48 protein-coding genes and 1 pseudogene (2 of these 49 cut by a window edge) are annotated in these 56390 nt (G+C 73.2%); 26 read left to right on the top strand and 23 right to left on the bottom strand.

The genetic code is table 11. From position 1 onward, the window contains the following. Positions 1-1184, bottom strand: the 5' portion of a protein-coding gene (locus ACIQOW_RS15510; RefSeq protein WP_401084419.1) for a trans-sulfuration enzyme family protein. 55 nt of this gene lie to the left of the window's left edge; the window shows 1184 of its 1239 coding nt (coding positions 1-1184); its start codon is at positions 1182-1184; its stop codon lies off the left edge, out of view. 161 nt (positions 1185-1345) lie between these two features. Then, a complete protein-coding gene (locus tag ACIQOW_RS15505; protein ID WP_401084416.1) occupies positions 1346-1801 on the bottom strand; it encodes a hypothetical protein in 456 nt (151 codons plus the stop codon). Between the two features lie 223 nt (positions 1802-2024). Between ACIQOW_RS15505 and ACIQOW_RS15500 the strand changes: the two genes are divergently transcribed. Next, a complete protein-coding gene (locus tag ACIQOW_RS15500) occupies positions 2025-3692 on the top strand; it encodes an LCP family protein (protein ID WP_401084413.1) in 1668 nt (555 codons plus the stop codon). A 94-nt stretch (positions 3693-3786) separates the two neighbouring features. On the opposite strand, the gene ACIQOW_RS15495 is transcribed toward ACIQOW_RS15500, so the two are convergent. The 4 genes from ACIQOW_RS15495 to ACIQOW_RS15480 all read right to left on the bottom strand — a co-directional run bounded on the left by ACIQOW_RS15495 (position 3787) and on the right by ACIQOW_RS15480 (position 6704). Beyond that, positions 3787-4446 (bottom strand): zinc ribbon domain-containing protein, encoded by a 660-nt coding sequence (locus tag ACIQOW_RS15495; protein ID WP_401084410.1) that lies wholly within the window; start codon positions 4444-4446, stop codon positions 3787-3789. Between the two features lie 96 nt (positions 4447-4542). Next, positions 4543-4806, bottom strand: a complete 264-nt coding sequence (locus tag ACIQOW_RS15490) for a hypothetical protein (protein WP_401084408.1) — start codon at positions 4804-4806, stop codon at positions 4543-4545. Positions 4807-5019: 213 nt separating this feature from the next. Continuing rightward, on the bottom strand, positions 5020-6045 hold the full coding sequence (gene lepB / locus ACIQOW_RS15485; protein ID WP_401084405.1) for a signal peptidase I: 1026 nt from the start codon (positions 6043-6045) through the stop codon (positions 5020-5022). Between the two features lie 62 nt (positions 6046-6107). Continuing rightward, a complete protein-coding gene (locus ACIQOW_RS15480; protein ID WP_401084403.1) occupies positions 6108-6704 on the bottom strand; it encodes a helix-turn-helix domain-containing protein in 597 nt (198 codons plus the stop codon). A 96-nt stretch (positions 6705-6800) separates the two neighbouring features. Here ACIQOW_RS15480 and ACIQOW_RS15475 point away from each other — a divergent pair, with 96 nt between their 5' ends. Further along, positions 6801-7154: a hypothetical protein gene (locus tag ACIQOW_RS15475; protein ID WP_401084400.1), complete on the top strand. Its 354-nt coding sequence runs from the start codon at positions 6801-6803 to the stop codon at positions 7152-7154. 27 nt (positions 7155-7181) lie between these two features. Here ACIQOW_RS15475 and ACIQOW_RS15470 read toward each other — a convergent pair whose 3' ends face one another. Beyond that, positions 7182-8345 (bottom strand): magnesium and cobalt transport protein CorA, encoded by a 1164-nt coding sequence (locus ACIQOW_RS15470; protein ID WP_401084398.1) that lies wholly within the window; start codon positions 8343-8345, stop codon positions 7182-7184. Between the two features lie 562 nt (positions 8346-8907). Between ACIQOW_RS15470 and ACIQOW_RS15465 the strand changes: the two genes are divergently transcribed. Further along, on the top strand, positions 8908-10242 hold the full coding sequence (locus tag ACIQOW_RS15465) for an NAD(P)/FAD-dependent oxidoreductase (RefSeq protein WP_401084396.1): 1335 nt from the start codon (positions 8908-8910) through the stop codon (positions 10240-10242). 82 nt (positions 10243-10324) lie between these two features. On the opposite strand, the gene ACIQOW_RS15460 is transcribed toward ACIQOW_RS15465, so the two are convergent. Continuing rightward, positions 10325-11245 (bottom strand): RimK family alpha-L-glutamate ligase, encoded by a 921-nt coding sequence (locus tag ACIQOW_RS15460; protein ID WP_401084394.1) that lies wholly within the window; start codon positions 11243-11245, stop codon positions 10325-10327. Between the two features lie 304 nt (positions 11246-11549). On the opposite strand from ACIQOW_RS15460, the gene ACIQOW_RS15455 reads away from it, so the two are divergent. After that, positions 11550-13151: an ABC-F family ATP-binding cassette domain-containing protein gene (locus ACIQOW_RS15455; RefSeq protein ID WP_401084391.1), complete on the top strand. Its 1602-nt coding sequence runs from the start codon at positions 11550-11552 to the stop codon at positions 13149-13151. Between the two features lie 192 nt (positions 13152-13343). Here the strand turns inward: ACIQOW_RS15455 and ACIQOW_RS15450 are convergent, their stop codons facing one another. The 7 genes from ACIQOW_RS15450 to ACIQOW_RS15420 all read right to left on the bottom strand — a co-directional run bounded on the left by ACIQOW_RS15450 (position 13344) and on the right by ACIQOW_RS15420 (position 26857). Then, a complete protein-coding gene (locus ACIQOW_RS15450) occupies positions 13344-14102 on the bottom strand; it encodes a thioesterase II family protein (RefSeq protein WP_401084389.1) in 759 nt (252 codons plus the stop codon). An 83-nt stretch (positions 14103-14185) separates the two neighbouring features. Then, positions 14186-15421, bottom strand: coding sequence for a cytochrome P450 (locus ACIQOW_RS15445; RefSeq protein ID WP_401084387.1), 1236 nt, complete (start codon positions 15419-15421; stop codon positions 14186-14188). After that, the gene (locus ACIQOW_RS15440; protein WP_401084384.1) at positions 15418-17346 is read right to left on the bottom strand and encodes an amino acid adenylation domain-containing protein; all 1929 of its coding nucleotides are present in this window, start codon (positions 17344-17346) and stop codon (positions 15418-15420) included. The genes ACIQOW_RS15445 and ACIQOW_RS15440 overlap by 4 nt, the downstream gene beginning before the upstream one ends. Before the next feature lie 92 nt (positions 17347-17438). Then, entirely contained in the window at positions 17439-17864 is a 426-nt protein-coding gene (locus tag ACIQOW_RS15435) for a nuclear transport factor 2 family protein (RefSeq protein WP_401084381.1), read from the bottom strand. A gap of 34 nt (positions 17865-17898) precedes the next feature. Next, positions 17899-21048, bottom strand: a complete 3150-nt coding sequence (locus tag ACIQOW_RS15430) for an amino acid adenylation domain-containing protein (RefSeq protein ID WP_401084378.1) — start codon at positions 21046-21048, stop codon at positions 17899-17901. Next, positions 21045-24968, bottom strand: a complete 3924-nt coding sequence (locus ACIQOW_RS15425; protein WP_401084375.1) for an amino acid adenylation domain-containing protein — start codon at positions 24966-24968, stop codon at positions 21045-21047. The genes ACIQOW_RS15430 and ACIQOW_RS15425 overlap by 4 nt, the downstream gene beginning before the upstream one ends. A gap of 155 nt (positions 24969-25123) precedes the next feature. Beyond that, complete coding sequence (locus tag ACIQOW_RS15420) at positions 25124-26857, bottom strand: condensation domain-containing protein (protein ID WP_401084372.1); 1734 nt, start codon at positions 26855-26857, stop codon at positions 25124-25126. Positions 26858-27294: 437 nt separating this feature from the next. On the opposite strand from ACIQOW_RS15420, the gene ACIQOW_RS15415 reads away from it, so the two are divergent. The 10 genes from ACIQOW_RS15415 to ACIQOW_RS15370 are packed head-to-tail and all read left to right on the top strand — an operon-like array spanning position 27295 to position 35375. After that, a complete protein-coding gene (locus ACIQOW_RS15415; RefSeq protein ID WP_401084369.1) occupies positions 27295-28815 on the top strand; it encodes an AMP-binding protein in 1521 nt (506 codons plus the stop codon). Then, a complete protein-coding gene (locus ACIQOW_RS15410) occupies positions 28812-29075 on the top strand; it encodes a phosphopantetheine-binding protein (protein WP_188300831.1) in 264 nt (87 codons plus the stop codon). Before ACIQOW_RS15415 ends, ACIQOW_RS15410 begins: the two co-directional genes overlap by 4 nt. A 2-nt stretch (positions 29076-29077) precedes the next feature. Further along, positions 29078-30166, top strand: coding sequence for an anthranilate phosphoribosyltransferase (locus tag ACIQOW_RS15405; protein ID WP_401084365.1), 1089 nt, complete (start codon positions 29078-29080; stop codon positions 30164-30166). Further along, on the top strand, positions 30163-30966 hold the full coding sequence (gene trpA / locus ACIQOW_RS15400) for a tryptophan synthase subunit alpha (RefSeq protein WP_401084362.1): 804 nt from the start codon (positions 30163-30165) through the stop codon (positions 30964-30966). The genes ACIQOW_RS15405 and trpA overlap by 4 nt, the downstream gene beginning before the upstream one ends. Positions 30967-30978: 12 nt before the next feature. Further along, the gene (locus ACIQOW_RS15395; protein WP_401084360.1) at positions 30979-31353 is read left to right on the top strand and encodes an ectoine synthase; all 375 of its coding nucleotides are present in this window, start codon (positions 30979-30981) and stop codon (positions 31351-31353) included. Between the two features lie 12 nt (positions 31354-31365). Further along, positions 31366-32505 (top strand): acyl-CoA dehydrogenase family protein, encoded by a 1140-nt coding sequence (locus ACIQOW_RS15390; protein ID WP_401084357.1) that lies wholly within the window; start codon positions 31366-31368, stop codon positions 32503-32505. Between the two features lie 6 nt (positions 32506-32511). Beyond that, on the top strand, positions 32512-33204 hold the full coding sequence (locus ACIQOW_RS15385; protein ID WP_401084354.1) for an N-(5'-phosphoribosyl)anthranilate isomerase: 693 nt from the start codon (positions 32512-32514) through the stop codon (positions 33202-33204). Further along, positions 33201-33980, top strand: a complete 780-nt coding sequence (locus ACIQOW_RS15380) for an indole-3-glycerol-phosphate synthase (protein WP_401084352.1) — start codon at positions 33201-33203, stop codon at positions 33978-33980. The genes ACIQOW_RS15385 and ACIQOW_RS15380 overlap by 4 nt, the downstream gene beginning before the upstream one ends. A gap of 4 nt (positions 33981-33984) precedes the next feature. After that, a complete protein-coding gene (locus ACIQOW_RS15375; protein WP_401084349.1) occupies positions 33985-34200 on the top strand; it encodes an MbtH family protein in 216 nt (71 codons plus the stop codon). After that, the gene (locus ACIQOW_RS15370; RefSeq protein WP_401084346.1) at positions 34197-35375 is read left to right on the top strand and encodes a Glu/Leu/Phe/Val dehydrogenase dimerization domain-containing protein; all 1179 of its coding nucleotides are present in this window, start codon (positions 34197-34199) and stop codon (positions 35373-35375) included. The genes ACIQOW_RS15375 and ACIQOW_RS15370 overlap by 4 nt, the downstream gene beginning before the upstream one ends. 692 nt (positions 35376-36067) lie before the next feature. Here the strand turns inward: ACIQOW_RS15370 and ACIQOW_RS15365 are convergent. After that, positions 36068-36616, bottom strand: coding sequence for a hypothetical protein (locus tag ACIQOW_RS15365; RefSeq protein ID WP_401084343.1), 549 nt, complete (start codon positions 36614-36616; stop codon positions 36068-36070). Between the two features lie 91 nt (positions 36617-36707). Between ACIQOW_RS15365 and ACIQOW_RS15360 the strand changes: the two genes are divergently transcribed. The 3 genes from ACIQOW_RS15360 to ACIQOW_RS15350 are packed head-to-tail and all read left to right on the top strand — an operon-like array spanning position 36708 to position 38730. Then, positions 36708-37073: a hypothetical protein gene (locus ACIQOW_RS15360; RefSeq protein WP_401084340.1), complete on the top strand. Its 366-nt coding sequence runs from the start codon at positions 36708-36710 to the stop codon at positions 37071-37073. Then, complete coding sequence (locus ACIQOW_RS15355; RefSeq protein WP_401084337.1) at positions 37066-37851, top strand: hypothetical protein; 786 nt, start codon at positions 37066-37068, stop codon at positions 37849-37851. Before ACIQOW_RS15360 ends, ACIQOW_RS15355 begins: the two co-directional genes overlap by 8 nt. A 24-nt stretch (positions 37852-37875) precedes the next feature. Continuing rightward, the gene (locus ACIQOW_RS15350) at positions 37876-38730 is read left to right on the top strand and encodes a transporter substrate-binding domain-containing protein (RefSeq protein WP_401084334.1); all 855 of its coding nucleotides are present in this window, start codon (positions 37876-37878) and stop codon (positions 38728-38730) included. A gap of 150 nt (positions 38731-38880) precedes the next feature. Here ACIQOW_RS15350 and ACIQOW_RS15345 read toward each other — a convergent pair whose 3' ends face one another. The 5 genes from ACIQOW_RS15345 to ACIQOW_RS15325 form a co-directional block, all read right to left on the bottom strand. Continuing rightward, entirely contained in the window at positions 38881-39414 is a 534-nt protein-coding gene (locus tag ACIQOW_RS15345; protein ID WP_401084533.1) for an RICIN domain-containing protein, read from the bottom strand. A 732-nt stretch (positions 39415-40146) separates the two neighbouring features. Next, positions 40147-41364 (bottom strand): glycosyltransferase, encoded by a 1218-nt coding sequence (locus tag ACIQOW_RS15340; RefSeq protein ID WP_401084331.1) that lies wholly within the window; start codon positions 41362-41364, stop codon positions 40147-40149. Further along, positions 41361-42155 (bottom strand): MerR family transcriptional regulator, encoded by a 795-nt coding sequence (locus tag ACIQOW_RS15335; protein WP_401084328.1) that lies wholly within the window; start codon positions 42153-42155, stop codon positions 41361-41363. The genes ACIQOW_RS15340 and ACIQOW_RS15335 overlap by 4 nt, the downstream gene beginning before the upstream one ends. A gap of 116 nt (positions 42156-42271) precedes the next feature. After that, positions 42272-43390 carry a DUF6745 domain-containing protein gene (locus ACIQOW_RS15330; RefSeq protein WP_401084325.1) on the bottom strand — a complete coding sequence of 373 codons (1119 nt, stop codon included), beginning with the start codon at positions 43388-43390 and terminating at the stop codon, positions 42272-42274. Positions 43391-43512: 122 nt separating this feature from the next. Beyond that, on the bottom strand, positions 43513-43839 hold the full coding sequence (locus tag ACIQOW_RS15325; RefSeq protein WP_401084322.1) for a hypothetical protein: 327 nt from the start codon (positions 43837-43839) through the stop codon (positions 43513-43515). A 201-nt stretch (positions 43840-44040) separates the two neighbouring features. Here ACIQOW_RS15325 and ACIQOW_RS15320 point away from each other — a divergent pair, with 201 nt between their 5' ends. The 8 genes and pseudogenes from ACIQOW_RS15320 (at position 44041) to ACIQOW_RS15285 (ending at position 52240) form a co-directional block, all read left to right on the top strand. Continuing rightward, positions 44041-45018 carry an STM4015 family protein gene (locus ACIQOW_RS15320; protein ID WP_401084319.1) on the top strand — a complete coding sequence of 326 codons (978 nt, stop codon included), beginning with the start codon at positions 44041-44043 and terminating at the stop codon, positions 45016-45018. A 64-nt stretch (positions 45019-45082) separates the two neighbouring features. Then, positions 45083-46039, top strand: coding sequence for an STM4015 family protein (locus ACIQOW_RS15315; protein WP_401084318.1), 957 nt, complete (start codon positions 45083-45085; stop codon positions 46037-46039). Between the two features lie 16 nt (positions 46040-46055). After that, positions 46056-47180: an STM4014 family protein gene (locus ACIQOW_RS15310; protein WP_401084316.1), complete on the top strand. Its 1125-nt coding sequence runs from the start codon at positions 46056-46058 to the stop codon at positions 47178-47180. Positions 47181-47233: 53 nt separating this feature from the next. Continuing rightward, complete coding sequence (locus ACIQOW_RS15305) at positions 47234-48076, top strand: STM4013/SEN3800 family hydrolase (RefSeq protein WP_401084313.1); 843 nt, start codon at positions 47234-47236, stop codon at positions 48074-48076. Further along, a complete protein-coding gene (locus ACIQOW_RS15300) occupies positions 48073-49407 on the top strand; it encodes an STM4012 family radical SAM protein (protein WP_401084311.1) in 1335 nt (444 codons plus the stop codon). The genes ACIQOW_RS15305 and ACIQOW_RS15300 overlap by 4 nt, the downstream gene beginning before the upstream one ends. 11 nt (positions 49408-49418) lie before the next feature. After that, complete coding sequence (locus tag ACIQOW_RS15295; protein ID WP_401084309.1) at positions 49419-50318, top strand: STM4011 family radical SAM protein; 900 nt, start codon at positions 49419-49421, stop codon at positions 50316-50318. Positions 50319-50635: 317 nt separating this feature from the next. Continuing rightward, positions 50636-51758, top strand: a pseudogene (locus tag ACIQOW_RS15290) (methyltransferase). A gap of 101 nt (positions 51759-51859) precedes the next feature. Beyond that, entirely contained in the window at positions 51860-52240 is a 381-nt protein-coding gene (locus ACIQOW_RS15285) for a VOC family protein (RefSeq protein WP_188296012.1), read from the top strand. Positions 52241-52600: 360 nt separating this feature from the next. Here ACIQOW_RS15285 and ACIQOW_RS15280 read toward each other — a convergent pair whose 3' ends face one another. After that, on the bottom strand, positions 52601-53311 hold the full coding sequence (locus ACIQOW_RS15280) for a rhomboid-like protein (protein ID WP_401084306.1): 711 nt from the start codon (positions 53309-53311) through the stop codon (positions 52601-52603). 720 nt (positions 53312-54031) lie between these two features. Here ACIQOW_RS15280 and argG point away from each other — a divergent pair. Further along, positions 54032-55444: an argininosuccinate synthase gene (gene argG / locus ACIQOW_RS15275; RefSeq protein WP_401084303.1), complete on the top strand. Its 1413-nt coding sequence runs from the start codon at positions 54032-54034 to the stop codon at positions 55442-55444. Positions 55445-55666: 222 nt separating this feature from the next. Here argG and ACIQOW_RS15270 read toward each other — a convergent pair whose 3' ends face one another. Then, positions 55667-56390: the 3' portion of a hypothetical protein gene (locus ACIQOW_RS15270; RefSeq protein WP_401084300.1), read on the bottom strand. 80 nt of this gene lie beyond the right edge of the window; only the last 724 of its 804 coding nucleotides appear in the window; its start codon lies beyond the right edge, outside the window; it ends in the stop codon at positions 55667-55669.

Below are 56390 nucleotides of genomic sequence, written 5' to 3'. Positions count from 1 at the left end.
ATGCCCACCGACACCCGGACGGTGCCGGGGCCGATGCCGACCGCCGCCAACTCCTCGTCCGACAGCTGCCGGTGGGAGGTGCTGGCCGGGTGCAGCACCAGGGTGTGCACGTCGCCCAGGGACGGCGCCAGCGAGGCGAGCCGGACGGACTCGGTGAACGTCCCGGCCGCCTCGCGTCCGCCGGCCAGGTCGAAGGCGAGGACGCCGCCGTGGCCGTCGGGGAGCAGGCGGCGGGCGCGGTCGTGGTCGGGGTGGCCGGGCAGACCCGGGTAGTGGACGGCGGTGACCGCGGGGTGGGCGGCGAGCCGGCCGGCCAGGTCGAGCGCGGTCTCGCAGTGGCGTCGGACCCGCAGGGCGAGGGTCTGCATCCCGCGCAGGGCCAGCCAGGCGGCGAACGGGTCGGCGCAGGCGCCGAGTTCAAGGGAACGCCGCCAGACCCGCCGGTGCAGTTCCGGGTCGGCGAAGACGGCGATCCCGCCGAGGACGTCCGAGTGCCCGCCCAGGTACTTGGTCGCGGAGTGGATCACGATGTCCGCGCCGTGTTCGATCGGGCGGCACAGCAGCGGGGTCGCGAAGGTGTTGTCCACCACGCTCACCACTCCGGCCCGCTTGGCGACGGCGATCAGCCCGGGCAGGTCGGTGACCCGGGTGGTGGGGTTGGAGACGGTCTCCAGGAGCAGCACCCGGGTTCCGGGCCGCAGCGCCGCCGCCACCCCGGCGGGGTCGTCGCCGCTCACGTAGGTGACCTCGACGCCCCAGCGCTCGGTGAGGTCGGTCAGCGCGCCGACGGTGCCGCCGTACAGGCTGCGCTGGGCGATGACGTGGTCGCCGGCGCGCAGCAGGGCGAGCAGCGCGGTGCTGATCGCGCCCATGCCGGAGGCGGTGGCGAGCGCACCGGTGCCGCCCTCCAGTCCGGCGACGGCCTGCTCCCACGAGCGGACGGTGGGGTTGCCGAAGCGGTTGTAGAAGAAGGCGCCGTCCGGTCCGCCGTGGGCCTGGGTGAGCGCGTCGCCGGTGTCGAAGGCGAACAGGTGGCCCTGGTGCAGCGGCACGCCCAGCGGACGGCTGCCGGTGACCTCGGCGACCGGCGGGTGGACGACCCGGCTCTCGGGGCGCAGCCCGTCGTGCGTACGGTCCGCGCGGGGGGCCGGGTGCGGGGGCTCTGGGGAGTGGAAGTCGCTCATGGCGCTCATCCTCGGGCCGCCCCGGCGCCCCGGCCAGGGCCAATCGCCGCCGAGTGGCCCGTCCCGGGCGGTCGTTCCGGCTCCACCGCCCGGAGGGCGGCGGCGAACGCCCGGGTCGCGGCCGTGCACGGCAGTACTCGGAAGTACCCGGCCGTGGCGGGCTACTTGCGGCGGCCGAAGATCCGCTTGGTGGCGTAGACGATACCGACGATCAGCAGCACGAAGAGCAGGATGACCAGGATGACCACGACGATCAGGAACTTGCCCAGCTTGGCGAAGAAGCCTTTCTTCTTCTTCTCGTCCTTGGCCGCGAGGTGCGTGGCGTCGGTGGCCGCCGTGCCCGCGGCCTGAGCGTGCGTACCCGACGCCCGCGTACCCGACGCCCGCGTACCCGACGTGTCCGCACCCGCCGTGCCCGTAACCGACGTGCCCGTGCCCGTACCTGACACCCCCGTGCCCGACGTGCCCGCGCCCGACGCGCCCTGGTCCGCGGCGGCGGCCGCGACGGTCGGGGGTGCGGCCACCGCCGTCGCGGCCGGCGCCACGGCGGTGAGGCCGACGGCGGCCAGCAGCGCCACCAGGGTGCCGGCTATCGAACGTGCGATCCGATCAGTCATCGTGCTCCTCGTACTGGTCCGGAGCAGCGCGGACCCACCGGTCCGACCGAATTCTCATGGTCTGACCAGCTGGTTTTCTCATCCGCGCCTAGTATGCTCCACTGGCGTTCTACAGCGGTGTAAAAGTTTAGCGACGGGCCCTGCCCGGATCGGCCCCGGCCCCGGGCCCCGCGAGCCCACCGCTTCGACAGGGGCTCCCGTGGCAACTGTGGAGGATGACGACGTGTCTGGCCGCAAGGGTTCCCCCGAAGCCGGGATTTCGCCGCACCGCGCGGGCCGGCGCCGGGCCGAGGGCAGGAGAAGCGGCCGGAACCGGAACGCCGAGGACACCGCGAACTCCCAGGACACCGCGGGCATAGCGAACGGCCGTCCGGCGAGCCGGGCCAAGCGCAAGCCCAAGCGCAGCACCAAGGAGAAGGTGCTCTGGGCGACCGCCGGCTGCACGGCCCTCGCCGTCCTCGGCGGCGCCGCCCTCTACTACCGGCTGAACAGCAACATCAGCACCTTCGACGGCGACGCCCTCAGCAAGGACCGCCCGGAGGCCGCGGCCCCGGACGCCCAGGGCCGCACCCCGGTCAACGTGCTGCTGATCGGCTCGGACAACCGCGGCAACGGCAACAGCGACCTGGGCGGCGGCGGGGACGGCGGCGCCCGCTCGGACACCGCGATCCTGCTGCACGTCTACGCCGACCACAAGCACGCCGTCGGGATCTCCATCCCCCGCGACTCCCTGGTCACCATCCCGCCGTGCAAGCTCCCCGACGGCAAGTGGACCAAGGAGCAGACCAACGCGATGTTCAACAGCGCCTTCTCGGTCGGCGACACCGACCAGGGCAACCCGGCCTGCACCCAGAACGCCGTCGAGAAGCTGACCAACCTGCGCGTCGACCACACCATCGTGGTGGACTTCAACGGCTTCGCCTCGATGACCAAGGCGGTCGGCGGCGTCGAGGTCTGCCTGCCGAACGACATCCACGAGGGGGACCTCAACCCCAACCTCGGCCGCAAGGGAAAGCTGCTCTTCCCCAAGGGCAGGCAGAAGGTCGAGGGCCAGGCCGCGCTGGACTACGTGCGGGTCCGGCACGGCATCGGCGACGGCTCCGACATCGGCCGCACCAAGCGCCAGCAGGCCTTCCTCTCCTCCCTCATCAAGGAGGTCAAGTCCCGCGGCATGGACCCGACCACGCTGCTGCCGCTCGCCGACGCCGCCACCGGATCCCTGACCGTCGACCCCGGTCTCGGCTCGGCCGCCAAGCTGCTCTCCTTCGCCATGTCGCTCAAGGACGTGGACCTGCACGACGTCAAGTTCCTGACCGTGCCCTGGCGTTACGAGGGCCCGCGGGTCGCCCTGGTGCACCCCGACGTGGACCAGCTGTGGGCGGCCCTCAAGGCCGACCGCACCATCGACGGCCAGGACGCGAGCGTCCCGGCCGAGACCGGCTCCGCGGCTCCCGACACCGCGGCCACGCCCACGCCCACGCCGACCCCCACCCCGGACGCCGGGGCCGCCGCGGTCAAGGTCTCCGTGCTCAACAGCACCGGCGAGACCGGGCTCGGCAGCCGGGCCGCGGAGACCGTCAAGGGCGCCGGCTACACCGTCGCGAGCGTCGGCAACGCGGCCGGCAAGCCGCGCGGCACCACCGTCGTCGAGTACGGCACCGGCGAGCGCTCCGCCGCCGAGGCGGTCGCCAAGCTGTTCCCCGGCGCGACCGTGCAGCCCGGCGCCCGGGGTGTCAGTGTCGTCCTCGGCCACGACTTCGCCGCCGCCAACCCGGCCGCCACAACGGCTCCCAGCGGGTCCGCCGCCGCCCCCGCCCCGCTGCCCAGCAGCGTGAGCGGCGCCGCCCGCTCGGCCGACGACGACCCCTGCGCCAACCTCTCGTACGGCTGATCCGGCGGCGTCCCGCAGCACTGACGTGCGGCTCCGTACGCGCGACGGCGGGGTGGATCCGGAGCCGCCCCGCCGTCGCGCGCCCGAGGGGCTGTCAGCGCCTCGTCCCGCAGGACGGACAGAACGCGGCGCCGTCCGGAACGTCCTGGTGGCAGCCCGTGCACTGGGCCCGCTGGGCCAGCCGGAAGCCGCAGCCGGGGCAGAACGGCGTGCCGTGCGTCTCCGTCCGGCACTGCGGGCAGACCAGCTGCCGCGGCGTGCTGACGTCGTACCCGGCACCGGACTGCTGTCCGGACTTGAAGGCGCGTTCGGTGACCGCGTCGTTGAGGCCGCGGTGCTGCGCCGCCACCGCCTCGGTCGCGGTGTCCGGGGCACAGGCGTGGCACAGGCCCTGGGCCGGGTCGAAGCACCGGCCGCAGACGTAGTTGGTGCACCGGGCGCAGCGGTTGAAGTGCGTCTGGGCGTTGGTGATGGCCCGCTGGAACGCGGCGTCCCGCGAAGTGCCCCAGGTCTGGCCGGCCAGTCCGTCGGCGGCGTTGCCGATGGTGTTGGCGCTGCCCCCGATGAGGTTCCAGGCCGCGCCGACACCCTTGCCTATCCAGCCGGCCATCTGCCCGGTCCGGAACGGCTCGAACGGCGAGCGCCAGGTGTCCGAGCAGCGGTGGCAGGAGAACTCGAACTGGAAGCCCGCTCCGGTGCCGTGCTGCTCGCACAGGTCGCGGTGGTTGCTGCTGAAGTAGATCTCCGAAGTCACGTTCGTCCCCGGTCGGTGAATGGCCTTGTCAGCGGTTGCTCCCAGGGACGATAGGGCTCGTCGAACGGTTCCGCCAAGGGTGTTCGACCTGCCTGCTCAGAGCCCGGAGACCGGCAGCAGCAGCACCCTCGCCGGGTCGAAGCGCTGCCAGTCGCCGGCATGTCCGCCGCGGCCGATCCGCAGCCGGCACCAGGGCTGTCCCGCGGTGTCCTGCCACCAGCCGGTGATCCGGCCGAGCGCCCAGTCGCCGTCCCCGAGATCGACCTCCACCGGCTGGTAGACCCACCGGACGTCCCGGTCCACGGGCTCCGCCCCCGCCGGACCCGCGCCGTCCTCGGGCCCGCACTGACTCTTCATCACGGCTCCGCCTCCCGACCCGGACCCGGCCGCCCGGCCACCCACCCGGGGCGGCCGGGCGGCCGGGGTGCAGCTCACCTCGCGAACTCTACAGGCGTGTAGAGGAATGCGGGAGGAGTTCCGTCGAAGACGATCGACCCAGTCCGGTCCAGTACGGTCCAGTGCGGTGTAGTCCGGTCCGGTGCGGTCCGGTCGGGCCTCGGAGGTGAACCGGCCTCAGCGCCCCTTCCGCACCGAGTCCTCGCGGACCGACGCCGCGCGGGACGCCGCCCCGCGCACCGACCGCCGCCGCTGCCACAGCGCGAGCGGCACGATCCCGGCCAGCGCGGCCGCCTCCGGGGCCGGCGGCTCCTCGAAGGGCGCGCCCGCCGCGCCCGCCGCCGGGGCCGGCACCTTGTCGAAGGTGCCTGGGACCGGCAGGGTGGACCAGTCGGACAGCGGCCAGGCGACCACGAAGGCCCTGCCGACCACGTTGTCCACCGGCACGAAGCCGTCGCCGCCCTCGTTGTGGTGCCAGCGGGAGTCCCGCGAGTTGTTGCGGTGGTCGCCCATCACCCACAGCTTGCCCTTGGGCACGGTGACGGTGCCGACGGGGTCGTTGTCGCAGGGCGTCGAGCCGGGGAACAGGTACGGCTCGTCCAGCGCGACGCCGTTCACCTTCAGCGGCGCGCCCGCCTCGCAGTCGACGGTGTCCCCGCCGACCGCGATCACCCGCTTGATCAGGTCCTTCTCGTCCGCCGAGGGCATCAGGCCGACGGTGCTGAGCGCCTTCTGGACGGTGCCCATGACGGAGCCTCCGGAGTCGGTCGGCGTGCCCTCCAGCCAGCCGCCCGGATCGCGGAACACCACCACCTCGCCGCGTTCGGGCTTGGCGCCGAACCACGGGGTGAACTTGTCCACCAGCACCCGGTCGCCGATCGCGAGGGTCTGCTCCATCGAACCGGAGGGAATGGAGAAGGCCTGGACGAAGAAGGTCTTGATGCCGAGCGAGAGCACCAGCGCGACCACCAGCAGGATCGGCAGCTCCTGCCAGAACGGGCGCTTCTTCCGTGGGCGTTCGGCCTTCTCGGGCGTCTCGGGCGTCCCTACCGCCTCGGGCGTCCTGCCGGGAGCACCGGACTCCGCGTCCGCGCCTGCCACCACGACGGCGCCGGGGCCCGCCGTCACCCGGCCGTCCCCGGCCTCCTCGCGTTCCCCGGCTCCACCGCTCTCGCCGGACTCCGCACTCTGCTGCACGCTCATTCCTCGGCCCCTCCCGACGGCCTGGCGGGAGCCGGAACGAAGACCCCCTGTCAGGAACGAACCTACCGAACAGAGGTTCCCGGACGCGCCCTGACGTGGATGCGCTCGCCCTGCGGACCGAACAGGCTGAGGAACTCCACCGGCTGCGGGCCCGCGTTGCCGAAGGCGTGCGGGGTGCGGGTGTCGAACTCGGCGGCCTCACCGGCCGCCAGCTCCAGGTCGTGCGTGCCGAGCACCAGCCGCAGCCGCCCGGACAGCACGTACAGCCACTCGTACCCCTCGTGGACCTTCAGCTCCAGCTCGGGGCCGGTGTTCCGCCCCGGCGGCACGATGTGCTTGTAGGCGTGCAGCCCGCCCAGGTGACGGGTGAGCGGGACGATGGTCTGGCCGTTCCTGGTCACCGGGCGCGGGTGGATCCGCGGGTCACCGGTGGCCGGGGCGCCGACCAGTTCGTCAAGCGGCACCCGGTACTCCCGGGCCAGCGGCAGCAGCAGTTCCAGGGTCGGCTTGCGCTGCCCGGACTCCAGCCGGGACAGCGTGCTGAGCGAGATGCCGGTGGCGGCGGCCAGTTTGGCGAGCGTGGTGCCGCGCTCCCTGCGCAGCGCCCGCAGTCGCGGGCCCACCGTGGTGAGGACGTTCTCGAACTCTTCGTCGGCCATGCCTGCCATGTGCCGGTACGGCAAGGCCCGTTGTCAATCCGGCACGCGGGTGAGCCCCCGGCCGCCACGTCGGCGGGCGCGGCCTATTGTTCCGCCATGCGCATCCACCTCACCCGGGACAGCGTCGCGGCCGGCGACGACGCCGACGCCCCGCACGCCGAGACCGTCCCCCTCCCCGACGGCCTGGACGTCCCGGCGGCCCTCACCGCCCTCGGACTGCCCCGTCGCCGTCTCCCGTCGATCGGCGGCGGCCGCGCCACCTGGGTGGTGCGCGGCGCCGACGGCACCCCGCTGGCCGTTCTCGCCCAGCAGTGGCCGCGGCCCCGCCCGCTCCCGGCCGGTCAGGGCCCGCTCGCCCGCCTGGCCGGAGCCGACGGCGATGTCCGGCTGCACGTCGAGTACCGGCGCCAGGTGGATCCGGAGGCCGAGTACGGGCGGCTGCTCGGCTGACCGCACCCCAGCGGATCCGCCCGACCGTCAGAGCCAGTCGCGGCGCTTGAACACCAGGTAGAGCCCGGTGCACACCAGCGCCATCAGCCCGATCGCGAACGGGTAGCCGAAGGCCCACTTCAGCTCCGGCATGTCCTCGAAGTTCATCCCGTACACCGTGCCGATCAGCGTCGGCGCGAAGAGGATGGCCGCCCAGGAGGAGATCTTCTTGATCTCGTCGTTCTGCGCGTGCCCCGCCTCGGCGAGCTGCTTCATCTCCTCGTTCTGCCGCTGCGAGACCAGCGTCGCGTTGACGGTCAGGATGTTCTGGAGCATCTGCCGGAAGCCGTCCACCCGCTCCGCGGCGTAGGTGGCGTGGTCGGCGACGTCGCGCAGGTAGCGCTGGAGCTCCTCGTCGGTGCCGTACTTGCCGAAGCCCGCCTCCAGGCTCCTCATGATCTCCAGCAGCGGACGGGTCGCCCGCTGGAGCTCGATCACCTCGCGGGACAGCTCGTAGATGCGGCGGGAGACCTGCGGGTCACCGCCGAACACCTCGGTCTCGATCTCGTCGATGTCGTGCTGGAGACCGGCGATCACCGGCGCGTAGCCGTCCACCACGGCGTCCAGCACCGCGTACAGCACGGCCTCCGGGCCGAGTGCCAGCAGCTCGGGGTCGGCCTCCAGCCGGCGGCGCACCGCCGACAGGTCCGGGGCCTGGGAGTGCCGGACGGTGAGCACGAAGTCCGGGCCGACGAACAGGTGGATCTCGCCGAAGTCGACCTCCTCCGCCTCGTCCAGGTAGCGGGCCGCGCGCAGCACCACGAACAGGGTGTCCCCGTAGCGCTCCAGCTTCGGCCGCTGGTGGGCGACGATGGCGTCCTCGACGGCCAGCTCGTGCAGGTCGAACCGGTCCGCGGCCTCCAGCAGCTGGGCCTCCGCGGGCCGGAACAGGCCGATCCAGGCCATCGTGCCGGGGCGGTCGGGCAGCGTGCGGTAGATGTCGGCGAGGTCGGTGGGCGCGTCCGTCCGGCGGCCGTCCCGGTAGACGGCCGCCTCCACGACGGAACGTTCCAGCGTCACCTGCTCGACCGGCTGGTCCGGGCGCGGGTCCATCGAGTGCTCGGGGGCCGGCTGGGTGTCCGCGGGACGGACCACGGAACGGGAGAACGGACGCTTGCTCGCGCGCACGGCGCGCACACGCCAGTCGGACATGGCGGAGACCTCCACGGGGGATGCCCGGGCCGCCGTACGGAAACGGGACGGACCGGTGGCGCCCGGCCGGCCGCCACGCGCACGGCGCGACCGGCGGTGCCTCGCCGGGAGGACGAGGTCAGTGCCGCGCGGGAGCCGTACGGGAGGAGGTGTGCCGGGGGCCGCGAGTGGTGCGGGACAACCGGGGGCGGGGCCGACTTCGACCCGAGCTACTGCACTCCACGGCTCTCACCTCCTCGCCTCCGTGCGCCCACGCACCGGGAGAGGTGTCGGCGCAACCCCGCCGAGTCTAGCCCCCACGCGCCCCGCCCCCGCACCGGGCCCCCGCTCGGCCACCCGCCGGGCCGCTGCCGTCCTGCCGTTTCCGCAGCGGCATCGCACCGCCGTCGCGCTCCGCGGACCGGCCCGGCCGCGATCCCGGCCCACGGCCTCCTCGTCGGCCCCGCACCCCGGCCCCCGACCCGCATAGCGGTGCGCGGACGTCAACAGCCCTCTTCGGGTGGGGTGTTCGTCCTGGGCGAAGCGATCACGCGGAGCGCACCGCGCCACTACGCTACGTGTCATGACTACTTCGGAGAGGGCCCCCGGGCGGGGTACGGCGGTGGTGATCGGCGGCGGGCTCGCGGGGATGGCGGCCGCGTGGGCGCTGCGCGGTTTCGCCGAGCGGATCGTCGTGGTGGAGCGGGACCGCTACCCGGAGGGGGCGGAGTTCCGGGCCGGGGTGCCGCAGGGGCGGCACGCCCACCTGGTGCTGGAGGCCGGGCACCGGTTGCTGGAGGAGATGATGCCCGGCATCAAGCTGGAGCTGACGGCCGCGGGTGCGCAGCGGGTGGCGGCCTCGGACGTCAAGTGGCTCTGCTCCGCCGGGTGGCTGGCCGAGTACCCGGCGCAGGTGGCGTTCCTGTCCTGCACCCGGCCGCTGCTGGACGCGTTCGTGCTGGACCGGGTCCGCGCCCACCCCTCGATCGAGTTCCTGGAGGGCACGGACGTGGTCGGCCTGCTCGGCTCGGCGAGCGCGGTGACCGGGGTGAAGGTCCGCGATCGCGGCCAGGAGCTCGGCGAAGTCCGCGACATTCCAGCCGAGTTGGTGGTGGACGCGGCCGGCCGCTCGACCTCGGTGCCGAAGTGGCTCGCCGGACTCGGCTGCCGGCCGGTGCCCGAGGAGCGGGTGGACGCGGGCGTCGCCTACGCCTCCCGGCTGTTCCACCGGCCGGCCGGGGCCGACCTCGGGGAAAGGGCGGCCTACCTCCAGACCAAGGCCCCCGACAAGGCGCGGTTGGGCGTGCTGCTGCCGGTCGAGGGCGACCGCTGGATCGTCAGCCTCGCCGGGATGCGCGGGGCCGAACCGGCGGCCGGCGCGGAGGGCTTCGACGAGCACCTGCGCCGGCTGCGCGATCCGCTCCTGCACGAGATGCTGCGGGACGCCGAACCGGCGGGCCCGGTGCGCGGCTTCCTCCCCGGCGCGAGCGTGCGCCGGCACTACGAACGCGGCGGCCCGGACGGCCTGGTGGTGGTCGGTGATGCCGCGAGCACCTTCAACCCGGTGTACGGGCAGGGCGTCACCGTCGCCCTGTTCTGCGCCAGGGAGCTGCGCCGCTGCGTGAAGCGGCACGGCGGCATCGGGCCTGCCGCTGCCCGGGCGGCACGGTCCGCCGTCGCGGCGGCGTCCAGCATCCCGTGGATGATCTCCGGCACCGAGGACGCCCGCTTCGACGCCACCACCGGCGCGCCCTCCGGCGCCCTGGTCGGGATCCAGCACCGCTTCTTCGACAAGGTGCTGGCCGCCAGCACCCGGGACACCGCGGTCACGGCGGCGTTCCACGAGGTGATGTCCCTGGTGGCGCCGCCGTCGCTGTTGTTCCGGCCGTCGGTGCTCGGGGCGGTCCTGCGGAGCTGAGCCGCCGGGAGCACCCTCCCGGGCGGGGCCGGGCCGGTGGCGCGCGGGGCGGGTCCGGCCCGGGCCGTGGCGCTCCCGGCGGCTACTCGCCGAGGTGCGCGGCGACGTACGGCAGCGCCACCTGCTCCAGGCCGCGCCGGCCGAAGGCGGGATGGACGTTGACCTCGAAGACCACGCCGCCGCTCTCGGCGGCGAGGTCCACCCCGGCGAGGTCGAGCCCCGTCGAGGCGGCCGCCGAGATGGCCGACTCGGCGAGCCCTTCCGGCAGTTCGGTGTAGTCGAGCACCGTGGAGACGGCGCCGCGGCTCTCGTTGCAGGGTGCGTCCGGGTCGGCCTGGACGTGCTCGACCGCGCGCACCACCCGCCCGTGCAGCACCACCACCCGGTACTGGTGGCGGCGGCCGTCCGGGAGGAAGTTCCGGGCGTCGCGGGCGATCAGCCAGTCCGCCCCCGCACGCTCGTAGTACCGCACGGCTGCGGCGAGCCGGGCGCGGTCGGTGAGATGGAAGACGTCGTCGCCGCCCATCCCGACGCAGGGCCGTGCCCAGACGTCGCCGCCGAGTTCCTCGAAGGCCTCGGCGGCGGCCTCCTGGCTCGGCCGGGAGAGCACGATGCTGGGCATGTGCGGCACGCCGTCCCGGACGAAGCGGGCGACGGTGGCGTCCTTCTCGGTGGCCGCCCGCCACGCCTCGGCGTCGGTGCCGAGCGAGCGGGCCCCGCATCCGCGCAGCCGCCGCTGGCAGTCCGCGAACGCGCGGCGCCGGTGCGGCGGGATCTCGTAGACGATCACCGTGTCGGCGGTCACGGTCCGGCCGCCCGCCACCAGCCGGAGGCCGCCCGCGTCGTCGGTGTCGATCAGGCCGCTGCCGCCGGTCATGAAGTGCCGGGCGTCCAGTTGCACGGGTTCCCGGCCGGTCAGGGTCCGCGTGGCGGCGGCGAGCACGGGCCGGCTGCCTTCGGTCGAGCTGTGATCGGTCAGGAGTACGAGGTCGTGTCGGGCCATGCGCACATGCAAGCGAGTGCGGCATGGTCACGACAAGGAAGCCTTGTCCGCCACCGCCCGGCAGAGTGGCCGAAACCGCGCCGCCGCGGACTGCCCGAGAGCGCCCCGGGCGGGGCGGACGCGACCGACCACCGAGGAGACCCGCGCCGACCTGCCGCACCCCTCCACGCCGCCCGTCAATTCGGATGCGCCCGCTCCGCCGGCCCGCTAGCCTGCCCGACATGTCTACGCCCCGAATTTCCTAGCCGCCGGACTCACTTCCACGCCACCCGTGTGTCCACAGGCTATTTCGGAGCGTTATCCCATGATCACCACCCGTGGTGTCGACGTGCGCGTCGGCGCCCGCCTGCTGCTGTCCGACGTCACCCTCCACATCGCCCCCGGCGACCGGATCGGCCTGGTCGGCCGCAACGGCGCCGGCAAGACCACCCTGCTCGCCACCCTCGCCGGGCAGCTCGCGCCCGCCGCCGGGGCCGTCACCCGGACCGGGTCCGTCGGCTACCTCCCGCAGGACTCCCGCGTCGCCGGCCCGTCGGCCACCGTCACCGACCGCATCCTGTCCGCCCGTGGCCTGGACGCCGCCGTCCGCGCCCTGCGCGCCGCCGAGACGGCGATGGCCCGCGCCGGCTCCCCGGCCGAGGAACGCCGCGCGATGGACGCGTACGTCCGGGCCGAGGCCGGCTTCCAGTCCCGGGGCGGCTACGCCGCCGAGGCCGAGGCGGCCCGGGTCGCGGCCGGGCTTGGCCTGCCCACCCGGGTGATGGACTCGCCCGTCGGCACGCTCTCCGGCGGCCAGCGCCGCCGCGTCGAACTGGCCCGCATCCTGTTCGCCGACCACGGCACCCTGCTGCTCGACGAGCCGACCAACCACCTGGACGCCGACGCCGTCGCCTGGCTGCGCGGCTTCCTCACCTCCCACCAGGGCGGGCTGGTGCTGATCAGCCACGACCTCGGACTGATCGCGGACAGCGTCAACCGGGTCTTCCACCTGGATCCGCAGCGCGCCGCGATCGACGTCCACAACACCGGCTGGCAGGCCTACCTGACCCAGCGCGCCGCCGACGAGCGCCGCCGCACCAGGGAACGGGCCAACGCCGAGCGCAAGGCCGCCACCCTCCACGCCCAGGCCGACCGGATGCGGGCCAACGTCGCCACCGCGACCACCGCCCGCAGCATGGCCCGCCGGGCCGACCGGATGCTCGCCGGCCTCGAACCCGTCCGGCAGGCCGAGCGCACCGCCCGCATCCGGCTGCCCGAGCCGGCCCCCTGCGGGCGGGTGCCGCTCGGCGCGGTCAGCCTCACCAAGTCCTACGGCGGCCGGCCGGTGCTGACCGGCCTGGACCTGGCCGTGGACCGCGGCAGCCGGCTGGTCGTGCTCGGACTGAACGGGGCCGGAAAGACCACCCTGCTGCGCCTCCTGGCGGGCCGGGAGACCCCTGACTCCGGCCGCGTCGTCCCCGGCACCGGCCTGCGGCTCGGCTACTTCGCCCAGGAGCACGACACCCTCGACCCGGCACTCAGCGTGCGCGACAACCTCTCCGAGGCCGCGCCCGGCCTGACCGACGGCGAACTGCGGCACGTCCTCGGCGCGTTCCTCTTCCGGGGCGACGACGCCGACAAGCCGGCCGGGGTGCTGTCCGGCGGCGAGAAGACCCGGCTCGCCCTGGCCGCCCTGGTCCACTCCGGCGCCAACGTCCTGCTGCTGGACGAGCCGACCAACAACCTCGACCCGGCCTCCCGCACGGAGGTCCTGGCGGCGGTCGGCAGCTACCCGGGCGCGATCGTGATGGTCACCCACGACCCGGACGCCATCGAGGCGCTCCGGCCGGACCGGGTACTGCTCCTGCCGGACGGCGACGAGGACCTCTGGCACGACGCGTACCTGGAGCTGGTGTCGCAGTCCTGAGCCCCCGCACCGCTGCGGCCCGCCGGCCCGCCCCGGCGGGCCGGAGCGCCGCGCGCCTCCCCCGGCCGGGTTTCCCTCCCCCGGCTACGGCTTGCGCGCCTCGATCAGGAAGCGCGCCGAGTGGGCGACGAACGCCCCCCGGCGCGGATCAGTTCGTCCAGAAGTACGGAGGGACGCACTTCTCCTCCGGTGTCAGGACGTGCGGGAGCGGGTGGGCGTCAGGTCCGCGACCAGGAGCGCCAGCAGTTCCGCCGGTGCCTCGATGAAGCGGTAGTGGCCCCCTTCCAGGAGTTCGAAGGTCGTCTCGCCGCAGGCCGACCAGCCGGCCATCAGGGACGGCGCGATGCCCGTGTCCCCGGTCCAGCCGATGGCGGTGACCGGGCACGGCAGCCGGACCGGATCGGCGACGTGGTACCGCTTGTTCATGTCCACGTCGTTGCGCAGGACGCCGAGGTAGAGCGCGAGCAGGCTCGGTTCCAGGGTGCCGCCCAGTTCCGCGACGAGCCCGCGCAGTTCGGCGGCCAGCTCGTCGTCGCTCATGCCGAGGAAGCGGCCGTAGGGGCCGTCCTGCGGCGCGACCTCGGAGGAGACGAACAGCCGGGTCGGGGCGGGGCAGCCCCGCCGGACCAGCCGTACGGCGGTCTCGTACGCCGCCAGCGCGGACCCGCAGTGGCCGAACAGGGCGTAGGGGCGGTCCAGGTAGGGGCGCAGCGCTTCGCAGAGGTCGTCGGCCAGCGCCTCGTAGGTGGTGTGGGCGGGCTCGCGCATCCGGTTCTCCCGGCCGGGCGGCTGCACGGGGCAGACCTCGACGCCGTCGACCGATGACGGCCACCGGCGGTACATGCTCGCACCGCACCCGGAGTAGGGCAGGCAGAACAGCCGCGCCGGTGCCACCGGCGACGGCTCGCGCAGGAACCACTTGTTGCGGGTACGGGCCGTCGGAGCGTCCACTGGTGACCTTCCGTGTGGGGGGTTCTTCTCGGGTTCGGCGGCCATGAAGGCAGCCGCGGTGACAGCGGCCGTGGCGCCGGCTCCTACCGGGTCCGCGCGGTGATCGGCACGTGCGTGAAGCCCGCTATGACGTTCGAGCGCATCCGCCGCGGCGCCCCGGCGAGCTCGAACCCGGTGAACCGGCCGAGCAGTTCGGCGAACAGGATCCGCAGGGCCACCCGTGCAACGGTGTGTCCGATGCAGTAGTGCGCGCCGACGCCGAAGGCGATGTGCTTGTTGGGCCGCCGTCGGATGTCGAAGGCGTACGGGTCGGCGAACACGCTCTCGTCGCGGTTGGCCGACGCCAGCCAGACGACGACCGCGTCCCCCGCGGGGATCGGCACGCCCCGGACCTCGACGTCGCGGGTGGCGTGGCGCATGAAGTGCTGGGTGGGCGACGCCCATCGCAGTGCCTCCTCCACGCCGCTGCCGAGCAGCTCCGGGTGGGCCGCCCAGTCGTCCAGGACCCCCGTCCCGGCCAGTTCGACCATCGCCGCGACGGGTGGCTGGGCGGTGGTGACGGTCGCACCGAGCAGCAGGCTGTAGCAGTTGGACACGATCTCGCCCGGCGACAGTCGGCGTCCGTCCAGTTCCATCGTGAGCAGCACGCTGACCAGGTCGTCACCCGGTGCGCGCCGACGCTCGGTGACGAGGTCCTGGAAGTAGGCGAACAGTTCGCGGTGGGCGGTCACGAGGGTGGCCCGGGGTCCGTCGGCGAGCTGGAACTCCGGGTCGTCCGCGGCGATGCAGGCGTGGGCGAGCCGGACCAGCCGCGGCCAGTCCTGTCGCGGTAGCGCCATCATGGTGCCGATCACCGCCATCGGCAGGGTGGCCATGGCGGCGGCGAAGTCGTACGGGCCGCCGTCGGCCAACGGCCGGAGCAGCTCGACGACGACCCGGCGGATGGCCTCCCGGTCGTTCTCCACCGTCTTGATCGACAGCGCCTGCTGCAACGGGCCGCGCAGGTGCGCGTGCCGGGGCGGGTCGGTCGCGGCCATCTGGCGGCCGCCGGCGGGGTCGCCCTTGCCGAGGAGGTTGAGCAGGGTGCCTTGTTCGGAGGTGAACGTGGCGTGGTCGCGGAGGACCCGGTTGGCCTCGGCGTAGCCGACGATCGACCAGTAGCCGATGTCGCCGACCGGCTGCCGGCTCACCGGGGCTTCGCGGCGTAGCCGTCGCCACGCCTCGTGCGCCCCGCCCGCCTGGTAGAGGTCGGGGTCGATCAGGTCGACCGGCTGCGGGGCGAGGACCGGGCAGCGCGTGGTCGGGGGAACCGCCGTCATCGGGGCTGCTCCGCCCCCGCCTCGTCGGCCGGAACCCCCGCTTCGTCGGCCGGGCCCCCGACCGGGCCGTCCGTCGGGCCGTCCGGGCCCGACGCCCGCATCCGCGCGGTGAGGGCCGTCGCCAGCTCGGCGACGGTCGGCGACATGTACAGGGTCTGCGCGGGGAGGTCCACGTCGAACTCGCGCTGGGTGGCGACCAGGAGGTCGGTGGCCAGCAGGGAGTGTCCGCCGAGGTCGAAGAAGTCGTCGTCGACACCGACCGGTTCGATGCCGAGGACGTCGCCCCACAGGTCGGCCAGTCGCGTCTGCACCTCGGTGAGGGGCGGGACGAACTCGTTGGGCACGTTGCGCGGTACCCGGGTGGCGGTGGGCAGGGCCCGGCGGTCGATCTTGCCGTTGCGGTTCACCGGCAGCTCGGGACGGACGAGGATCGCCCAGGGGATCAGGTAGTCCGGCAGCCTGTCCCGTAGTTCGTGGCGCAGCCGCCGGCCGAGGTCGGCGTTGCTCTCCGGTCCGGATCCCGCGGGCACGACGTAGGCCAGCAGCCGGGTGCCGCCCGCCGGATCGGGCTGCGGCAGCACGACCGCGTGCCGCACCCCGGGGAGCCGTTCCAGCTCGACCTCGACGGCGCGCGGTTCTGCGCGGTAGCCCTGGACCTTGACCTGGTCGTCCGCGCGTCCGACGAACTCCAGCGTGCCGTCCGGCAGCCAGCGCACGAGGTCGCCGGTCCGGTACATCCGGGCACCCGGCTCGGTGCCGAACGGATCGGGCAGAAACCGTTCGGCGGTCGCGGCCGGGCGGCCCAGGTAGCCGCGGGCCAGGCCCGCCCCGGCCACGTACAACTCCCCGCACTCGCCGACGGGGACCGGCCTGAGCTCGTCGTCGAGCACGGCGACCCTGGTGCCGCTGATCGGGCGGCCGATCGGCACGCTCCGCAGCTCCGGGAGGGTGCCGCTGGTCCAGCAGGTCGTGTACGTGGTGTTCTCGGTCGGTCCGTAGCCGTTGGTGAAGAGCAGCTCCGGGTGGCGGGCCAGCAGGTGCTGGACGTGGCCCGGCGAGGCCACGTCGCCCCCGGTGAGGACGTGCCGCACGTCGGCGAACGCCTCCGGGTGGGAGCTCACCATCTGGTGGAGGAGCCCGGTGGTCAGCAGCAGGACCGTCACGCGCTCGGCCCGGATGACGCGCGCCACGTGCTCCAGCGTGATGGCGACCGGAGGGAAGAGGACCAGTCGGCAGCCGTTGACCAGGGGGGCCCAGATCTCGAACGTGGACGCGTCGAACGCGACCGGCGCGAGGTGGAAGAAGACGTCCTCGGCCCGGACGTCCACCCAGTCCGCGCCCCGGACGAGCCGGTCGATCGCCCGGTGGGGCACGCCGACGCCCTTGGGCTCGCCGGTGGAGCCGGAGGTGTAGCTGACGTAGGCGAGCCGGTCCGGGTCGCCGGGGCGGACCGGTGCCGCCGGCCCGGTGGCCGGCTCCCGCGCCGGGCCGCCCTCCGTCACCGTGACGACGGTGCCGGGCAGCCGCCCCCGCCGGTCCTCCTCGGTGATCACCATGCTCGCGCCGGCGTCCTCGAGCAGCAGCGCGTGGCGGCCGGCCGGGTCGTCCGGTTCGAGCCCGAGGTAGGCCCCGCCCGCGATGAGGACGGCGAGCAGGGCCACGATCAGCTCCGGCGACCGGGGCACCAGCACGCCGACGACGTCCTCCCGCGCCAGTCCGGCCGCCCGCAGTCGCCCTGCGAGCCGGTTGGCACGGTCGTTGAGCTGCCGGTAGGTCAGGGTCCGTCCGTCGCAGGTGACGGCGGGCGCGTGCGGGGCCCGCTCCGCCTGTTCGGCGACCAGCTCGTGGATCGCCCGGGCTTCGAACGGTGGCCGTCCGGTGCCGACGAACGCCGGGATGTCGGAGGTGAGGACCGTCTTGGTCAACTGCTTCCCGCTTTCCTGTGCTGAAGTGTCCCCGTCGGGGTTGAACGCGCGACCGCGAGGGCGGTCGCCGCCGGTGCCGCCGTGGCCGCGCCTCAGACCGCCGGCACGTGGAAGAAGGTGTCCCGCGCGGCGATGCGGCCCTGCGGCGTCATCCGGAAGAAGTCCGCGAACCGCAGCTCGACCTCGCCGCCGTCGTGCAGCACGCCGCGGAACAGGCCGTGCACCGCCACCTCGTCGTCGGTCGTGACCACGGTGGCCAGGGTGTGCACACCGGAGCGGATCACCCGCTGGTCGCGGTAGAAGCGTTCCAGTTCGGCGTGCCCGACCATGGGCGGGTATCCGGGGCGGTGGTAGCGGGCGTCCGGGGCGAACAGGGCGACCAGTGCGGGCACGTCGCCGGCGTCGACGAGCCGGTAGTACCGGCGGACCTGGGACACCCCCGGTGCCGGGGCCGTCGGGACTTCCGGTGTCGCGGGTGGTGCCGGGGTTTCGTCGGGTCGGGAAAGGGTGTGGTCCATGCCGAAGGTGCTTCCTGTGATCGCCGTCAGGGGCTCAGAGTCGTGTACGTGGTGCGAGAACCGGTACGGCCGCGGCGTCCGGGGCTTCCTTGAGCGCTTCGACCAGGCGCGCCGGCGTGGGTGCCTCGAACAGGGCGCCGAGGGTGACGTCACGGCCGAACCGCACCCGCACCCGGTTGACCAGCCGGGTCGCGAGCAGGGAGTTGCCGCCCAGCGCGAAGAAGCCGTCGTCGGCGCCCACCCCGGGCCGGCCGAGCACCTCGGCGAACAGCGCGCACATCGTCCGCTCCGCCGGGGTGCGAGGGCCGGTCCCGGACGGTGCCGGTGCGGGGTCCGGGACGGGCAGCGCGGCCCGGTCGATCTTCCCTCTGGGCGTCAGGGGAAAGGCGTCGAGCGTGACGATCACCGAGGGCACCATGTAGTCCGGCAGCGCCGCGGCGGCGTGCTCCCGCACCGAGGCCGGGTCGAGCCCCGGGGCCCCGGCCGGGACGACGTAGCCGATCAGACGCCTGCCGGGCGAGACGCCCTGGCCGGCGACCACGGTCGCCTGGGCGACGGCGGGGTGCCCGGCCAGGACCGCCTCGATCTCGCCCAGCTCGATGCGGAAGCCGTGGAGTTTGACCTGCTCGTCCGCGCGGCCGAGGAACTCCAGCTCCCCCTCGGCGTTCCAGCGGACCACGTCGCCCGTGCGGTACATCCGCTCCCCCGGTTCGCCGAACGGGCACGGCACGAACTGGGAGGCCGTCCGACGGGGGTCGTTCAGGTACCCGCGTGCCACGCCCGCACCGGCGACGTACAGCACGCCGGCCACTCCCGGCGGCACCGGCGACAGCGCCTCGTCCAGGACGTACACCCGCCGGTTGTCCACCGGCCGGCCGAGGGGGACGACGTCGGGCACGGCCTGGCCGGGGCGGAGCACCCGGCGCGTGGTGAACGTGGTGGCCTCGGTCGGGCCGTACCCGGCGACCACCACGGAGTCCGGGCACCGGGCCAGGACGCGCCGTACCGCGTCGGCCGGCACGATGTCGCCGCCGGTCCACACCTGGCCGACCCCGGCCAGCGTGCCGGGGGACTCCTCGGCGAACACCCGGAACAGCCCGGCCGTCAACCAGAGCGCGCCGACCCGGTGGTCGACGATGAGCCGGTGGAGGTCCGCGAGCGCCAGCTCGCCGGGCGGGGCCACGACCACCCGGCCGCCGTTGAGCAGCGGCACCCACCACTCGTAGGTGGACGCGTCGAAGGCGTGCGGGGAGTGCGCGAGGACCCGCGGGCCGTCCTCCTCACGCCAACAGCGCTGCGCGGTCAGGCTGATGACGTTGCGGTGGCTCAGGGCCACCCCCTTCGGCGTGCCCGTGGACCCCGAGGTGTACAGGACGCAGGCCAGGTGGTCCGGGCGCAGCGGTACGACGGGGTCGGTGGCCGGCTGGTCGGCGAGGCCGGGGTCGGCGTCGACGACGACACCCGGTGTGCCGAGGGACGGCGCGTGGCCCCGGGTCGCCTGGTGGGTGAGCAGCACCGCCGCCCCGGTGTCGTCCAGGACGCGGCGCAGGCGGGCCGTCGGGGCCCGGTTGTCCAGCGGCACGTAGGCGCCGCCGGCCTTGCTGATCGCCAGGACCGACACCACCACGTCGACGGAGCGTTCCATGAGCACGGCCACCGTGCTGTCGCAGCGGACGCCGAGGGCGATGAGCCGGTGGGCCAGCCGGTTGGCCCGGGCGTTCAACTCCGTGTAGGACAGCGTGGTTTCCCCGCACACCACGGCGGGCGCGTCGGGCGTGCGCGCGACCTCGGCCGCGAAGGCCGACGGTACCGTCGGGTGCGGCAGCGGCCGCGTGGTGCGGTTGGCGGCCTCGACGGTCCGGTGCCGTTCCCCGGGGGTGAGGAGGTCGGGCCGGCCGATCGGCCGGTCCGGGTCGGCGGAGGCCACCGCGTCCAGGAAGCGGAGGAACCGCTGCTGGTGGGCGGCGAGTTCGGCCTCGGAGTAGAGCGCGGGGTTCGCGTCGACGTCGAGCCGGGGCTCGGTGCCGTCGGAGCGGTCGTAGACGGAGAAGGAGAGGTCCTCGACCGGCCCGTTGGACAGGTTGTGCACGGTGGCTCGGACGCCCGCGAAGTCCAGGTGGTAGTAGAAGGACATGATGTTGACGACGGGCCCGAACAGGACCCGCTCCGACCTGGCCGGATCCAGCTCCCTGCGCAGGTCCTCGCTGCGGTGGCGCTGGTGCCGGCGCAGGGCCGCGACCTCCTCGGCCACCTGTCGCACGAGTGCGGACAGACCCTGTTCGGGGTGGACGCGCAGCCGCAGCGGCACCACGTTCGCCACCATGCCGGGCACGGCCGGCGCGGCGGAGCCGGTGCGCCCGGTCACCGGCATGCTGAGCACGATGTCCCGTTCGCCGCTGAGGCGGTGGAGGTACGCGGCGACCGTCGCGGTGAAGGCGGTGGGCCAGCTCGCCCCGGCGGGTCGCGCGGCCCGCCGCAGCGCGGCCAGGGTGGGCGCGTCGAGGCTGCCGGTACGGCGCAGGAAGCCGTCCGAGGCGGGCGCCGAGCGGCTGGCGAGGCTGACGGGATCCGGCCTTCCGGCGAGCCGGTCCGCCCAGAACTCCCGGTCCTGTCCGGGCTGTTCGGACGCGTGGTAGGCGGCGTCGTGCTCCAGCAGCAGGCTCAGCGGCCCGAAGGCCGGCCCTGCGCCGGCCCTGCCCTGGACCAGTCCGGTGTAGGTCTTGGCGACGCGGCGCGCGATGAGCGACATGCTGAAGCCGTCGACCACGATGTGGTGGACCCGCTGGTACCAGAGGAAGCGGTTCGGCGCGATGGTGAACAGGGCCTGGCGGAACAGCGGGTCCCGGGTGAGTCCGACCGGTGTGGACAGGTCTGCCCGCATCCAGCGCTCGGCCGCCCGCAGCGGATCCGGTGTCGACGTGAGGTCGACGTGGTGCATCGACCAGTCGGGCGACGCGGTGACGACCTGCCGGGGGCCCTCGGCACCGTCGGTGAGGCGGACGCGCAGGGACTCGGTCTCGTCCACCACCCGCCGCACGGCCGTCTCGAACAGCTCCGGGTCGATCGGCCCGGGGATGTCCACGTACTCACCGGTGTTGTAGGCGGGGCTGCCGGGGCGCAGGTGGTGGGCGAACCAGATGCCGGACTGCGCCGACGACAGCGGCAACTCGCGTCCGTCGCTCATCCGAGTTCCTCCAGGATGGCCGACAGCGCGTCGGCGAAGGCTGCGACGTGCGGCGGCGACAGCATGTCGTGATGGTTGCCGGGGACCTCGACCACGCTCAACGCCCCCCGGGTGCGGCCCCGCCACCGGGCGGGGACCACGACCGGGCCGGCGAGTTCGGGGTGGGTCTCGGCGCTCGTGAACAGGTGGATCGGCGTCCTCACCCGTGCCGTCGACCGGTAGCGCCGGGCGGCGGCGCCGTTGACGGTGAACACCCGTGCCATGCGCCGCAGTTGTTCGTTGCGCCCCCGCTCGGGAAGCCGCTCACGGGCGTGCGCGTCGTGGAGCAGCAGGGAGAGGGCCTCCTGCTCGTCGAGCTCGTGGAGGTCCCCGCCTGACCCGTCGGCGGCTCCACCGGTGGACGCGGGCGCTCCGACGTCGATGATCCCGAGGAATCCCGGGGGGTTCCCCTGCTCCTCCAGCAGCCGGGCCATTTCGAAGGCGACCAGCCCGCCGAAGGACCAGCCGGCCAGCAGGTACGGGCCGTCAGGCAGGACGGACCGCAGCTCCCGCAGATAGCGCTGCGCCTGCTCCTCGACGGTGGCCAGGGGCGGCTCGTCGGTGTTGTAGCCGACGGCCTCCAGGCCGTAGACGGGCCGGGCGCCCACGGAGGATTCGGTGAGGTGCCCGGTCAGCCGTCCGGCCAGGTGCAGGAAGGAGCACACGTCCCCGCCCTGCGGGTGCACCAGGATCAGCGGCGCCCGGCGGCGGTCCCCTTCGGCCAGCGGAACGACCAGCCAGCGCAGGGCCCGCGACGCGTCGGGCAGTTCCGCGCACAGCCCCTCGACGGTGGGGTGGCGGAACACCGTGTTCAGCGGCACGGTGACTCCCCACTCCCGCCGGATCGCCTCCACGAGCTCGACCGCCCTGAGGGAGTGCCCGCCCAGTGCGAAGAAGTCGTCCCGGACGCCGACCCGCGGGGTGCCCAGCACGCGCTCCCAGATCCTGGTCATCAGGAGTTCCGGCAGGTCCCGCGGCGGGAGCGCACCGGCCTCGTGGCCGTGGCGGGCGGGCGCGGGCAGGGCCGCGCGGTCCACCTTGCCGTTCGTGGTCAACGGGATCCGGTCGAGCGCGGTCAGCGTCGTGGGCACCATGAACTCGGGCAGGGTCTCGCGCAGGGAGCGCCGCACGGCCGCCAGGTCACCGGGCCGGTCCTGCCACACCAGGTAGCCGGCCAGTTCGGCGTCCGTCCCGCCGCCCCGCACCGTCACCGCGGCCCTGGCGACACCGGCCTGCGCGCACAGCGCGGCCTCGATCTCGCCCGGCTCGATGCGGTACCCCCGGATCTTCACCTGCTCGTCGGTGCGGCCGAGGAAGACCAGGCTGCCGTCCGGCAGGTACCGGGCCAGGTCGCCGGTCCGGTACAGCCGGCCGCCGTCCGCGCCGAACGGGTCGGGCACGAAGCGCTCGGCGGTCAGCCCCGGCCGGTTGGCGTACCCGCGGGTGACGCCGACCCCACCGATGTGGATCTCCCCCGGGACGCCGACGGGCACCGGGGCGCCGGCCGGGTCCAGCAGGTAGATCCGGAGGTTGCCGAGCGGCCGGCCGATCGGAACGGACCCTCCCGGCCGGGCCAGGTCCCGGTCGGCGTCCACCCGCCGGGTGACACAGCCGACGGACGCCTCGGTGGGACCGTAGCCGTTCCACAGCGTGGAGACCCGGTCGAGGAGCCGCCGGGCCAGGGCGGGCTGGAGCGGTTCGCCCACGCAGATCGCCTGGAACCGGCCGCCCTGCCAGCCGCCGTCCAGCAGCAGGAGCCAGGTGGCCGGGGTGGCCATGAGCGTGGTGACGCCGAACTCGCGCATCATCTCCGTCAGGCGCGGGCCGTCGACCGCGACCTCCGACGGGGCGATCACCACGCCGGCGCCCCAGGCCAGCGGCATGAGCACCTGGGGGACGATGACGTCGAAGGAGATCGAGGCCACCGAGGCGACGACGTCGGCCCCTCCGAGTTCCAGCTGCCGGCCGCGGACCACCAGGTAGTTGACCACGCCCTCGTGCGGGACCAGCACGGCCTTGGGACGGCCGGTCGAACCGGAGGTGTAGATCGAGTACGCCAGGTTGGCGGGCGTCGCGAGCGGCGGCAGCCCGTCCTCGGGCAGGGCCGCGACGATCGGGGCGTCGGCGTCCAGCCACACCGTCTCGGCACCGTGTCGCGGCAGCCGGTCGGCCAGGGAGCGCTGGGTGAGCAGCAGCGGCACGTCGGCGTCGGCGAGCATGAACGACATGCGCTGGGCCGGGAGGTCCGGGTCCAGCGGCAGGTAGGCGGCGCCCGACTTGAGGACGGCGAGCAGGGCCACGACCAGGTCCGCCGAGCGCGGCAGGCAGACGCCGACCAGGCGTTCCGGCCGTGCCCCCCTGGCTCGCAGGTGTCGGGCCAACCGGTTGGCCCGTCGGTCGAGTTCCCGGTAGGTCAGCCGCTCGGTTCCGCAGCGGACCGCCACCGCGTCGGGGGTCAGCCGGGCCCGCTCCTCGACCAGCTCGTGCACGCAGACGTCGGTGGGGAAGGGTTCGTCGGTGGCGTTGGCGGCCACCAGCAGCGCCTCGCGCTCGGCCTCGGTGAGCAGGTCCAGGCGCGAGACGGGACGGTCGGGGTCGCCGGCCGCGGCGTCCAGCAGCCGGAGGTAGTGGCCGACCAGGCGCTCGACGCTCGCGCGGTCGAACAGACCGGTGTCGAAGGCCACGGTCCCGGTCGTGCCGGCAGCCCCGGCCGTGCCGCTCGGCCGGTCGGCTATCACCAGGCTGAGGTCGACCTTGGCCGTGCCGTTGTCGACCTCCAGCTGTTCCACCTCCGTCCCCACCAGCCGGAGGGAGGCGGCCGGGTCGGACAGTCCGGCGACCATCACCTGGAACAGCGGGTTGCGGTCGAGGCCGCGGGCCGGCCGCAGCTCCTGCACCAGCCGCTCGAACGGCACGTCCTGGTGCGCGTACGCGTCCAGGGCGGTCCGGCGGACCCGGTCGAGCAGTTCGGCGAAGCTCGGGTCGTCCGCGAGGTCGGTGCGGAGGACCACGGTGTTGATGAACGAGCCCACCAGCGGGTCGAGTTCCGGACGGGTGCGGCCCGCGACCGGCGTGCCGACCGCCACGTCGGACTGCCCGCTGTAGCGGGCGAGCAGGGCCTGGAACCCGGCGAGCAGCGTCATGAACATCGTCGCACCGTGCCGCCGGCCCAGCAGCCGCAACCGCTCGGCCAGTTCCTCGGGCACCGTGAAGGTGATCCGCTCGCCCCGGCCCGCCCGGACCGGTCCGCGCGGCCGGTCGGTGGGCAGGTCCAGCGGCGAAAGTCCCGACAACTGCACGCTCCAGTAGTCGAGTTGGCGCTGTAGGCGTTCGCCGGAGAGCCAGGCCCGCTGCCAGTGGGCGAAGTCCGCGTACTGGATCCGCGCGGGCGGCAGCCCGTGCTCGCGGCCTTCCAGCCGGCTCCGGTACATCGCCGACAGGTCGTCCCACAGCAGCGGCATCGACCAGCCGTCGACCGCGATGTGGTGGACGACCACCACCAGGACGTGTTCGTCCTCGTCGACCCGCAGCAGCGACGCGCGCAGCAGCGGGGCGGCGGCCAGGTCGAACGGGCGCAGGATCTCGGAGTGGACGAGGTCGAGGGCCAGCCGCGTCCGGCGTTCCGCGGGCTCGGCCCGGAGGTCCGTGACGGGCAGGTCGATCGGCCGGGCCGGCTCGACCGAGGGAACGGGGCGCCCGTCCCCTTCGGGGAAGGCGGTCCGCAGCACTTCGTGGCGCCGTACCAGCCCGGTGAGGCTGTGGCCGAGGGCGGGCACGTCCAGCGGGCCGCGCAGCCGGAAGACCTCGTGGACGTTGTACATCGCCGGGCCGTCGGACAGCCGCTCGATCAGCCACATGCGTTCCTGGGTGAACGACGCCACCCGCTCACCCTCCGGACGGGGCGGGACCGCGGCCTCCGGCCCGCCCTCGGCGGCCCTGTTCCGGGCCTCGCGGACGCGTTGATCGAGCAGGGCCCGCGCACCGGCCTGCGTGGAACCGGTCGGTCGGCCGGGCTCGGGGCGACTGTGCTGTGCCTTCACGGGTGACGGGCCTTTCCGACAGGAAGCGGTTCCGCCTCGGCGGCGCCGAGGTCCGCCAGCAGCGCCGCGTCGATGCCGTCGGCGAGTTCGGCGACGGTCGGGTGGTAGAAGAGCAGGACGACCGGCAGTTCGAGGTCGAGTGCCCGGCCGAGTCGTGACATGACCTTCGAGGCGAGGAGCGAGTGGCCGCCCAGCTCGAAGAAGTCGCTGTGTACGCCGTCCGGGGTGACTCCGAGCACCTCGGCCCAGATCTCCAGCACGAGGAGTTCGGTCTCGGTCTCGGCCCCGGCGGCGGGAGCGCCGGCCTGGTCGGCATCGGGCCGCGGGGCCGCGGGGTGCACGGTGGGAGCAGCCGGAGAGGCGGGAGCGGCGAGGCTCACGCGGAGGCCGGGAGGGGCCTCCCAGGCCGATATCGGCCGTTCGGGAGCGCCGACGAGATGGTCGAGCAGCGCCGTGAAACCCTCGGCGAGCTGCCGCACCGTGTCACGCTCGAAGAGGTCGGCGGCGTAGCGGATGACGCCGGTGAGGCGATCGCCGAGGTCCGTCAGGGAGACCTCGATGTCGAACTTCGCCACCTCGTTCGGTATCTGATGGTCATTCACTTTCAGACCGGGAAGGCCGGACGGGAGCGAGGGCGGGTCCTCCAGCTGGAACATGACGGTGAACAGCGGGTGTTGGCCGAGATCGCGTTCGGGCCGCAGCTCCTGCACCAGCCGCTCGAAGGGGACGTCCTGGTGGGCGTAGGCCTCCACCGCGCACCGCCGCACCCGGGCGAGCACGTCGGTGAAGCCGGGGTCGCCCGACAGGTCGGTGCGCAGGACGAGCGTGTTGACGAAGAAGCCGACCAGCGGCTCCACCTCGATCCGGGTCCGCCCGGAGATCGGGGTGCCCACCGTCACGTCGGCCCGTCCCGTGCAGCGCGCGAGCAGGACCTGGAAGGCGGCCAGCAGCGTCATGAACGGCGTCACCTCGTGGGCGCGCCCCAGGGCGCGGATCCGGTCGGCGAGTTCCGCGGGGATCTCGATCTCGACCTGGTCGCCCCGGCCCGACCACACCGCGGGGCGCGTCCGGTCCGTCGGGAGAGCCGACGGGGTCAGATCGGACAAGTGCTCGCGCCAGTAGGCGAGTTGGCCTTGCAGTGCCGTTCCGGCCTGGTGGCTCCGCTGCCAGGCCGCGAAGTCGGCGTACTGGACGGGCAGGTCCGGCAGGGCGATCGGCCGACCGTCGACGGCGGCGCCGTACCCGGCGGAGAACTCCTGCCACAGCACCGGCAGCGACCAGCCGTCACAGGCGATGTGGTGGATCACCAGAACCAGCAGGTGTTCGTCGGTCGCGATGTGGATCAGTCGGGCCCGGAGCATCGGGGCGGTCCCGAGGTCGAAGGGAGTCGCCAGATCGGCGGCCACCAGCTCCCGGGCCCGCTGCCAGGCCTGCTCCGCCGGGGTGTGCGTCAGATCGGTGACCGTCGGCACGAAGGTCTCGACCGGCTCCGTGACGTGGCACGGGCCGTCCTCGGAGTCGACGATCCTGCCGCGCAACACCTCGTGGCGCCGCACGACTTCGGTCAGCGCCCGGACGAGCGCCTCCTGGTCCAGCCGGCCGCGCAGGCGGACCGCGGTCGGGACGTTGTGGTCCGGCCGGCCCGGCCGCAGCCGGTCGAGGAACCACAGCCGTTGCTGGGCGAAGGACAATGGGGTCGGAGCGTACGCGCTCCGATCGGAGCCAGGCATGACGGATCCACCTTTCACGGCGATCGGGACCGCATAAGCGTCCCGGAAATCCCCTCGCCGATTCGCTGATTCGCGAACAGTACGGCGGATACTAGGCAGCCCTCGTCTCACTCCGCAAGACGGAGAAGAGGGTCGAAGGCGTCAGGACAATCTTTACGCCAGGCCACGGTAATCCTTATGCGGATTGAACACGCTCGACGGCTAGCATCTGCGCGGCCGGCCGCGGGACCTGTTCTGACGTGCCGTCATGACGCCGATCGAGCACCCCACTTCCGTGGACGGGCACCACGTGATAATTCTTCTTTCGCCGGGAAGGCGGCCGGATGGGCCCCCTTTCGTGTCGGCCCTCCATTGTTCCGAATGAGATCGGTGAACCCGTTGCATGAACTCATCCGTTGTCTATGGAGCCCACCCTGTTGCATGAACTCGGAGAAGTCATGACGCAGCAGCAGAGCCTGGTGGGTTCATTCGTCTCGCACGCCGCCGGCCACCCCGGCGATCCGGCCCTGGTATGGCACGGGGAAGAGACGACCTACCGTGAACTCCACCGGCTGGCCGAGCGGGAGCGCCTGCGGATCGCCCGGCTCGCCCCGGACGAGGACGAGCCGATCGGCATCCCGGCCGCCAAGTCGCCCTCGACGATCGCCCTGGTGCTCGCCTGCCTGCTGGAAGGGCGGCGCTTCCTGCTGCTGCCGGCGCCCACGCCGGAGGGGAGAGCCTCCCCCGCGTCGGCCGAGCGGGCCGGAATCCGGCACGTCCTGTCGCCGGAGGGCCCCCGGGCTGCCGGCCCCGGGCCGCAGACCCCCGGCCAACGGGCGGAGCCGATGGCGCCGCGCGCCACGGAGCCGGGCGACGTCTCCTTCATGTTCACCACCTCCGGTTCCACCGGGCGGCCGAAGACCGTGCCACTGAGCACGGGGGCGGTGGACCGCTTCACCACCTGGGCCGGCGAGCGGTTCGGCATCCGTCGGGGGACGACGGTCCTCAACTACGCCCCGCTCACCTTCGACCTGTGCCTGCTGGACGTCTGGACCACGCTCAAGTACGGCGGTCGCGTCGTCCTGGTCGATCCGGCCCGGGCCACCCACCCGGGCCACCTGCTGGACCTCGTGGACCGCCACGCGGTCCAACTCGTCCAGGCGGTACCGATGTTCTACCAACTGCTGGTCGACGCGACCACGGAGAGCGGCCGGCGGCTCGACACCGTCGAGCACGTCGTCTTCACCGGCGACAGCCTGCCCGCCCGCTGCCTGGCCGAGCTTCCGCGCCTGTTCCCCGGCGCGCGGCTCCACAACGTCTACGGCTGCACCGAGACCAACGACAGCTTCCTGCACGAGGTCGACGGCACCGAGCCGGCGGACGGCCCGCTGCCGATCGGACGTCCGCTGCCCGGCGTCCACGCGGTGATCGTCGGTGCCGACGGCGGGATCGTGACCGGGCCGGGCACCGGCGAACTCCACGTCGCGACGCCCTTTCAGACCGACGGCTACCTGGACCGGGCCCAGGACGCGGACAGGTTCGCGACCCACCACCACGACGGGGAGACGCGGCGCTACTTCCGCAGCGGCGACCTCGTCCGGCGGGACCGGGACGGCCGCATCACCCTGGAAGGCCGGAACGACCACCAGGTCAAGGTCCGCGGCACCCGGGTCAACACCCACGAGGTCGAACAGGTGCTGCTCGACCATCCCGAGGTCGTCGAGGCGGCCGTGGTGGCCGTACCCGACCCGGTGGCCGGCCGCCTGCTGCGGAGCGTGGTCCGCCGCGCCCCGGACAGCCGGCTGAACTCGCTGGCGCTGCGCCGGCACTGCGCGCAACGCCTCCCGCTCACCGCCGTCCCCTCGACCCTGCAGATCGTGGACGACCCGCTGCCCAGGACGTCCACCGGAAAGATCGACCGCGCCCCCGTCGAGCGCGCCTGCTCCCCGTCCCAGCCCACCGAAGGAACGGCCCAGTGAACCACGCCGCGGTAGTCACCCAGTTCATCATCGAGGAGTTCCTGCCCGACGTCGGCGCGAACGAGCTGGACTCCGACTACGACCTCGTGGACGGCGGGGTCATCGACAGCCTCGGTCTGCTCAAGACGATCGCCTGGCTGGAGGACCGCTTCGACGTGCGCGTCGAGGAGTTCGACCTCGACCCGGACAGCTTCCGCTCCGTCGGCTCGATCAGCAGGTTCATCGACCAGGCCCAGCCGCACCGGACGGACGCCCCCTAGCCATGCACAAGGTGCTGCGAGCGCTGATCCGCCGGGACCACCCCGTCGACCAGGAGATGTGGGGGTCCTTCTGGGACCAGCTGCGTGACGGCGCCCTCCGGCCCGGCGAGTCGGTGGCGCTGCTGTCCTCGCTGTCCACCCGGATGCCCGATCGGGACACGCTGGTCGCGATGCTCCGCTCGCTGGACGAGCGACGGCCGGCCGTCACCGCGCGGCTGGACGGCACGGCCAACATCGTCGGCACCGGAGGCGGGCCGGCCACGTTCAACATCTCCACCGCGGCGGCCTTCCTCGCCGCGGCCCTGGGCGTCCGCGTCGTCAAGACGGGATCCCGCGCCTACACGAGCACCTGCGGCTCCCATGACCTGCTCGACCGTCTCGGCGTCGGAAGGACCGCCTCGTACGAGCGGACCGAGGCCCAGCTGGAACGCTTCGGCATCGCCTTCCCGGGGAACTTCGTCTACCCGCGGGAGGTGGCGCTGCTGGCCCGGAGCATCGTGCCGATGGACCTGCGGATGATCGGCGGGTTCATCAACTCCGTCGGCCCCTTCCTGGCCGCGGTGCCGGTCTCCGCCCAGCTCGTCGGCGTCTCGGACCGTTCGATGCTGCCGGCGCTGGGCCAGGTCGCCGCCACCGTCGCCGACCGGAGGATCTGGCTGTGCTCCAACGAGCTGGGAATCGACGAGCTCGTCGGCTCCGTCGACAACCTCGTCCTCCCAAATGACGGCACCGACGCGATCCGGCTGCCGGCCGAGGCTTTCGGCTCCGGTTCCGGCTCCGGCCCCGGCCCCGCGACCGCGACCGCGACCGCGACCGCGACTGCGACTGCGACTGCGACCGGCACGATCGCCGAACTACGGCCGGCCGCAGAAGGGGAGGACGTGGTCGACCACTTCCTCGGTGTGCTCTCCGGAACGGGCAAGCCGCTCGCCACCCGGACCGTCTGCCTGAACGCCGCCGCACTGGCCGTCGCGAGCGGGCTGATCGACGGGTGGCCGGAGGCGGTCCGGGCGGCCGACGACGCCCTCCGCAGCGGCGCCGCCCGCGACCTCGTCGACCGCCTCCGCGCCCGACCGGCGCGTGCGCGGTGAGCGGGTTCTTCGCCCGCCGGCCACCGGACCGGCCCGGCCTGGCGGTGTTCCTCAACGCCGGAGATCCACCGCTGCCCGTCCTGGCCGACGTCATGCGGATGCTCGACGACTGCCAGGTGGACTGCCTGGAGCTGGCTGTGCCCTTTCCGAACTCGGTCACCGACGGGCCCGTCATCCGCCGATCGGCACAGCGGGCCCTGGCCGACGGCGTCGGACTCGACGAGGTGCTCGACTTCCTCGGCGGGGTCCTGCCCCGGCTGCGCCACCTGCGGGTGGCACTGCTGGCCGACTGGAGCCACACGGTCAGGGACCTGACCGTGCCGGGCTTCGTCCGGCGGGTCGCCGACGCCGGCGTCCACGGACTGCTGGTGCACGGCCTGCCGCCGCGGCTACGGGCCGACTGCCTCGAAGCGGTGCGGGAGGCGGGGCTGCCCCTGGTCGCCACCTGCTACGCCGCGTCGGCGCCCGAGGTGAAGGCCGCCGCCGCCGAGTGCGCCACCGCGTACCTGTACCTGGTGGCCCACTACGGCCGCAGCGGCGGCGGGCTCGCGGCCGACCACCAGGAGCTGGCCGCCGCGCTGACCGCACTGCGGACGAGGACCGTCGTACCGATCGCCGTCGGGTTCGGCGTCCGCTCCAGGGCGGACATCGACCTGCTGCACGGCCTCGGCGCCGACGCCGCGGTCGTGGGCAGCGCCGGGGTCGCCCGGATCGAGCACGCCCTCGCCGGAGGGACCGACGTGGTCGAGGAGTTCCGCACCTTCGTTCAGACCGTTTCGCCGTACTCGACAAGCCGCTAGGAGGCACACCCGATGATCGTCCGACACCTTGCCGAGGTGAAGACCGTGGACTGGGGCAACGGGCTCAGCCGTAGGTTCCTTCTCGAATCCGACGGCCTGGGCTACACGATGACGGACACCACCGTCCGCGCCGGCACCAAGTCGCGGCTGGAGTACCGCCACCACCTGGAGGCGTGCTACTGCATCGAGGGAAAGGGCGAGGTCGTGGACACCGACGGCACGTCCCACCCGCTCGAACCGGGCACCCTGTACGCCCTCGACCGGAACGACGCCCACTTCCTGATCGCGAGCCCGGACGAGGACCTCCGGCTGGTGTGCGTGTTCTCGCCCGCGTTGCGCGGCGACGAACGCCACAACCTGGACTCGGCCGACTTCTCCGAATACTGACAGGACTGACAGATGATCAGATGGAACGCCGACCAGATCGCCCTGGGCGAGGGGATTGCCCGGTGGTGCGAGGAGCTCAGCTCCGGCCACCTCGAAGGGGACGCCGAAGGAGCCTTCCCGAGGGACAAGTGGAAGCTGGTCCAGAGGTCCGGAATCCTCGGCCTGCCGTTCGACGAGCAGTGGGGCGGGCTGGGCCAGGACCTGCTCACCACCATGCACGTGCTCGAACGACTCGGCACCGGGTGCCGTGACGGCGGACTGAACTTCTCGGTCGCCACCCACCTGGTCGGCGTCGGAGTCCCACTGCACCGGTTCGGCTCGCCGGAGCTCAAGGCGCGCCACCTGCCGGGGATCTGCTCGGGAGAGACGATCGGGGCGCACGCGATCAGCGAGACCGAGAGCGGCTCCGACGCGCTCGCGATGAGGACCACGGCCACCCGCGAGGGCGACGGCTTCGTCCTGCGGGGCGGCAAGTCCTTCATCACCAACGGCCCGGTGGCCGACGTGTTCGTGGTGTACGCGCGCACCCACCCGAGCAGCGGCCCGCTCAGCATCACCGCCTTCGTCGTGGAACGGGACACCCCGGGCCTCGTCATCGGGCCGCCCGTCGCCACCATGGGGCTGCGGACCGCGCCGCTGAGCGAACTGCACTTCGACGACTGCAGGATCCCCGCGTCCGCCGTGATCGGCCGGATCGGATCCGGGTTCCTGGTCCTGGACCACGTGATGAAGTGGGAGATCCTCTGCTCCTTCGTCATCAGCACCGGACAGATGCGGTACCGGCTCGACCGCTGCGTCGAGTACGCCAAGGAACGCGTCCAGTTCGGCAGTCCGATCGGCTCGTACCAGTCGGTCTCCCACAAGCTCGTGGAGATGAGCATCGGCCTGGACACCGCGCGGAAGTGGCTCTACGACACGGCGGTCCGGCTGACGGCGGGCGAGAACGTCACGAGGGACATCGCCGTCAGCAAGCTCCTCGCCAGCGAGAGCAACCTCTCCTCCGCGCTGGCCGCCGTGCAGATCTTCGGCGGCAGCGGCTACCTGGCCGAGTACGGGCTGGAGAAGGACCTGCGCGACGCGGTCGCCGGCCCGATCTACTCGGGCACGTCGGAGATCCAACGCAACCGCGTCGCCGCCATGCTGGGGCTGTGACGCCTGATGCTGGTCAAGATCTGCGGAGCCGCCTCGGCCGAGGACGTGGCATCGCTCGACCGGGCCGGAGCCGACCTCGTCGGCCTGTGGCACGGCGTTCCAGGCGGCCATGCCGAACTGACGTTCCGTCATCTCACGCTGGTCGCGGACGCCGTACACCGAACGGCGCGACTGCGTCCGGTCCTCGTGACCTTCCTCAACGACGCCGGGGCGCTTCGCGCGGCGACGGCCGCGGGGCGGGTGCCGTGGGTCCAACTGCACGGCTACCAGCCGCCGGGACTGGTCCGCGCCCTGAAGAGCACCACGGACCTCACCGTGGTCAAGGTGCTGCACCTCGGTACGGACACCCGCGCGGAACAGTCCCTGATCGCGGCCTACGAGCGGGCGGGAACGGACCTCTTCCTGCTGGACGTGGTGGCCGCGGACGGCCGGATCGGCAGCACCGGGCAACCGGCCGACTGCGAGGCCGTCCTCGGGATCGCCGACCGCCTCTCGCGCCCCTTCCTGCTGGCCGGCGGCGTCTCGGCCGACAACCGGGAGGACTACCGGGCGGTGGTGGACCACCCCCTGTTCCTGGGCATCGACGTGGACACCGCAGCCAGGGACCCCGACGGACGGCTGAGCACCGACCGGATCACGACCGTGCGGCACGGCTGGCGGGTGCCGGACGGCGCGGGGGCGGCCGGAGGGCCCGGATGACGGCCGCGTTCATCGAGGCGCTGCTGGACGCCCGCCGACCGGTGATCATGGAGCTCAAGCGCCAGGACTCCGCCGGGCACGACCTGTTCGGTGGCAGGTCCGCCGCCCGGCTGGTCGCCGACTACCGGGACGCCGGCGCCCCCTGCCTGTCCGTGGTGACCGGGCGGTGGTTCGGCGGCACCCCGGAGCTGCTGCGCGAGGTCATGGAAGCGACGGACCTGCCCGTACTGCAGAAGGACTTCATCACCCGCCGCGGCCAACTGCACCAGGCCCGCGAGAGCGGCGCGTCCGCGGTCCTGCTGACCGCCGCGCTGCTGCCGCGCGCCACCCTGGGCCACCTGGTCGAGCTCGGCCTGCGCCTGGGCCTGACGCCGTTCGTCGAGGTCACCACCGAGGAGGAGATCAGCCGCGTGCCACGCGCCGAGGAATGCGTGGTCGCGGTGAACAACAAGGACATCGCCAACCGCGAGCGCGGCGCGGGCGACCTCGGACGGAGCTCGTCCCTCCTGCCCGCGGTGCTGAGCAGCGGCACCCGGTGCCCGGTGAGCGCCGGGGCCATCCGCTCCCCCGACGATGCCGCCCGTCTCGTCGAGGAGGGCTTCGCCGGTGTGCTCATCGGCACGGGCCTGCTGCGCACCCCCAGCCTGCCGGCCTGGCTGGACGGCCTCGACGCCCGCCTCGCCACCCGTCGCAGCACCCGCCCCGACGCCGGCCACGAACCGGTTCCACCCCTCCGCCGCCCGGCGGACCCCCCAAGCACCGACATCCGGAGGTAACGGCATGACCAGCGAAGCGCCCGAGCAGTGGAAGGTCGTCGTCAACGACGAGGAGCAGTACTCGATCTGGTCCGCCGACCGCGAGACGCCGGCGGGCTGGCACGAGGCCGGCGTACGGGGCGCCAAGGACGACTGCCTCGCGCACATCGAACGCGTGTGGACCGACATGCGCCCCCGCAGCCTGCGCCTGCGGTCCGTCCCGGAGGAGGATGCGCGGTGAACCGGACGCTCGCGCCGCACGGTGCGCGCCCGGCGACCGGGCCCATGCTCTCCACCACCCTGAACCTCCCGGAGTGCCGGGCCCGCGGCTGGGTCGTCGTCGACTCCATGGTCGACGGCCTGGCCATGGGCGGCACCAGGATGAACCCGACGGTGACCGAGCAGGAGCTGACCGGGCTCGCCAGGGCGATGACCCACAAGCTGGCGCTGGTCGGCCTGCCCATCGGTGGCGCCAAGGCCGGCATCGCCCCCGATCCGGATGCCGCCGTCGAACGGCAGTCGGTGATGCGGGGGTTCGGCCGCGCCGCGGCCCCACTGCTGCACGGCGGGGTGTACCTGGGCTGCGACCAGGGCACCACCTACGCCGACCGGCGGCTGGCCTTCGAGGCCGCCGGGTACGACGTCACCCGCCGCCCCGGCACCACCCGCCTCACCGTCGGCTGGGCCGAACTGTGGGACCACATGGCCGACATCACCGGCTTCGGCGTGGCCGTCGCGGTGCTCGGCGCCCTGCGGGCCTCCGGTGCGCGGACCCCTCAGCGTGTCGCGATCCAGGGCTTCGGCACCGTCGGGCGCGCGGTGGCCGGCCACCTCGCCGCCCACGGTCACCTGGTGGTGGCGGTGGCCGACGTCCGGGGCACCGTCGAGGACCAGCACGGACTGCCCGTCGCCGAACTCGCCGCGCTCACCAGCAGCGACGGCACGATCGACCGGAGCCGGCTGCCCGCCCGGGTCACGGCCCACGGACCCGGGCGGGCGTGGCTACACGTCGACGCCGACGTGCTGGTGCTGGCGGCGTCCGCCTCCGCGGTCGACGAGGAGGCGGTGCCGGCGGTCCGGGCCCGCCTGGTGGTCGAGGGCGGAAACCTGAGCTGCACCGCACCGGCCCGCCGGTTGCTGCGCGAGGCCGGCCACACCGTCCTGCCGGACGTGGTCGTCAACGTCGGCGGGGCGGCGGCGACCGGGTGCGTGCTCACCGGGCTGGCCCCGTCCGACCTGCCGCTCCCGCAGCTGTCCGCGTGGCTGCGCGACTGGGTCGCCGGCAGGGTCGCCAGGAACTGCGAGCTGGTGCAGGAGCTGAGCGCCTCGGGCAGCGCCGACCCGGTCGCGCAGCTCCTCGGTTCGCTCGCGGCCCCGGCCGGCGCCTCCGCACCGGGGGTCCCGGCCGAGCGGTGACCGGGCCGGCGGACGCGCCCTCGTGACGGGCTGCTCATCGTGACGGGCTGCTCATCGTGGAACCGCGGTGAGCAGCCCGCCGACACCGGTTTCCTCCCGCCCGTCCTGGTCGGTCAACCAACCAAATAGAGCCGGTCAAAGTGACACTATGTTGCTTTGACCGGCTTTGTTGTTGTGGTGAAAGTGAGTCTGGCCCTCTGCGGGTTCGCAGGGGGCCAGTTCTGTTTGTGCTGGTCAGGTGGGGTGCGGGGGTTGAGGTGGGTCCGGGTTCCGGGGTGGTGTCGGGGAGGTAGCCGCTCGGGGTCCAGTGGTGGGGGTTTTTGAGTGTGTGGCGGTTGGAGGGGCGGCGGCGGGCGGGTTGGCCGTTGGTCTGGAGGGTGTCGAGCCAGCTGGCGAGTTTGCGGTGGTTGGCGTGGGCGAGCTGGAAGGAGAGCAGGAGGGACTGGGCGGCGATGCCGCGGATGCGGCGGGTTCGGGAGCGTTCGATGGCTTCGTGGTCCTTTGCGTACTGGTTGAAATGCTCGACGCGGTTGCGCAGGCGGAAGTAGTGGTGGACCCAGGGGGCGAGGCCGTGGTCGAGTTCCTGCCAGTAGCGGATGCCGATGTCCCGGTGGAAGGTGAGGGACTCGCGGCGGCAGAGCTCGGGGGGCCCTGCCGGGGTGGGGGTGACATCGACGAGGGGCAGGCGGGGGTCACGGCCGAGGCTGCGGCGTTTGACGGGGCAGGCGACCGTGGGGTGGGTGCCTGCTGCGGGGCAGAGCATGCGCCGGGGCGCCGCGGTGGTCGGGTGCGGCTTTGGGGCGCAGGCGGTAGGAGGCGCGGGCGTCGATGCGGGCGCGCCAGGTGGTGTGGTCGATATTTTTGGTGAGGAGGTCGGCGGTGGCGGTGGTCAGGGGCTGGGGGAGGTCGGGGCAGTACCAGGTACCGTCGATGAGGAGGGCGCCGGTGTGGGAGCCCTGGATGCCGAGCTGGTCGATGCGGTAGTCCCAGATGGGACGGTAGCCAAGATCGCGGACGGGGATGTGGAAGGCTTCGGGCAGGGCGGTGAGTTCTTCAAGGTCAGCAGGAGCCACCTCTCCGTCGAGATCGGGAGCCACCTCCGTCGGTAGCGTCCCGCAGCCTGCAACGGCCTGAGCAGGCCAGATGCCCCTTTCAGTTGCCGCCTTGAGGCTCGGAAAATGGCTCCCGGTCTCGCCGAAGTTCTGGCTCTGGATCATGTCGATGAACTCACCGGGCGTCAACCGGCTGGATTGAAGCCATGACCCCGGCCGCTCCCGCGCGCTAATGTCTGATGCCGTGTCATCCATCCTTCATGTGGGGTGTGAGCAGGACGTGACTCGTTGGCAGAAAATTGTGCTCGTCGCGGCCGGATCGGTGGTCACCGTCTCGACGCCGCTGGTCTGGCTCCTGGGTGATCCGGACACCGGGCAGTTGGTCGGCGCCTCGGTCCAGGCCGGGGCCGGAATCGCGGCACTGCTCCTGCCCGTGCTGTGGCGGCCGGACCGGCAGGACCGCCCCGGTCTGCGGGCTGAGGCCGTCGACACGGGCAAGGCCGTCGCGAAGGGTGGCGGCTCCGCGAACAGCGGCGTACGACTGGGCGGGAACGCGAGCGGCGTCGCGTCCGCGCGGGCCGAACGGACCGGTGACGCCACCGCCGAGGGCGGCGGCATCGCCAACTCCGGAGTCACCGATGCCTGATCCGGTGGTCGACGGCGAAGGCCACCCCAAGGAACCGACGGCGTCCGCGTCCGATACGGGTGCCGCGCGGGCGAACGACGGCGGTACGGCCATCAGCGGGACCGTCGTCGGCAGCAACGTCAACAGCCGCATCTACACCCTGCACTTCTGGGGTCGCGCCGCCGGCTGGAGCCTCCCGACGGTGCTCGTCGGGCTGATCGTCGTCGTGGCGCTGGCGCGCCAACCAGGAGGCAGCATAGGGCAGTTCGTGCCGGTGTACGTGCTACTGGGCGCCGCGCTGCTGGCATCCGTACTCCTGGCGATGCTCGCGGGAGAGCAGGCCGGCCGGGGCGACTTCTTCCGGTCCGGACTCAGGCTGCCCGCCGCATTGTTGTGCCTGGTCGCCGCCGGGGCCGGACTGTTGTGGATGGAATATCTCCGGGACCACGGCGAAGTGGATGTCGCCGGTGGGCACTTCCGGGTCGAAAATGCCACCGAAGTGGGGGACGGCGGAGAGGCGACCCTGGTGGTCGACGCCGCCGGGATGAAACGCGACGGCATGAAGGTCACGGTCTCCATCGGGCAACCCGTGCGGAAGGTGGGATCCTGCGCGGCCGTGACCACGCTCGGCGTGGCACTAGGTAAACAGGTGCAGAGCGCCAACCGCTCCCTCGAAGACGGGGATACCGCCGACCTGCGGCTTGACGGCGGAAGCGAGATCCGGGTCCGCCTCATCGTCCACACGCAAAAGGGATGTCAGGTGAACCTCGGAGTCACCAAAGTTCTTCTGTACGGGTGATCTGTACGAGTGAGGAGTCATGGGATGAACGCGTGGCGAACTGCCAGGCGGGTGGTGGCGGGACTCGGGGCGCTGGCATTCCTCGCGACGGCCACGGCATGCGGTGAAGAGCCCAAGTTCCTCGGCCGTACGCGTGTCAATGTCGCGTACAAGAATGACCAGCCGGGCACCTCCTACTGGGACAAGGGGAAATATTCCGGCTTCGACTCGTATGTGGGAGCCCATGTCACCCAGCAGTTGAAGGTCACCCACTCTCCCAAGCTGGTCACGTCCGACTTGCGCGAGACCGAGATCACCGGGGGATTGGCCGACCTGGTGATTGCCACCTACTCGATCACTCCGCAGCGCGCGGAGGAAGTCGCCTTCGTCGGCCCGTACGCCGTGACGGATCAGGGCTACATGGTCATGGCAGGCTCCGGCCGCCCGGTGATCGAGTCGGAGAGTGACCTCAAGGACAAGAACATCTGCACGATGACGAGCACGACCGCCGTCGAAAACCTGAGGCGCCAGGGCTTGAATAACGTCAAGGAGGTTTCGAGCGCCTCGACATGTGTGGATCTGCTGCTCGGCGGAAAGACGGACGCCTTCTTCATGGACGAGATGATTCTCTATGGATTCCAAGCGGCGAAGCCAGAAAAGGGCCTACGTATCTTCAAAGGCAAGGCCGGGGAGCCGCAGTTCTACGGCATCGGCATGCCCAAGAGGCATCTGAGCGACTGCGAGAACCTGAAGAAGATCGTCAAGGCATACGTGCAGAGCGGCCAATGGACAACGGACTTCACGGCGGCACTGCCGGAGTTCACGAAAGGACACCCGACCGAGGTGGAGGAGCACCGGCCCAGCCCTGGCCTTCTCGACAAGCTCTCATGCAGGGGGTGAGGGCCTGACCGCCGAGGCCGTACCCCGCCAGGTCGGCAGGGTGTGGGTGGTGCGGCCGGAGCGGTAGGTCACATCTACCAGGTGGAGGAAGCGTCGGCCGGTCTCGCGGCCGCGCCGGCCGGGGCGACGGCGGTTCAGGGTGACACCCACTCATGGAGCAAATCGGGAGACAGCCGACGCGACCCGCCAGACTCGGCTCGATCGTCCGGGGAGACGCCCGCACGGTGTGACGCGTGCACAGGCCGTCGTGACGCTCTCGGGTGTCGTCGGCCGGCTGGTCAGCGGACGTCGAACGAGGTCAACTGGTAGGCGCTCGTGGGCGTGCAGGTGTAGAGATAGACGCTGGAGTTGGCGCCTGTCGAGGCGGGCTGGAAGCACTTGCCGAGAGCGTCGTTCTTGATGCTGTAGCGGCCGGGCTTGCTCGAGTCCTCCAGGCTGAAAGATCTGCTCGTCCCACCGGGAGTCGCACGGGCGCTGCTGAATCTCACCGTTGGCGCCGGTTCCCACGACGTTGATGCACATGTCGCTGTTGAGGTTGCGCACCAGGAAGGTCGTGGTGGTGACCGGGTCGATCGCCCATTTCTGGGCAAGCTGATCGGTGTCCGTCTGGTACTGGATCACGGTGCCGCCGACGGTGGAGTTCGAAGCGACGCCGAGGACGAACCCGGTCTGCCAGCTCCGGATCTTGGTGCCGCTCAGCGGTCCGGTGGCGTCGGGACACCCGCGCTGAGCACGGTCGCGCCGAGGGCCAGGGCGAGAGCGAAACAGGTGGAGCGCTTACGCAAGAGAGCCGCCTCAAGGCTCACGAGGCCGCTGGGGAATGCGGCCCTCACATACGCACCGTAGGTCCGCCTCGTGGGAGCCGCGCCAGCCGAACGCCGCCATCCGGTGGGGCGATTCACCGGGTCGGACTCGTGGCGTCCCGACGGGCGACGGGCCCGTACCCGCCGTCCCGGACGTCACCCTGCGGGCGGGGGATCGGCTGCCATCCCGCCCCTGCGGCCGACCGCGCCACCCACCTGGGAAAGGATCATCTTCCGCCTGGGAAGTTGTCCATCGGACCTCTCATTGCCGCTGGTCAGCGAATTCTGTCGGTGCACCTGATCGCCCGGGCACCCTGGCCTCCCGTCGCCGCCGTCCGACGGCGGTGACCGGTCTCATCGAAGGTAGGCGATGTCGGCCCGTCTCAAGGAACCAAGTCGCCGCAGGTCAACCGGCTGCGGCAAGGGCGGGCGGTTGGAGGCCGTCGTCCCAACCAGTCCAGTCTGCGCTGGTCGCGCTGTCTTGGTCGACTGCCTTCGATGAGACCGGTCAGGCGGCACCGGTGTGCGGCACCTCCGTGCGGCACCGTGGCGCTCGGCCCACCGGAGCGAGCCCTGGCGCGGGAACCGCGTGGCGGCTCGCCGTCCTCCTCCGCTACCGACCCATGGCCGCCACCGCCTCCGCGACCCGGGCCGCGCCGTCCTCCTTCGCCATCGCGCGAGCCGCCCCCTGTGCCCGCTCCCGCAGCCGCTGCTCCTCGACGGCCTGACGGATGGCCGCCGCCAGCCGCGCCGCGGTCAGGTCGGCGAACCGCACCGGAGCCGTCGCCGCGCCGACCCGGGTGAGCCGGCCGGCCCAGAACGGCTGGTCGGCCATCACCGGGACCGGGACGCTCGGCACACCCGCGCGCAGCGTCGCGGCCGCCGTACCCGCGCCCGCGTGGTGCACGACGGCCGCCATGCGCGGGAACAGCCGGGAGTGCGGCAGTTCGCCGATCGTCAGCACGTCGTCGCCCTCCCCGGCGATCCCGGCCCAGCCGGCCTGCACCACTCCCCGGACGCCCGCCCGCCGCAGGGCTTCCAGCGCCAGGGTGCTCAGCCGCTCGCCCTGTCCTGCCGCCATGCTGCCGAAGCCGATGAACACCGGCGGCGGCCCGGCCCGCAGGAAGTCCTCGACCTCGACCGGGAGGCAGTGGTCGCCCGCCACGTGGGGCCACCAGTTGCCGACCACCCGCAGCCCCGGCCGCCAGTCCGCCGGGCGCGGTACCAGGCTCGGGCTGAAGCCGTGCAGCACCGGCCAGTCCGCCCGCTCCACGGCCCGTCGGCGTGCGGTCTGGGAGAGTGCCGGAAGGCCCAGCCGCGACCGCAGCCGGCGTGCTGCCTCGGTGTGCAGACGGTCGACGACCCGCTGCCCGAGCGCCCCCGCCGCCCGGTTGCCCCAGCTCCCCAGCGAGCGGCCGCCCCCGACCACCGGCGGGAACTCCCGGGTCGGCAGCGTGGGTTGCAGGTAGACCCCCAGCGTGGGGACGTCCATCGCCTCCGCCAGGTGCCAGCCCAGCGGTGCGGTGGTGGTGCCGAGCAGGAGCAGGTCGGCTCCGGGCGCGGCGGCGTCCGCGAGCCCGTCGCCCAGCTGACCGATGAACGCCGCGGCCCGCGCGAGCAGTTCGGAGCGCCCGCCCGTCGGCTCGGAGCCCGCGCCGTGCGGGTCGGCCGGGAGCGGACGGAAGTCGAGCCCGCTGCCGGCCACCAGCCCGCGGAAGGTCTCGGGCGCCGCGAGCGCGACCTCGTGCCCCGCGCCGCGCAGATGGGCCCCGAGACCGGTGTAGGGGGCGACGTCGCCGTGCGAGCCCGCGGCCATCACGAGGATCCTCATCGGCCCGCCTCGGTTCCGGTCGCGGTGCGCCGCTCGGCGTTCGCGCCGATGGCCGCGCGGAAGTAGCCGGCCAGGCCCGGCCGCTGCTCGGCCGGCGGCACGACCAGGGCGAAGGCCCGGGCGTCCGCCTCGTAGTCGTCGGCGATCCGGCAGTGCGTCTCCGGCGGGCAGGGCGTGAACCACCGGGTGATGTGCCGCCGGTGCTGCTCGGCGAGGCCGAGCACCGTGACGTGGTCGACCGGCAGTCCCCCGTCGAAGGCGTCCAGCAGCCGGCCTCGCCATTCGGCGGCCTCCGCCATCAGCTGCTGCCAGTCCTCCTTGGAGTGGGTGGCGGCGCGGGCCAGGGCCTCCCGGTGGCTGTCCCGCTCACCCCACTTGAGGTGGGCGTCGGCGGCGTAACTGAGGTCGAAGACCACGTCCCCGAAGACCTCGAAGCGCTCCTCCGGGGTCAGCTCGACCCCGGTGCGCTGGACCTCGATGGCCCGCTCGGCGACGTCGACCAGCTTCTGCAGCCGGGTGATCTGCTCGGCGAGGGCCTGCCGTCTCGTCACCAGGTGGTCGAGCGCGTTGGCCTGCGGGTCCGCCAGGATGTCGGCGATCTCGTCGAGCGGGAAGCCGAGTTCCCGGTAGAAGAGGATCTGCTGGAGCCTGGCGAGGTCCGCGCCGGTGTAGAGCCGGTAGCCGGCCGGGCTGCGCTCGCTGGGCTCGAGCAGCCCGGACCGGTCGTAGTGGTGCAGGGTCCGGATCGTGACCCCGGCGAAGCCGGAGACCTGACCCACCGACCAGCTCATGCGTCCCTCCGATCATCCGTGCGTTCTGCTGCGCCCCCACCGTGCGGCCTGACGTGGGGTCAGGGTCAACACGCGCGGCTCGGAGACTGGCTCCGGATGCCGGGAGGCGTCCGCGGTCAGGTCTCGCGCTGCGGGTGGTAGGCGGTCTCGGGTATGCCGAAGGTCCAGGCGACACCGGCGCGCGCGGTGCGGGTGCTCGGCGGGACGCGCAGCCAGTAGGTGCGGTGGGTGCCGTCCGGCTCGGGGGTGGAGTTGACCACCTCGACCATCACCACCGGCTCGTCGTCGGACAGGACGATCCGCCAGAGCACACCGGTCTCGTCCCGGTGGATGGGCTCGGCGCCGGAGTCGGCCAGGTAGCGCTCGTAGCCGTAGTGCTCCAGCAGGACGCGGCGCAGCTCGGCGTTCTCCTCGGTGCGGATCCGCTCGACGGTCACCTCTGCCAGGGTCGCCAGGAAATCCGGCGGGACGGGCATGCCGCGCCAGGCGTGCAGGGCGAAGCCGTCGGCGTACTCCAGGGCGGGCCCGTCCGCCCGGTCGAGCCGGCCGGCCTCGTCGCGGTGCAGCGCGGTCGGCCGTTCGCTGAGCAGGGCCACCTCCCGGTACGGCCACCACCAGCCGGCTTCCCCTGCCAGTTCGGCGAGCGGTGCGACGGCGTCGGCGCTCGCGCCGGCGGCTTCGAAGGCGGCGAACCACGGAGCGTCGTGCTGGCCGCGCACCGCGTCCAGCAGGGCGAGCCGGACGGTGGTGCGGCGGGACCTGGCCTGTTCGGCGACGGCGGCGTCGTCCTCCCGGTCGGCCTCGGGGGCGAGCCGGTCGAGCACGGCGTTGCGCAGCCGGTCGGCGAGCGGCGTGGTGACCGGGCCGAGTTCGCCGCCGGTGAGCGCCCAGTGCCCCGCCCACCCGGTGGCGCCGACCTGCTCGACGGCGCGTCGCCTGGCCTCCTCCCAGGGCCGGGTGCGCACGGCCTCGCGCACGCTCTGCGCGCCGCCGGCCCTCAGCTCCAGCGCCGCCTCGGTCGCGGCGAGCGGCGAGCCGAACCAGCGGATCGCCGCGGGCTCGGGCAGCCCGGCCGCCCGGTAGGCGGCCCGGACGGCACGCTCGGCCGCCGCCCGGTCACCGGCTCCGGTGGCCGCTGCGGCCGCCCGCCAGCGGGCCGTCACCTCGGCCGGCCCCGGCAGCGCCCGTGCCCCGCCCGGGTCGCCGTGGACCTCGTCGTGGATGACCGTCTCCATCCCTGCTCCGTTCCCGGCCGGGCTCCACGCCCGGCCGTCCGTTCCCGTTCCGTGCCGCGGCCCGGGGCCGCGTCCAGTCCTCGTGTCCCGCCTGCCGCCCCGTACGGCGGGCGGAGCGGCCGTCAGTCCGCGACCATCCGCACCGCGCCCGGCACGTACTCGCGCTGGCGGATCACCCGGTACCAGCCCTTGGGCAGCGGTATCGCCGCGTGCTCCTCGTGCACCACCCGGCCGCCCTCGGGCAGGTGCAGCCAGCCCGCGCCGAACGGCCCGGTCTCACGGCGCAGCTCGCCCGGACCGACCACGGCATGGGCGTGCCCGGTGACCTCTCCGAGCGCGAGCACCATCCGGCCGCGCCCGTCCCTCGGCTGCACGGCCAGCTCCGCCACCCTCGGCGGCACCACGCTCTCCTCGACCGGCACGATCAGCACATCGCCCTGGCGGTACATCAGTCCTCCCTCGCCGTACGGCCGGACCCCGGCGGACGCCGGAACCCAAGGCTCCGCCGCGTTCGACGCGGTCACTCTCCGGAGCCAGGACCCGAACATAGGGCAAGGGTCTGACAACGCGCCCGGGCGGCGACCCGGCCGCCGGATTGTCAGTCCCGGCTGGTAGACAGTTGTTCGGCCCCGACCCCAGAGGAGCAGCGCATGACTGTCAACGACCACATCGAGCGGTTCCACGGTCTCCCCGTCTTCGACTTCGTGGCGGCCGTGGCCGAAGCCGAGGAGAAGGGCGGGTCCGGCTCCGTCCAGCTGCCGGACGCGGCCTCGGTCGCCTGGAAGATCGGGCTCGACTACGAGTCCGAGGCCACGTTCGGCGAGTGCTGGGAGCAGTTCCTCGGCGCCGTCGACACCGAGCGGGTCACCGCCGTCGTGATCGGCCAGTGGGCACCGGAGGAGCCGGACAGCTTCCAGGAGCCGATGGAGGCGGTCGTCGCCGCCGCCGGCCGACTGCCCGCCCTGCGCGCGCTGTTCGTCGGCGACATCACCTACGAGGAGTGCGAGATCTCCTGGATCCAGCAGTGCGACATCACGCCGCTGCTGACGGCCTTCCCGCAGCTGGCCGAGCTGGTGGTGCGCGGCGCCTCCGAGGACTGGGACGGCAAGGGCGGTCTGGCCCTGACGCCGCTGCGGCACGAGGCGCTCAAGGCGCTGCGCTTCGAGGCCGGCGGCCTGCCGGGCTCGGTCGTGCGCTCGGTGGCCGGCTGCGACCTCCCGGCCCTGGAACGGCTCGAACTCTGGCTGGGCGTGGACAACTACGGCGGTTCCTCGACCATGGCCGACCTCGCACCGTTCCTGGACGGCATCCGCTTCCCCGCGCTGCGCCACCTCGGCCTCCAGAACAGCGAGTTCCAGGACGACATCGCCGCCGCTCTCGCGCACGCACCCGTCGTCGCCCGGCTGGAGTCGCTCAACCTCTCCATGGGCGTGCTGACCGACCAGGGTGCCACCGCGCTGCTGGAGGGCCAGCCGCTCACCCACCTGCGCTCCCTCGACCTGCACCACCACTACCTCACCGAGGGGATGCAGCAGCGGCTGCGCCAGGCCCTGTCCGGGGTCGAGGTCGACCTCTCCGAGCCCGGCAAGCCCGACGACCGGTGGCGCTACGTCGCCGTGGCCGAGTAGCCGTCACCCCCGCATCCACCCGTACGACCACCCGTCCGACCAACTCGACCCATCAGGATCCGACATGGCCGTCTCCCGCCACCTCGAACGCTTCCACGAGCTGCCGATCCACGAGTTCACGCCCGACGACGCCCCGCCGCAGCCCGGCGACGCCCGGCCCCTGCCCGACGCCGGAGCCGTCGCCTGGCGGCTCTCCTTCGACCACGACACCGAGCAGGACTTCGCCCAGCTCTGGCAGTCCTTCCTGGAGAAGGTCGACCCGGCCGGCGTCCGCGCCGTGGTGATCGGCTCCTGGTGGCAGGACGACTACACGTCCGTGCGGCCCGTGGTCGAGGCCATCGCGGCCGACGCCCGGCGCCTGCCCGCCCTGGAGGCGCTGTTCCTCGGCGAGGTGACCTACGACGCGTGCGAGATCTCCTGGCTGGAGATGGACGACGTCACCCCGTTGCTGAACGCCTTCCCCGGTCTGAAGTCGCTGGCCGTGCGCGGTGGCAGTGGCCTCGTCCTGAAGCCGGTCCGGCACGACGCGCTGACCAGCCTGCGCTTCGAGGCCGGCGGGCTGCCGGCCACCGTGGTGCAGGCGGTGGCCGGCTCCGAACTGCCCGCTCTGGAAAGCCTGCACCTCTGGCTCGGCGTGGACGAGTACGGCGGCGACGCCTCGCTGGACGACCTGGCGCCGTTCCTGGACGGCTCCCGCCTGCCGCGGCTGCGCCACCTGGGGCTGGCCAACAGCGAACTCCAGGACGAGATCGCCGCCGCCGTCGCGCACGCCCCGGTGGTCGCCCGGCTGGAGTCGCTCGACCTCTCCATGGGTGTGCTCTCCGACGACGGCGCCACCGCGCTGCTGGAGGGCCAGCCGCTCACCCACCTGCGCTCCCTCGACCTGCACCACCACTACCTGAGCGACGCGATGATGGAGCGGCTCTGCGAGGCCCTGCCGGGAGTCGAGATCGACCTCAGCGACGCCGAGGCGGACGAGGCGGAGGACGAGGACGACCGCTACGTCTCGGTCGCCGAGTAGGCGGGCGACGGAGGCGATGACCGTGCAGCTGACCGTCCTCGGCAATCCGGGGCACCGACGGGTGACACTGTTCGCGGCCGCCGCCCGGGCCGCCGGGCTGCCCGAGCCCGCCGTCCTGCCCTGGCTGGACGTGCTGCGCGGCCGGTACCGGCCGCCCGAAGGCGGTTTGCTGCGTGTCGAGTCGCCCGGCGAGGAGCCCGAGGTCGACCGGCTGCTGCGCGGCCCGGCACTCGGCCCGGGCTACGCGCCGACCAGGGTCGAGGGCACGGCCGTCTGGTACGCGGGCGTCATGGCCGCGCTTCGCGGGCTGGCCGCCCGGCCCGGCGTACGGCTGCTCGGCGATCCGGAGGAGACCGCCGTGATGTTCGACAAGCGCCGGGCGCACGCGCTGCTCGCCGGGGCGGGGGTGCCGGTGCCCAGGGCGCTCGGCGGCGAGGTGACCGGCTGGGAGCACCTGCGCGAACGCCTCGCCGAAGTCCGCCTGCACCGGGTTTTCGTCAAGCCCGCGCACGGTTCCTCGGCTTCCGGGGTGATGGCGCTGGAGTTCGGACCACGCGGGCAGCTGCTGGCCACCACCTCGGTGGAGCTGGCCGACGGTCAGCTCCACAACTCGCTGCGGGTGCGCCGCTACCGCAGCGAGCGGGAGGTCGCCGCGATCGTCGACGGCCTGGCGCCGGACGGGCTGCACGTCGAACAGTGGATCCCGAAGGCCTCGCAGTCCGGGCGCTCGGCGGACCTGCGGGTCGTGGTGGTGGCGGGCCGGGCCACCCACGCCGTGGTGCGCACCAGCACCCAGCCGATGACCAATCTGCACCTCGGCGGCGCGCGGGGCAGCATCGAGCAGGCCCGGGAGGCCGCCGGCCCGTCCTGGCCCGCCCTGCTGGAGACGGCCGAACGCGCGGCGGCCTGCTTCCCCGGTTCGCCGATGGTCGGCGTCGACGTCCTGCCCACGACCGGCTGGCGGCGCGCCCTGGTCGGCGAGGTGAACGCCTTCGGCGACCTGCTCCCCGGTCTCACCGGCCTGCCCGGCGGCCCCGCCGAGGGCCTCGACACCTACGGCGCCCAGCTCGCCGCGCTCACCGACCTCTCCCCGTCGTCGCCCGTGGCGACGGACCACCAGATCACGGAACCCGCTCGATGAACCACCGGACCACCATCCCCTCCCTTGTCTCTGCCTCTGCCCCTGTCCCCGACATGAACGCGGTCGTGGGCACCCACGACCTGCTGCTCGTCACCCTCGACACGCTCCGCTTCGACGTCGCCGAGGAGCTGGCCGCGGCCGGCCGGATCCCGCACCTCGCCGACGTCCTCCCCGGCGGCCGCTGGGAGCGCCGGCACGCGCCCGGCAGCTTCACCTACGCCTCCCACCAGGCGATCCTGGCCGGTTTCCTGCCGACTCCGGCCTCCCCCGACGGCCCGCACCCGCGCCTGTTCGCGGCCCGCTTCGCCGGCTCCGAGACCACCGCCCCGCGCACCTGGGTCTTCGACGCCCCCGACCTGCCGACGGCCCTGGCCGCGGCCGGCTACCGCACGGTGTGCGTCGGCGGTGTCGGGTTCTTCAACAAGCAGGGCCCGCTGGGCTCGGTGCTGCCCGGCCTCTTCCAGGAGAGCCACTGGACCTCCGAGCTGGGCGTCGCCTCGCCGACGTCCTTCGAGGAACAGGTCGCCGTGGCCGAGCGGGTCGCCGGCGGACAGCCCGCCGAGCAGCCGCTGTTCCTGTTCCTGAACGTCTCGGCGCTGCACCAGCCGAACTGGTTCCACCTGCCGGGCGCCACCCGTGAACACGGGGACACCCGGGCCAGCCACGCCGCCGCCCTGGAGTACGTGGACGCGCACATCGGCCGGCTGTTCGCCGCGATGAGCGCCCGCCGTCCCTGCTTCGCGATCGTCTGCTCCGACCACGGCACCGCCTACGGCGAGGACGGCTACACCGGGCACCGGATCGGCCACGAAGTGGTCTGGACCGTCCCGTACGCGCACTTCACCCTCCCCGCCCGAGCGGCGGACGCCACCGCGACCTCCGAGGAGCGCGCATGACCACCGCACCCCCGCGCCCCGACTCGCCGTACCAGTCGTACGTCTACGCGTACCCCCACAAGACGGCCTACCGCCCGTTGCCCGAGCGCCCGCCGCTGCGTGAGCTGTGGGCCGGCGAGCCGCAGCACGCGCTCTCGCTCTACGTGCACATCCCGTTCTGCGAGGTCCGCTGCGGCTTCTGCAACCTGTTCACCCGGATCGGCAGCCCCGAGGGTCTGACCACGGCCTACCTGGACGCGCTGGAGCGCCAGGCCACGGTGGTGCGTGCGGCACTGGACGAGGGCGCCCGGTTCGCGCTGGCCGCGTTCGGCGGCGGCACCCCCACCCATCTGACGGCCGCTGAGCTGGAGCGGCTGTGCGACATCGCCGAGCAACGGATGGGCGCCGACCTGCGGGCGATACCGCTCTCGGTGGAGGCCTCGCCCGCCACCGCGACCGCCGACCGGCTGGAGGTGCTGGCCGCCCGGGGCACCACGAGGCTGAGCCTGGGCGTGCAGTCCTTCGACGACGCCGAGGCCCGCTCCGCCGTCCGCCCGCAGAAGCGGGCGGAGGTCGAGGCCGCGCTCGGCCGGATCCGCGCGGCCGGCTTCCCGGTGCTCAACATCGACCTCATCTACGGCATCGACGGCCAGACCGAGGCCAGCTGGCTCCGCTCGCTGGACACCGCGCTCGCCTGGCAGCCCGAGGAGCTGTACCTCTACCCGCTGTACGTCCGACCGCTGACCGGGCTGGCCCGGCGCGGCGAGCAGGAGAGCGCGTCCGCCTGGGACGCGCGGCGGCTCGCGCTCTACCGCGCCGGCCGCGACCACCTGCTCGCCCACGGGTACCAGCAGGTGTCGATGCGGATGTTCCGCCGAACCGCCTCCCCGCAGGCAGGGGCGAGCGAGTACGCCTGCCAGACCGACGGCATGGTCGGTCTGGGCTGCGGTGCCCGCTCCTACACCTCGCAACTGCACTACTCCTTCGACTACGCGGTGAACGCCACCCAGGTGCGCGGCATCATCGACAAGTACGTCGCCACCGAGGACTTCCGGCACGCCGAGGTGGGCCACCGGATGGACGGCGCGGAGCCTCGCCGGCGCCATCTGGTGCAGTCGCTGCTCCAGGCCGAGGGCATGCCGCTGGCGGACTACCGGGCCCGGTTCGGCAGTTCACCGGCCGAGGACTTCCCGGCGGAGCTGGCCGGGTTCGCCGAGCGCGGCTGGCTCGCCGAGGGCGACGCGGCGTCCCTGCGGCTCAGCCCGGAGGGGCTGGCGCACTCGGACGCCGTCGGGCCGTTGCTGTTCTCGCCCGAGGTCCGGGCCCTGATGGCGGCGTACGAGGCGAAATGACCTTCCTCGGCATGCCCTCCGCGTCACCGCCGTCGGCGGACGGCGCACGGGACCTCACCCTGCTCTACCGCGGTCCGCTCGCCTCCTGCGACTACGACTGCCCGTACTGCCCGTTCGCCAAGCGGCGCGACAGCCCCGATCAACTGCGGGCCGACCGGGCCGCGTTGGAACGCTTCACCGGCTGGGCCGCCGGACGCGCGGGCACCGGCGACACCCTGTCGCTGTTGTTCACCCCCTGGGGCGAGGGCCTGGTGCGGTCCTGGTACCGCCGCGCGCTGGTCGAGCTGAGCCGCCTGCCGCACGTCCGCCGCGTCGCGATCCAGACCAACCTCAGCTGCCGCACCGGCTGGCTCGCCGAGGCGGACCTCGACGCCCTCGCCCTCTGGGTCACCTTCCACCCCGGACAGGTCAGCCGCGACCGCTTCCTCGCCAAGTGCCGCGAGCTGGACGCGCTCGGCGTGCGCTACAGCGTCGGCGTGGTCGGCCAGCCGGGGCACCTCGCCGAGGCCGGACGCCTGCGCGCCCAGCTCGCCGAGGACGTCTACCTGTGGGTCAACGCCGCCGAGGGCCTCGACTACACCGACGCCGAGGCCGCGCAATGGGCCGCCATCGACCCGCACTTCCGGTACAGCCGGCACGCCCACCCCAGCGCCGGACTGCCGTGCCGCACCGGTGAGTCCGTGCTGTCGGTCGACGGCGACGGCACCGTGCGCCGATGCCACTTCGTCCGGGACGTCCTCGGCAACCTCTACGACGGCAGCTACCGCGCCCGACTGCGGCCGCACCCCTGCCCGTTGCCGGTCTGCGACTGCCACATCGGCTACGTCCATCTGGAGACCCTGCCGCTGTACGAGCTGTTCGGGGCAGGTGTGCTGGAACGCGTACCGCACGGCTGGCCGCAGGGCCGGTGATAATCGGTTGCCAACCGGCCACGCTGTGTGAAAGCGTACGAACAACCGCGCAGAACCGGCAGGTTCGGAAAGGAGGCCCGCAGATGACCAGTGGCATACGGCTCGCCGCCGTGCCGGGCCTCGTCCTCGGTGACACCCCGGCTCGCGCTTCGACGCGTGAGCCGCACCGGGCCTGACACCCGCGCCCACCGTCCCGGTGGCGCCACCGCCCGACGCGCCTGCTGCTCACCTCCTCGTCGAAGTGCTCTTCGTGCCCCCTGCACGTTCCACCACGAGGAGCCCCGGTGTCCGACACTCATCGGCCCAGCACTGCCGCCCTGCCCGCCCTCTACGCCCTGCCCGCCGCCTGGCACAGCGAGAACGGCGCCCCCGCCGCGCCGCCTGATCGCCGCCGACGACACCCTTCGCGCCGAGGCCGCCTACCGGCTGGCCTGCGAGGGCACCGCCCTGCTCTGGCAGGGCGACTACCCCGGCGCACTCCGTCTCCTCCACGCCATGCGCCGCCGCGCCGAGCGGCGCCGACCTCGATCCGCGCCCGACTCCCCAGCCGAGGCCTTCCGTCAGCACCGACGGGAGCGCGCCCGCCTCGCCCGCGTCCTCGGCATGCTGCTGGTGCCGCTCGACGCGGATCACCGCGTCCGGCTCCACCGGGCGCCCGACGTCCACGAGGCCTGCCTGGCGGCCTACGGACCGCTCCTTGACAACAGAATCGTGTCCCTGCGCGAGCTCCTCGGTGTGATCGGCGCACACCAGTGGCGTAGCAGGGGCGTCGACGTTCCGACCCTCGGCGCCCGCATCCACCCGCACTTCGGGGTCTTCTCCCCCGTCCGCGGCGAGTACGTCGACCTCGTCGGCCGGGCACCGCTGCCACATGCCGCCCAGGCCCACCCCACCGCCTACGACCTCGGCACCGGCACCGGTGTGCTCGCCGCACTGCTCGCCCGGCGCGGTCTGCGCAAGGTCCTGGTCACCGATTCCAATCCGCGCGCGCTCGCCTGCGCCCGCGACAACGCCCACCGCCTCGGCCTCACCGACCGCATCGAGACCGCCGGAGCCGGCCTCTACCCTCCCGGCCGCGACCGGGCCGCCCTGGTCGTGTGCAATCCCCCGTGGTTGCCCGGACGGCCGAACTCCACCCTCGACGAGGGCGTCTACGACCGGGACAGCCACATGCTCCACGGCTTCCTCGACGGTCTGGCCGGCCGTCTGCTGCCCGGCGGCGAGGGCTGGCTCATCCTCTCCGACCTCGCCGAACGCCTCGGTCTGCGGTCCCGGGCCGACCTGCTCGACGCCGTCTCCACGGCCGGGCTGCACGTCACCGGCCGTCTCGACACCGTCCCCTGCCACCCCCGGGCCACCGCCTCCGACCGGGCCGACCCCCTGCTCCGCACCGCCCGCTCCGCCGAGGTCACCTCGCTCTGGAGGCTCGCCCCCGCATGACTCCCGGCGACCTCCTCCGCACGGTCCGAAGTGCCCCCGCGCCCACCGGGCGGCACGGCTCCCGCGTCCCTAACCTGGTTACAGAGAGGAGGCGAAACACCATGCTTGGAGACGCTCCGCTGCAAGCAGTCATCCCCGCCACCGATCTCGCCCGCGCCAAGGCCTTCTACACCGACACCCTCGGCCTCAAACTCACCGAGGAGGGTGAGGAGGAGTTCGCCTGCGACAGCGGCGGCACCCAGTTCACCGTCTACCGCACCCCCAGCGGTGGGCAGGCCGCCCACACCCTCGCCAGCTTCAAGGTCACCGACCTCGACGGCGAGATGGCCGGTCTCCGCGGCCGCGGCATCACCTTCGAGGAGTACGACTTCCCCGGCCTGAAGACGGTCGACGGCGTCGCCGAGGGCGAGGGCATGCGCGCGGCCTGGTTCAAGGACAGCGAGGGGAACATCCTCTGTGTGTCCCAGCGCGTGGGCCAGTAACCGGCTCGCCCGCCCGGCTGGCCGGCGGCCTGGCGGACCGCCCCGGGATCCGTCCGCCGGCCCGCACCGCCCGTGACACCCGCCCGACCGCCGCACCCACGATGCCCGTCACACCGCGCCCTCCGGCTCGGACGGGACGCCACTGCCCGGCCCGCTCGACGGAGTGGACCGGGCAGCCGGTCGGGTGACGGGTGACACCCCACAACGGGAGACCAGCCGGTCAGTCGCCCGTCTCGTCCATCTCGTCGCAACGGCCGAGGTCGAGGCAGCGCAGGTCCAAGCACCGGATGCCGCGGCCGAAGGTGGCCGTGCAGAACCTGCCGTCCGGGCCCGGCACTGCCGGCCGTCGTGAACCGCGGGTCACCGGCCGCGCACCCGCCGCCGGAGCGCCCGCACCGAGGCGACCGGGTCGAAGGAGCCCGGCCGGTCCCGGGTCAGTGGGTAGCAGGCGAATCCGATCAGCGCCGCGCTGAAGTGGCCGACGCTGGTGTAGTCCCGGCTCTGCTGCACGCCCAGCCCGTAGACCACCAGCACCCCCGCCGCGTACAGGTACCGCCAGGGCCGCACGATCAGGTAGGTGAGCACCGCGACGACCCCGGCCAGCGCATAGCTGACGCCGTAGTCCAGGGTGTAGACGGCCCTCGGCGAGGCGAGGCCCCGGTGGATCGCCCAGCCGAGCAGGCCCTCGCTGAGGTAGGTCGCGCCGACGTGCGAGATCGCCGCCACCCCGATCCAGCGCAGCGTGCCGAGCCACCGTTCGGCGGGCACGTGGAGGAGGTTGTACAGCAGGAAGTAGGACAGCCAGCCGCCGCCCGCGATCCACAGCGCGCTGGTCGCCAGGACGCGGAGCGGCGAGACCTGGAGGTGGTGGAGGTTGGTCGAGCGCCGCTGCAGGATGCGGTCGGCGGTCACCGGATCGACGTGCCGGATCACCTGGGTGGTGACGAGCAGGATCGCCAGCCAGATGTAGGTGCCCGGCGCACGCCGGACATAGGCCCACACCGCACGGGCGCCACGCGCCCACCGAGGGCGCCGCCGCGCCTCGGAGCCCCTGGCGGTGCTGCCTGCCATCGATGCCTCCTCGACACCTCTCCCCCTCACCCTCGCCCCCACCCGACCCCACCGCCACCCACCGCCACCCACCGCCACCCACCGCCACCCACCGCCAGCCTCCTCCCGGGGGACCGACCCGCCGGCCCGTCCGACCGTTCGCGTACGCTGGCGCTCCGACCGTCCCGTTCGCGGCCTCCCCGGCCCCGGACCGGGCCGGCCGGTACCGGGAACCGCCGAACGAGGGCACCAGGCACGATGAGCGATCGCCTCGCCATGAGGACACCGCCCGGCCGCGCCGTTCCCCGACGCCCGGCCCCGAGAGCGGCCGGCCGGCTGTGGCCCACCACGGCGTACGTCCCGCGGCCGGCCGACACCGGTCACCCTGTCGCCCTCGGGCTCGGACCCGGGCTCCGACTCGGGCTCGGCACACTTGCCTCCGGTACCGCCCGGCTGCGCGCCCGGGCCCCCGACCCGGCTTCCTGATCCGCCCCACCCGCCTCCTTCTCGCCCCGCCCCCTCCACTTTCGGCTCCAACCGCCCGTCCAACCAGTGGAGTCGGCCGGATCGACAGCCGGAGGACGGCCTCCCCCCGGGCACCCTCCGTCACCGCGGGCGATCGCATGCCCTTGCATTACTCTGCAAATCTATGCCAGAGTTCGGGCATCGGATCGATTACGCCGAATCCCGTCACACGTCGCTAGATCAGGGTCCCGCTTCAGGCGGGTCAAGGGTGCATCCATGTCGAAGGTCTTGAGCAAGCTGCCGGTCGGTGAACGGATCGGCATCGCATTCTCCGGTGGGTTGGACACCTCCGTCGCCGTCGCGTGGATGCGCGAGCACGGTGCCTTCCCCTACGCATACACGGCCGACATCGGCCAGTACGACGAGCCGAACCTCGCCGACGTCCCGGCCCGGGGCCGCGCGTACGGCGCCGAGCAGGCCCGGCTGGTCGACTGCCGGGCCGCGCTGGTCGAGGAGGGCCTGGCCGCCCTCGCCTGCGGCGCCTTCCACATCCGCTCCGCCGGGCAGACGTACTTCAACACCACTCCGCTCGGCCGCGCGGTGACCGGCACCCTGCTGGTGCGCGCCATGCAGGATGACGAGGTCTCCATCTGGGGCGACGGCTCCACCTACAAGGGCAACGACATCGAGCGGTTCTACCGCTACGGCCTGCTCGCCAACCCCAACCTGCGGATCTACAAGCCGTGGCTGGACCAGGCGTTCGTCGACCAGCTCGGCGGCCGCAAGGAGATGTCCGAGTGGCTCGCCGAGCGCGACCTGCCGTACCGGGACTCCGCCGAGAAGGCCTACTCCACCGACGCCAACATCTGGGGCGCCACCCACGAGGCCAAGCGGCTGGAGTACCTGGACGCCTCCCTGGAGATCGTCAGCCCGATCATGGGCGTGGCCTTCTGGGACCCGGAGGTCGAGATCCGGACCGAGGACGTCACCGTCGAGTTCGAGTTCGGCCGCCCGGTCCGGATCAACGGCCAGGAGTTCGCCAGCGCCGTCGACCTGGTCCACGAGGCCAACACCATCGGCGGGCGGCACGGCCTGGGCATGTCGGACCAGATCGAGAACCGGATCATCGAGGCCAAGAGCCGCGGGATCTACGAGGCCCCCGGCATGGCGCTGCTGCACATCGCCTACGAGCGGCTGCTCAACGCCATCCACAACGAGGACACCATCGCCACGTACCACACCCAGGGCCGCCGCCTCGGCCGGCTGCTCTACGAGGGCCGGTGGTTCGACCCGCAGTCGCTGATGCTCCGGGACAGCATCCAGCGCTGGATCGGCCACCCGGTCACCGGCAGCGTCACCCTGCGGCTGCGGCGCGGCCAGGACTACTCGGTCATCGACACCCAGGGCTCCAACTTCAGCTACCACCCCGAGAAGCTGTCGATGGAGCGCAGCGTCGACGCCGCGTTCGTCCCGGACGACCGCATCGGCCAGCTGACCATGCGCAACCTCGACATCGCCGACTCGCGCAGCAAGCTGGAGCAGTACGCGGTACACGGGCAGCTGGCGCCGTGGAGCGGCCTGATCGGCGAGCTCGCCCCGGGCGGCGCGGCTCCCATCGCCGCCGGCACCGGCGACGAGGAGGAGTCCACCGCGCTCGACCACGCCGCGCTCGAGTCCGGCACCGACTGACGCACCCCGCTCCACCGGAGGGCCGTCGCACCCCAGCGGTGCGGCGGCCCTCCGCCGCTCTCCGTCCACTCGATCGTCCACCCCACCGCCGGCCCGGCCACCCACCCGGGCTCCACCGTCTCCGACCTGATCCGAACGCCCCGGCCCACCGCAACAAGACCATCCGCAACAAGGCCATCCGCAACGACGCCATCCACGACAGGGCCATCCGCATCAAGGCCGTCACCGGATCCGCACCACCCCCCGCCCCCGCACCGCCCGGACGCCCAGCCGCCTGGGGTCGGCGTTCGACCGCGTCGCCACCGCATCCCGCAGTGTCAGCAGGATCTCGCCGTCGTAGCGCTCCGCCAGCACCCGCGCCAGCTCCGCCGCGCCGCCCGGCCGGGCGTCCGGTGCCAGCTCCGGCAGCCGGCCGGGGCCGCTGAGGTCCTGGGCCTGGGCGGCCCAGTGGGCCGCGTCGAACCGCTCGCCCTCGGCCGTGTAGTGCACCGCCAGGCAGTGCACGGCCAGCTGGTCCCCGTACTGGGCGGCTATCCGCCACCAGAAGACGCCGTCCGCCGTACGGCCCATGCCGTACAGCAAGCACCCGAAGGTGCGGAAGGCCGTCTTCTCGGCGAGTTCGAGGTCCAGCGCCAGCTCCCCCGGTTCCACCGCGCCCGCCACGCCCGCACACAGGTGCCGCAGGTCGCGCCGCAGCTCCGCCCGCCCCCCGGCCGACCGGGCCTGCCCGGCTCCACCGCCCGGACCGGACCCCGGAGCCGGACCGCGTCGGGCGCCCGTCCCCGCCCCGGCACCGAATCCGGAACCCGCCCCCGCCGCCGTCCCCGGGTTCGCCCCCGAGCTGGGAGCCTGCGGCGGCCGCGCACCGGCGGGCGGCCGGGCGGGGCGCTCGCGCGCGGTCGGCGCGGACCGGCGAGCGGCGGCGAGCCGCTCGGCCAGCCGGCGC

This window comes from Kitasatospora sp. NPDC091335 (genome assembly GCF_044757205.1).
Taxonomy (GTDB): Bacteria; Actinomycetota; Actinomycetes; order Streptomycetales; family Streptomycetaceae; genus Kitasatospora.
The sequence above is the reverse complement of the archived record's forward strand: the minus strand, read 5'-3'. Positions and strand labels throughout refer to the sequence as shown.

What these genes read in the sequence shown, in the direction of transcription:
- ACIQOW_RS15505 (WP_401084416.1), bottom strand. Translation starts at nt 1,801, where the DNA reads ATGACTGATCGGATCGCACGTTCGATAGCCGGCACCCTGGTGGCGCTG.
- lepB (WP_401084405.1), bottom strand. Translation starts at nt 6,045, where the DNA reads ATGAGCGTGCAGCAGAGTGCGGAGTCCGGCGAGAGCGGTGGAGCCGGG.
- ACIQOW_RS15480 (WP_401084403.1), bottom strand. Translation starts at nt 6,704, where the DNA reads ATGGCCGACGAAGAGTTCGAGAACGTCCTCACCACGGTGGGCCCGCGA.
- ACIQOW_RS15475 (WP_401084400.1), top strand. Translation starts at nt 6,801, where the DNA reads ATGCGCATCCACCTCACCCGGGACAGCGTCGCGGCCGGCGACGACGCC.
- ACIQOW_RS15470 (WP_401084398.1), bottom strand. Translation starts at nt 8,345, where the DNA reads ATGTCCGACTGGCGTGTGCGCGCCGTGCGCGCGAGCAAGCGTCCGTTC.
- ACIQOW_RS15465 (WP_401084396.1), top strand. Translation starts at nt 8,908, where the DNA reads ATGACTACTTCGGAGAGGGCCCCCGGGCGGGGTACGGCGGTGGTGATC.
- ACIQOW_RS15460 (WP_401084394.1), bottom strand. Translation starts at nt 11,245, where the DNA reads ATGGCCCGACACGACCTCGTACTCCTGACCGATCACAGCTCGACCGAA.
- ACIQOW_RS15455 (WP_401084391.1), top strand. Translation starts at nt 11,550, where the DNA reads ATGATCACCACCCGTGGTGTCGACGTGCGCGTCGGCGCCCGCCTGCTG.
- ACIQOW_RS15445 (WP_401084387.1), bottom strand. Translation starts at nt 15,421, where the DNA reads ATGACGGCGGTTCCCCCGACCACGCGCTGCCCGGTCCTCGCCCCGCAG.
- ACIQOW_RS15435 (WP_401084381.1), bottom strand. Translation starts at nt 17,864, where the DNA reads ATGGACCACACCCTTTCCCGACCCGACGAAACCCCGGCACCACCCGCG.
- ACIQOW_RS15430 (WP_401084378.1), bottom strand. Translation starts at nt 21,048, where the DNA reads ATGAGCGACGGACGCGAGTTGCCGCTGTCGTCGGCGCAGTCCGGCATC.
- ACIQOW_RS15420 (WP_401084372.1), bottom strand. Translation starts at nt 26,857, where the DNA reads ATGCCTGGCTCCGATCGGAGCGCGTACGCTCCGACCCCATTGTCCTTC.
- ACIQOW_RS15415 (WP_401084369.1), top strand. Translation starts at nt 27,295, where the DNA reads ATGACGCAGCAGCAGAGCCTGGTGGGTTCATTCGTCTCGCACGCCGCC.
- ACIQOW_RS15405 (WP_401084365.1), top strand. Translation starts at nt 29,078, where the DNA reads ATGCACAAGGTGCTGCGAGCGCTGATCCGCCGGGACCACCCCGTCGAC.
- ACIQOW_RS15395 (WP_401084360.1), top strand. Translation starts at nt 30,979, where the DNA reads ATGATCGTCCGACACCTTGCCGAGGTGAAGACCGTGGACTGGGGCAAC.
- ACIQOW_RS15390 (WP_401084357.1), top strand. Translation starts at nt 31,366, where the DNA reads ATGATCAGATGGAACGCCGACCAGATCGCCCTGGGCGAGGGGATTGCC.
- ACIQOW_RS15385 (WP_401084354.1), top strand. Translation starts at nt 32,512, where the DNA reads ATGCTGGTCAAGATCTGCGGAGCCGCCTCGGCCGAGGACGTGGCATCG.
- ACIQOW_RS15380 (WP_401084352.1), top strand. Translation starts at nt 33,201, where the DNA reads ATGACGGCCGCGTTCATCGAGGCGCTGCTGGACGCCCGCCGACCGGTG.
- ACIQOW_RS15375 (WP_401084349.1), top strand. Translation starts at nt 33,985, where the DNA reads ATGACCAGCGAAGCGCCCGAGCAGTGGAAGGTCGTCGTCAACGACGAG.
- ACIQOW_RS15355 (WP_401084337.1), top strand. Translation starts at nt 37,066, where the DNA reads ATGCCTGATCCGGTGGTCGACGGCGAAGGCCACCCCAAGGAACCGACG.
- ACIQOW_RS15350 (WP_401084334.1), top strand. Translation starts at nt 37,876, where the DNA reads ATGAACGCGTGGCGAACTGCCAGGCGGGTGGTGGCGGGACTCGGGGCG.
- ACIQOW_RS15340 (WP_401084331.1), bottom strand. Translation starts at nt 41,364, where the DNA reads ATGAGGATCCTCGTGATGGCCGCGGGCTCGCACGGCGACGTCGCCCCC.
- ACIQOW_RS15335 (WP_401084328.1), bottom strand. Translation starts at nt 42,155, where the DNA reads ATGAGCTGGTCGGTGGGTCAGGTCTCCGGCTTCGCCGGGGTCACGATC.
- ACIQOW_RS15330 (WP_401084325.1), bottom strand. Translation starts at nt 43,390, where the DNA reads ATGGAGACGGTCATCCACGACGAGGTCCACGGCGACCCGGGCGGGGCA.
- ACIQOW_RS15325 (WP_401084322.1), bottom strand. Translation starts at nt 43,839, where the DNA reads ATGTACCGCCAGGGCGATGTGCTGATCGTGCCGGTCGAGGAGAGCGTG.
- ACIQOW_RS15320 (WP_401084319.1), top strand. Translation starts at nt 44,041, where the DNA reads ATGACTGTCAACGACCACATCGAGCGGTTCCACGGTCTCCCCGTCTTC.
- ACIQOW_RS15315 (WP_401084318.1), top strand. Translation starts at nt 45,083, where the DNA reads ATGGCCGTCTCCCGCCACCTCGAACGCTTCCACGAGCTGCCGATCCAC.
- ACIQOW_RS15310 (WP_401084316.1), top strand. Translation starts at nt 46,056, where the DNA reads ATGACCGTGCAGCTGACCGTCCTCGGCAATCCGGGGCACCGACGGGTG.
- ACIQOW_RS15305 (WP_401084313.1), top strand. Translation starts at nt 47,234, where the DNA reads ATGAACGCGGTCGTGGGCACCCACGACCTGCTGCTCGTCACCCTCGAC.
- ACIQOW_RS15300 (WP_401084311.1), top strand. Translation starts at nt 48,073, where the DNA reads ATGACCACCGCACCCCCGCGCCCCGACTCGCCGTACCAGTCGTACGTC.
- ACIQOW_RS15295 (WP_401084309.1), top strand. Translation starts at nt 49,419, where the DNA reads ATGCCCTCCGCGTCACCGCCGTCGGCGGACGGCGCACGGGACCTCACC.
- ACIQOW_RS15285 (WP_188296012.1), top strand. Translation starts at nt 51,860, where the DNA reads ATGCTTGGAGACGCTCCGCTGCAAGCAGTCATCCCCGCCACCGATCTC.
- ACIQOW_RS15280 (WP_401084306.1), bottom strand. Translation starts at nt 53,311, where the DNA reads ATGGCAGGCAGCACCGCCAGGGGCTCCGAGGCGCGGCGGCGCCCTCGG.
- argG (WP_401084303.1), top strand. Translation starts at nt 54,032, where the DNA reads ATGTCGAAGGTCTTGAGCAAGCTGCCGGTCGGTGAACGGATCGGCATC.